Source organism: Streptomyces sp. NPDC037401 (assembly GCF_055602345.1).
In genome coordinates this window covers 1-54,939 of record NZ_JBVJWO010000028.1, presented here as the reverse complement: position 1 = coordinate 54,939, position 54,939 = coordinate 1, and the positions used below count along the sequence as shown (strand labels likewise).

Annotated in this window: 51 protein-coding genes and 1 riboswitch (1 of these 52 only partly in view); of the genes, 27 read left to right on the top strand and 24 right to left on the bottom strand. The window is 75.3% G+C overall.

The genetic code is table 11. The features are described 5' to 3' along the window. On the top strand, positions 1–339 hold the 3' end of the coding sequence (locus tag ACZ7H1_RS26590) for an ATP-dependent DNA ligase (protein ID WP_470790289.1). 1,188 nt of this gene lie to the left of the window's left edge; only the last 339 of its 1,527 coding nucleotides appear in the window; its start codon lies off the left edge, out of view; the stop codon is at positions 337–339. 80 nt (positions 340–419) lie between these two features. Here the strand turns inward: ACZ7H1_RS26590 and ACZ7H1_RS26585 are convergent, their stop codons facing one another. Further along, on the bottom strand, positions 420–833 hold the full coding sequence (locus tag ACZ7H1_RS26585; protein WP_470790288.1) for an organic hydroperoxide resistance protein: 414 nt from the start codon (positions 831–833) through the stop codon (positions 420–422). Between the two features lie 125 nt (positions 834–958). Between ACZ7H1_RS26585 and ACZ7H1_RS26580 the strand changes: the two genes are divergently transcribed. Beyond that, positions 959–1,447, top strand: a complete 489-nt coding sequence (locus ACZ7H1_RS26580; protein WP_470790287.1) for a MarR family winged helix-turn-helix transcriptional regulator — start codon at positions 959–961, stop codon at positions 1,445–1,447. Here ACZ7H1_RS26580 and ACZ7H1_RS26575 read toward each other — a convergent pair. Both ACZ7H1_RS26575 and ACZ7H1_RS26570 read right to left on the bottom strand, forming a co-directional pair. Then, on the bottom strand, positions 1,416–2,951 hold the full coding sequence (locus ACZ7H1_RS26575) for an MFS transporter (RefSeq protein ID WP_470790286.1): 1,536 nt from the start codon (positions 2,949–2,951) through the stop codon (positions 1,416–1,418). The genes ACZ7H1_RS26580 and ACZ7H1_RS26575 overlap by 32 nt on opposite strands. Before the next feature lie 40 nt (positions 2,952–2,991). Beyond that, positions 2,992–3,972, bottom strand: a complete 981-nt coding sequence (locus ACZ7H1_RS26570) for a class I SAM-dependent methyltransferase (protein ID WP_470790285.1) — start codon at positions 3,970–3,972, stop codon at positions 2,992–2,994. A 77-nt stretch (positions 3,973–4,049) separates the two neighbouring features. Between ACZ7H1_RS26570 and ACZ7H1_RS26565 the strand changes: the two genes are divergently transcribed. Then, positions 4,050–4,640, top strand: a complete 591-nt coding sequence (locus ACZ7H1_RS26565) for a helix-turn-helix domain-containing protein (protein ID WP_470790284.1) — start codon at positions 4,050–4,052, stop codon at positions 4,638–4,640. A 50-nt stretch (positions 4,641–4,690) separates the two neighbouring features. Here the strand turns inward: ACZ7H1_RS26565 and ACZ7H1_RS26560 are convergent, their stop codons facing one another. Further along, positions 4,691–5,602, bottom strand: a complete 912-nt coding sequence (locus tag ACZ7H1_RS26560) for a dihydrodipicolinate synthase family protein (protein ID WP_470790283.1) — start codon at positions 5,600–5,602, stop codon at positions 4,691–4,693. Between the two features lie 71 nt (positions 5,603–5,673). Here ACZ7H1_RS26560 and ACZ7H1_RS26555 point away from each other — a divergent pair, with 71 nt between their 5' ends. Beyond that, positions 5,674–6,630 (top strand): LysR family transcriptional regulator, encoded by a 957-nt coding sequence (locus tag ACZ7H1_RS26555; protein WP_470790282.1) that lies wholly within the window; start codon positions 5,674–5,676, stop codon positions 6,628–6,630. Between the two features lie 28 nt (positions 6,631–6,658). On the opposite strand, the gene ACZ7H1_RS26550 is transcribed toward ACZ7H1_RS26555, so the two are convergent. Further along, entirely contained in the window at positions 6,659–7,258 is a 600-nt protein-coding gene (locus ACZ7H1_RS26550) for a cysteine hydrolase family protein (RefSeq protein WP_470790281.1), read from the bottom strand. Between the two features lie 71 nt (positions 7,259–7,329). Here ACZ7H1_RS26550 and ACZ7H1_RS26545 point away from each other — a divergent pair, with 71 nt between their 5' ends. Continuing rightward, the gene (locus ACZ7H1_RS26545; protein ID WP_470790280.1) at positions 7,330–8,304 is read left to right on the top strand and encodes a GlxA family transcriptional regulator; all 975 of its coding nucleotides are present in this window, start codon (positions 7,330–7,332) and stop codon (positions 8,302–8,304) included. 18 nt (positions 8,305–8,322) lie between these two features. Here the strand turns inward: ACZ7H1_RS26545 and ACZ7H1_RS26540 are convergent, their stop codons facing one another. After that, positions 8,323–9,141, bottom strand: coding sequence for an IclR family transcriptional regulator (locus tag ACZ7H1_RS26540; RefSeq protein ID WP_470790279.1), 819 nt, complete (start codon positions 9,139–9,141; stop codon positions 8,323–8,325). A gap of 90 nt (positions 9,142–9,231) precedes the next feature. Here ACZ7H1_RS26540 and ACZ7H1_RS26535 point away from each other — a divergent pair, with 90 nt between their 5' ends. Both ACZ7H1_RS26535 and ACZ7H1_RS26530 read left to right on the top strand, forming a co-directional pair. Next, a complete protein-coding gene (locus ACZ7H1_RS26535; RefSeq protein WP_470790278.1) occupies positions 9,232–9,888 on the top strand; it encodes a bifunctional 4-hydroxy-2-oxoglutarate aldolase/2-dehydro-3-deoxy-phosphogluconate aldolase in 657 nt (218 codons plus the stop codon). Beyond that, positions 9,885–10,931, top strand: coding sequence for a PfkB family carbohydrate kinase (locus tag ACZ7H1_RS26530; RefSeq protein WP_470790277.1), 1,047 nt, complete (start codon positions 9,885–9,887; stop codon positions 10,929–10,931). Before ACZ7H1_RS26535 ends, ACZ7H1_RS26530 begins: the two co-directional genes overlap by 4 nt. 228 nt (positions 10,932–11,159) lie before the next feature. On the opposite strand, the gene ACZ7H1_RS26525 is transcribed toward ACZ7H1_RS26530, so the two are convergent. Further along, complete coding sequence (locus ACZ7H1_RS26525) at positions 11,160–12,287, bottom strand: LacI family DNA-binding transcriptional regulator (RefSeq protein WP_470790276.1); 1,128 nt, start codon at positions 12,285–12,287, stop codon at positions 11,160–11,162. A gap of 111 nt (positions 12,288–12,398) precedes the next feature. On the opposite strand from ACZ7H1_RS26525, the gene ACZ7H1_RS26520 reads away from it, so the two are divergent. After that, the gene (locus ACZ7H1_RS26520) at positions 12,399–13,451 is read left to right on the top strand and encodes a BtrH N-terminal domain-containing protein (RefSeq protein WP_470790275.1); all 1,053 of its coding nucleotides are present in this window, start codon (positions 12,399–12,401) and stop codon (positions 13,449–13,451) included. Here ACZ7H1_RS26520 and ACZ7H1_RS26515 read toward each other — a convergent pair. The 3 genes from ACZ7H1_RS26515 to ACZ7H1_RS26505 form a co-directional block, all read right to left on the bottom strand. After that, positions 13,439–14,044 carry an ADP-ribosyltransferase gene (locus ACZ7H1_RS26515; protein ID WP_470790274.1) on the bottom strand — a complete coding sequence of 202 codons (606 nt, stop codon included), beginning with the start codon at positions 14,042–14,044 and terminating at the stop codon, positions 13,439–13,441. The genes ACZ7H1_RS26520 and ACZ7H1_RS26515 overlap by 13 nt on opposite strands. A 92-nt stretch (positions 14,045–14,136) precedes the next feature. Continuing rightward, positions 14,137–14,619, bottom strand: a complete 483-nt coding sequence (locus ACZ7H1_RS26510) for a gluconokinase (RefSeq protein WP_470790326.1) — start codon at positions 14,617–14,619, stop codon at positions 14,137–14,139. A gap of 280 nt (positions 14,620–14,899) precedes the next feature. Then, the gene (locus ACZ7H1_RS26505) at positions 14,900–15,760 is read right to left on the bottom strand and encodes a sulfurtransferase (protein WP_470790273.1); all 861 of its coding nucleotides are present in this window, start codon (positions 15,758–15,760) and stop codon (positions 14,900–14,902) included. A 219-nt stretch (positions 15,761–15,979) separates the two neighbouring features. Here ACZ7H1_RS26505 and ACZ7H1_RS26500 point away from each other — a divergent pair, with 219 nt between their 5' ends. The 5 genes from ACZ7H1_RS26500 to ACZ7H1_RS26480 all read left to right on the top strand — a co-directional run bounded on the left by ACZ7H1_RS26500 (position 15,980) and on the right by ACZ7H1_RS26480 (position 25,027). After that, complete coding sequence (locus ACZ7H1_RS26500) at positions 15,980–16,780, top strand: hypothetical protein (protein ID WP_470790272.1); 801 nt, start codon at positions 15,980–15,982, stop codon at positions 16,778–16,780. Next, complete coding sequence (locus tag ACZ7H1_RS26495) at positions 16,780–18,951, top strand: bifunctional serine/threonine-protein kinase/ABC transporter substrate-binding protein (RefSeq protein WP_470790271.1); 2,172 nt, start codon at positions 16,780–16,782, stop codon at positions 18,949–18,951. The genes ACZ7H1_RS26500 and ACZ7H1_RS26495 overlap by 1 nt, the downstream gene beginning before the upstream one ends. 6 nt (positions 18,952–18,957) lie before the next feature. Next, on the top strand, positions 18,958–21,132 hold the full coding sequence (locus tag ACZ7H1_RS26490; RefSeq protein WP_470790270.1) for a bifunctional serine/threonine-protein kinase/ABC transporter substrate-binding protein: 2,175 nt from the start codon (positions 18,958–18,960) through the stop codon (positions 21,130–21,132). Positions 21,133–21,189: 57 nt separating this feature from the next. Continuing rightward, entirely contained in the window at positions 21,190–22,149 is a 960-nt protein-coding gene (locus ACZ7H1_RS26485; RefSeq protein ID WP_470790269.1) for a D-2-hydroxyacid dehydrogenase family protein, read from the top strand. A gap of 142 nt (positions 22,150–22,291) precedes the next feature. Then, entirely contained in the window at positions 22,292–25,027 is a 2,736-nt protein-coding gene (locus tag ACZ7H1_RS26480) for a CBM96 family carbohydrate-binding protein (RefSeq protein WP_470790268.1), read from the top strand. Here the strand turns inward: ACZ7H1_RS26480 and ACZ7H1_RS26475 are convergent. Continuing rightward, positions 25,008–25,247, bottom strand: a complete 240-nt coding sequence (locus ACZ7H1_RS26475; protein ID WP_470790267.1) for a hypothetical protein — start codon at positions 25,245–25,247, stop codon at positions 25,008–25,010. The two genes, ACZ7H1_RS26480 and ACZ7H1_RS26475, sit on opposite strands and share 20 nt — an antisense overlap. A 188-nt stretch (positions 25,248–25,435) precedes the next feature. Here ACZ7H1_RS26475 and ACZ7H1_RS26470 point away from each other — a divergent pair, with 188 nt between their 5' ends. Further along, the gene (locus ACZ7H1_RS26470; protein ID WP_470790266.1) at positions 25,436–26,275 is read left to right on the top strand and encodes a hypothetical protein; all 840 of its coding nucleotides are present in this window, start codon (positions 25,436–25,438) and stop codon (positions 26,273–26,275) included. A 92-nt stretch (positions 26,276–26,367) separates the two neighbouring features. Next, the gene (locus ACZ7H1_RS26465; protein WP_470790265.1) at positions 26,368–26,868 is read left to right on the top strand and encodes an SgcJ/EcaC family oxidoreductase; all 501 of its coding nucleotides are present in this window, start codon (positions 26,368–26,370) and stop codon (positions 26,866–26,868) included. 37 nt (positions 26,869–26,905) lie between these two features. Here the strand turns inward: ACZ7H1_RS26465 and ACZ7H1_RS26460 are convergent, their stop codons facing one another. Both ACZ7H1_RS26460 and ACZ7H1_RS26455 read right to left on the bottom strand, forming a co-directional pair. Continuing rightward, positions 26,906–27,679: a hypothetical protein gene (locus ACZ7H1_RS26460; RefSeq protein ID WP_470790264.1), complete on the bottom strand. Its 774-nt coding sequence runs from the start codon at positions 27,677–27,679 to the stop codon at positions 26,906–26,908. Further along, the gene (locus ACZ7H1_RS26455; RefSeq protein ID WP_470790263.1) at positions 27,666–28,169 is read right to left on the bottom strand and encodes a DUF5990 family protein; all 504 of its coding nucleotides are present in this window, start codon (positions 28,167–28,169) and stop codon (positions 27,666–27,668) included. The genes ACZ7H1_RS26460 and ACZ7H1_RS26455 overlap by 14 nt, the downstream gene beginning before the upstream one ends. A 160-nt stretch (positions 28,170–28,329) precedes the next feature. On the opposite strand from ACZ7H1_RS26455, the gene ACZ7H1_RS26450 reads away from it, so the two are divergent. Continuing rightward, positions 28,330–29,154, top strand: coding sequence for a trypsin-like serine peptidase (locus ACZ7H1_RS26450; RefSeq protein ID WP_470790262.1), 825 nt, complete (start codon positions 28,330–28,332; stop codon positions 29,152–29,154). 90 nt (positions 29,155–29,244) lie between these two features. After that, the gene (locus tag ACZ7H1_RS26445; protein WP_470790261.1) at positions 29,245–30,333 is read left to right on the top strand and encodes a lysostaphin resistance A-like protein; all 1,089 of its coding nucleotides are present in this window, start codon (positions 29,245–29,247) and stop codon (positions 30,331–30,333) included. Here the strand turns inward: ACZ7H1_RS26445 and ACZ7H1_RS26440 are convergent. From ACZ7H1_RS26440 to ACZ7H1_RS26425, 4 genes are all read right to left on the bottom strand, one after another. Continuing rightward, positions 30,318–32,348, bottom strand: a complete 2,031-nt coding sequence (locus ACZ7H1_RS26440; protein WP_470790260.1) for a prolyl oligopeptidase family serine peptidase — start codon at positions 32,346–32,348, stop codon at positions 30,318–30,320. The two genes, ACZ7H1_RS26445 and ACZ7H1_RS26440, sit on opposite strands and share 16 nt — an antisense overlap. After that, positions 32,345–33,664: an NADH:flavin oxidoreductase/NADH oxidase family protein gene (locus ACZ7H1_RS26435; RefSeq protein WP_470790259.1), complete on the bottom strand. Its 1,320-nt coding sequence runs from the start codon at positions 33,662–33,664 to the stop codon at positions 32,345–32,347. The genes ACZ7H1_RS26440 and ACZ7H1_RS26435 overlap by 4 nt, the downstream gene beginning before the upstream one ends. Before the next feature lie 196 nt (positions 33,665–33,860). After that, positions 33,861–34,088 carry a hypothetical protein gene (locus tag ACZ7H1_RS26430; RefSeq protein ID WP_470790258.1) on the bottom strand — a complete coding sequence of 76 codons (228 nt, stop codon included), beginning with the start codon at positions 34,086–34,088 and terminating at the stop codon, positions 33,861–33,863. A 74-nt stretch (positions 34,089–34,162) separates the two neighbouring features. After that, a complete protein-coding gene (locus ACZ7H1_RS26425; protein ID WP_470790257.1) occupies positions 34,163–35,092 on the bottom strand; it encodes a universal stress protein in 930 nt (309 codons plus the stop codon). 66 nt (positions 35,093–35,158) lie between these two features. On the opposite strand from ACZ7H1_RS26425, the gene ACZ7H1_RS26420 reads away from it, so the two are divergent. Beyond that, positions 35,159–35,515, top strand: coding sequence for a hypothetical protein (locus tag ACZ7H1_RS26420; RefSeq protein WP_470790256.1), 357 nt, complete (start codon positions 35,159–35,161; stop codon positions 35,513–35,515). A 16-nt stretch (positions 35,516–35,531) separates the two neighbouring features. On the opposite strand, the gene ACZ7H1_RS26415 is transcribed toward ACZ7H1_RS26420, so the two are convergent. The 3 genes from ACZ7H1_RS26415 to ACZ7H1_RS26405 are packed head-to-tail and all read right to left on the bottom strand — an operon-like array spanning position 35,532 to position 38,221. After that, entirely contained in the window at positions 35,532–36,113 is a 582-nt protein-coding gene (locus ACZ7H1_RS26415; protein WP_470790255.1) for a flavoprotein, read from the bottom strand. Positions 36,114–36,159: 46 nt separating this feature from the next. Next, positions 36,160–37,344, bottom strand: a complete 1,185-nt coding sequence (locus ACZ7H1_RS26410; protein WP_470790254.1) for an amino acid aminotransferase — start codon at positions 37,342–37,344, stop codon at positions 36,160–36,162. Beyond that, entirely contained in the window at positions 37,337–38,221 is an 885-nt protein-coding gene (locus tag ACZ7H1_RS26405; RefSeq protein WP_470790253.1) for a DMT family transporter, read from the bottom strand. Before ACZ7H1_RS26405 ends, ACZ7H1_RS26410 begins: the two co-directional genes overlap by 8 nt. Before the next feature lie 320 nt (positions 38,222–38,541). On the opposite strand from ACZ7H1_RS26405, the gene ACZ7H1_RS26400 reads away from it, so the two are divergent. From ACZ7H1_RS26400 to ACZ7H1_RS26390, 3 genes are all read left to right on the top strand, one after another. Then, entirely contained in the window at positions 38,542–39,012 is a 471-nt protein-coding gene (locus tag ACZ7H1_RS26400; RefSeq protein ID WP_470790252.1) for an Lrp/AsnC family transcriptional regulator, read from the top strand. A gap of 69 nt (positions 39,013–39,081) precedes the next feature. Then, a complete protein-coding gene (locus tag ACZ7H1_RS26395) occupies positions 39,082–40,503 on the top strand; it encodes an SWIM zinc finger family protein (RefSeq protein WP_470790251.1) in 1,422 nt (473 codons plus the stop codon). Next, the gene (locus ACZ7H1_RS26390; protein ID WP_470790250.1) at positions 40,500–43,232 is read left to right on the top strand and encodes a DUF7824 domain-containing protein; all 2,733 of its coding nucleotides are present in this window, start codon (positions 40,500–40,502) and stop codon (positions 43,230–43,232) included. The genes ACZ7H1_RS26395 and ACZ7H1_RS26390 overlap by 4 nt, the downstream gene beginning before the upstream one ends. On the opposite strand, the gene ACZ7H1_RS26385 is transcribed toward ACZ7H1_RS26390, so the two are convergent. Continuing rightward, the gene (locus ACZ7H1_RS26385; protein ID WP_470790249.1) at positions 43,156–44,763 is read right to left on the bottom strand and encodes an FAD-binding oxidoreductase; all 1,608 of its coding nucleotides are present in this window, start codon (positions 44,761–44,763) and stop codon (positions 43,156–43,158) included. The genes ACZ7H1_RS26390 and ACZ7H1_RS26385 overlap by 77 nt on opposite strands. A gap of 146 nt (positions 44,764–44,909) precedes the next feature. Next, the gene (locus tag ACZ7H1_RS26380; protein ID WP_470790248.1) at positions 44,910–45,320 is read right to left on the bottom strand and encodes a hypothetical protein; all 411 of its coding nucleotides are present in this window, start codon (positions 45,318–45,320) and stop codon (positions 44,910–44,912) included. 143 nt (positions 45,321–45,463) lie between these two features. Here ACZ7H1_RS26380 and ACZ7H1_RS26375 point away from each other — a divergent pair, with 143 nt between their 5' ends. Continuing rightward, positions 45,464–45,838, top strand: coding sequence for a VOC family protein (locus ACZ7H1_RS26375; protein ID WP_470790247.1), 375 nt, complete (start codon positions 45,464–45,466; stop codon positions 45,836–45,838). A gap of 78 nt (positions 45,839–45,916) precedes the next feature. Here ACZ7H1_RS26375 and ACZ7H1_RS26370 read toward each other — a convergent pair whose 3' ends face one another. Beyond that, positions 45,917–46,696: a crotonase/enoyl-CoA hydratase family protein gene (locus ACZ7H1_RS26370; RefSeq protein WP_470790246.1), complete on the bottom strand. Its 780-nt coding sequence runs from the start codon at positions 46,694–46,696 to the stop codon at positions 45,917–45,919. 425 nt (positions 46,697–47,121) lie between these two features. Continuing rightward, positions 47,122–47,291: riboswitch (cyclic di-AMP (ydaO/yuaA leader) on the top strand. A 4-nt stretch (positions 47,292–47,295) separates the two neighbouring features. Here ACZ7H1_RS26370 and ACZ7H1_RS26365 point away from each other — a divergent pair. The 5 genes from ACZ7H1_RS26365 to ACZ7H1_RS26345 all read left to right on the top strand — a co-directional run bounded on the left by ACZ7H1_RS26365 (position 47,296) and on the right by ACZ7H1_RS26345 (position 53,930). Further along, positions 47,296–48,114 carry a LysM peptidoglycan-binding domain-containing protein gene (locus ACZ7H1_RS26365; RefSeq protein WP_470790245.1) on the top strand — a complete coding sequence of 273 codons (819 nt, stop codon included), beginning with the start codon at positions 47,296–47,298 and terminating at the stop codon, positions 48,112–48,114. A 104-nt stretch (positions 48,115–48,218) separates the two neighbouring features. After that, positions 48,219–50,096: an RNA ligase family protein gene (locus ACZ7H1_RS26360; protein ID WP_470790244.1), complete on the top strand. Its 1,878-nt coding sequence runs from the start codon at positions 48,219–48,221 to the stop codon at positions 50,094–50,096. Next, positions 50,096–53,032, top strand: a complete 2,937-nt coding sequence (locus tag ACZ7H1_RS26355; RefSeq protein ID WP_470790243.1) for a poly(A) polymerase — start codon at positions 50,096–50,098, stop codon at positions 53,030–53,032. Before ACZ7H1_RS26360 ends, ACZ7H1_RS26355 begins: the two co-directional genes overlap by 1 nt. Before the next feature lie 389 nt (positions 53,033–53,421). Next, positions 53,422–53,715, top strand: a complete 294-nt coding sequence (locus tag ACZ7H1_RS26350) for a hypothetical protein (RefSeq protein WP_470790242.1) — start codon at positions 53,422–53,424, stop codon at positions 53,713–53,715. Beyond that, the gene (locus ACZ7H1_RS26345; protein ID WP_470790241.1) at positions 53,712–53,930 is read left to right on the top strand and encodes an acyl-CoA carboxylase epsilon subunit; all 219 of its coding nucleotides are present in this window, start codon (positions 53,712–53,714) and stop codon (positions 53,928–53,930) included. Before ACZ7H1_RS26350 ends, ACZ7H1_RS26345 begins: the two co-directional genes overlap by 4 nt. A gap of 43 nt (positions 53,931–53,973) precedes the next feature. Here ACZ7H1_RS26345 and ACZ7H1_RS26340 read toward each other — a convergent pair whose 3' ends face one another. Continuing rightward, positions 53,974–54,786 (bottom strand): hypothetical protein, encoded by an 813-nt coding sequence (locus tag ACZ7H1_RS26340; RefSeq protein ID WP_470790240.1) that lies wholly within the window; start codon positions 54,784–54,786, stop codon positions 53,974–53,976. Positions 54,787–54,939: the final 153 nt, after the last annotated feature.

Sequence of the window (54,939 nt, the reverse complement as noted above, 5' to 3'; positions counted from 1 at the left end):
TGGGGCCACGGCCGGCGCACCGGCTACCTGTCCAACCTGCACCTGGGCGCCCGCTCCGCCGGCGGCGGCTTCGTGATGCTCGGCAAGACCTTCAAGGGCCTCACCGACGAGATGCTGCGCGACCAGACCGCGCGGCTGCGCGAACTGGCCGTGTCCGACGACGGCTTCACGGTGCACGTCCGCCCCGGCCTCGTCGTCGAGATCGCGTACGACGGACTCCAGCGCTCCACCCGCTATCCGGCCGGCGTCACCCTCCGGTTCGCCCGGGTGGTCCGGTACCGCCCCGACAAAACGGCGGCGGAGGCCGACACCGTCGAAACGGTGCTGGCCTCCGCCTGAGCCGGGGAGACGGCCGGGGGAGCCCCGGGCCGCTGGGGCCCGTCGACTGCCCGGACGGTCTGGGCGCCTGCTCGGACGAGCTACTCGACGACGAGCTCGACGGGGATGTTGCCGCGCGTGGCCTTGGAGTAGGGGCAGACCTCGTGGGCCTTCTTGACCAGCAGGCGGCCTTCCTCGTTGAGGAGCGCCTCGGGCAGCTCGACGCGCAGGGTGACGGCGAGGGCGAAGCCGCCGTCGGTGTCCTTGCCGATGGAGGCCTCGGCGGTGACGGACACCTCGCCGGTGTCGACCCGGGCCTGGCGGCCGACGAGGCCGAGGGCGCTGGCGAAGCAGGCCGCGTACCCGGCGGCGAAGAGCTGCTCGGGGTTGGTGCCCTGGCCGTTGCCGCCGAGGGCCGGGGGCATCGCCAGGGCAAGGTCGATCTGGCCGTCGGAGCTGACGGCGCGGCCTTCACGGCCGTTGGCGGTGGCGACAGCGGTGTACAGAGCGTCCATCGGAGGCGTTCCTCTCGCGGTGATGCGGGGTTGGTTCCCGGGCGGCGGGGTCGGCGCCGCCCCACTAATAGAGCACACAATTAAGTTGTGCACAACTCAATGGCTCGCGGGGTTATCCTTGGCCCATGACCGAGAACCCCGGCGGAACCGGCCCCGACGAGGACTTCCTGCGCCTCGACGGCCAGATCTGCTTTTCCCTGAACGCCGCCACCCGCTCCTTCGGCGGGCTCTACCGCGTCGTACTGAAGGACCTCGGCCTGACCTACCCCCAGTACCTGGTGATGATGGTGCTGTGGGAGCACGGGACCCTGCCGGTCAAGGAGCTGGGCCACCGCCTGCGCCTCGACTCCGGAACGCTCTCCCCGCTCCTCAAGCGCCTGGAGGCGGCAGGGCTGGTCCACCGCGAACGCAGTGCGGAGGACGAGCGCTCGGTCCGCATCTCCCTCACGGAGCAGGGCGCCGCCCTGCGCACCCGGGCCGCGGAGGTCCCGCGCCGGATCGCCGCCGCGACCGGCTTCGGCCTGGCCGAGATCCGCGACCTCCAGACCCGCCTGGACGACCTGACCCGGGCCCTGGACGCGGCTACGGCCGCCGAGTCCGGATCCGTCTCCTGACGTACGCGACGTACGCCGCGAGCCGGGCAGGGACGGCCGTCGCGAGGACGAGGGCGAGCACGATCAGGACCGACGCGACCGCGAACGTCCCGCGCATGCCGGCGGCGACCGCCTCGGGGCGCGCCGTCGTCACGTCGCCCGCCGTCGAGGCGACGGCGAAGACGGCGCCCATGACGGCCGTCCCCGTGACGAGCCCGAGGTTGCGCGACAGATGGAGCAGGCCGGATACGACACCCCGCTGACCGGGGGGCACGTCCGACATGACCGCGGTGTTGTTGGCCGTCTGGAACACCGCGTACCCGGCGGTGACGACCGCGATGGCGCCGAGGTAGCCGAGGACGCCGGACGCCAGCGACACCGCGGACAGCAGCAGACAGCCCGCAGCCGTCGCGCCGAGCCCGGCGACGGTCGTCCGCTGCGTGCCGAAGCGGTCGGCGAGCCGCCCGGCCGGCACCCCCGTCAGCGCGGCGACCAGCGGACCGGCCGCCAGGACCAGTCCGACGAGCGCGTCGTCGAGCCCGAGCGCGCCGGAGAGGTAGAACGGCCCGACCACCAGCGTGGCCATCAGGACGGTCGAGACGAGTGCGCTCATGGCCAGACCCGCCGCCAGTACGGGATCCCGGACCACCGCCCACCGGACCAGCGGCGAGGCCGCCCGCGCCTCGGCGCGGAGGAACAGGGCGAGTCCCAGCGCGGCGACCGCCAGCAGGGAGGCGTTGAGCCGCCCGAATCCGCCGTGCCCGGCCGTCATGGCGAGTGCGTACGCGGCGAGCGTCAGCGCGAGCAGCAGCGTGCCCGCGGTGTCGAAGCGGGCCCGGCCGGTGCCGGGGTCCCGCCGGTCGACGGGCAGGTACCGGTACGCGAGGAAGAGGGCCGCGATGCCCGGCGGCGCGATGACGAGGAAGATCGCCCGCCAGCCGGGACCCGCGATCAGCAGACCGCCCAGCGACGGACCGAGCGCGGTGCCGATCGCCGACGTGGTGGCGAGCAGGCCCATCGCGCGCCCGGTGCGGTCCTTCGGGACCGTCTCGCCGACGAACGCCATGGTGAGGGCCATCATCACGGCCGCCCCGAGGCCCTGCGCGGCCCGGGCGGCAACCAGCAGTCCGAGGGAGGGCGCCAGGCCGCACAGCACCGAGGCCACCGCGAACACGGAGATGCCCGCCAGCAGGAGCCGTCGGCGGCCGGTGAGGTCACCGAGCCGCCCGACGCCCACGATCAGCGCGGTCACGGCGAGCAGGTAGGCGAGCACGACCCACTGCACTTCCTGGAAGGAGGCGTCGAACGCCTCCGCCAGGGCCGGCAGGCCGACGTTCGCGATGCTGGTGCCCAGGGAGGACAGCAGCACCGACAGCGAGAGGGCGGCGAGCGCCCACCGGGCCGAGGGCGCCCGCCGCACCGGCCCGGCCGCCGGTCCGGCCGCCCGTTCTTCCGCCGGTCCGGCTGCCGGACCCGCCGCCGGTCCTTCCGTCGCGTCGGCCGGACCGGCGCCAGGCTGCTTCACGAGTGGCCGCCGCGCTCCGGCGGCCGCGTGTCCGGCCCGGTCACCGCGCCGGCCGCAGGCCCGTGACGACCGTCGTCGCCGACAGCAGGAAGGCGTCGGGCCGCCGCAGGATGCCCTCCGGTGCCTCGGGGTCCAGCAGGACGTCGAGGGTCTTGCGGTCGTCCGCGTCCACGGCCTCGCTCATCGCCTCCCGCACGCGGGCCAGATGGCCGTGCAGGAAGGAGCGGGCCGTCCCGTCCAGCGGGGCCGGCAGGTCGAGGAGGGGAGTGAAGCTCCCGGCGCCCGTGAGCCCGGCGCGGCCGAACATCGCGGGCCAGTCCTCGACCACGCCGGTGCTGTCGGGCAGTTCGGTCCGCATGACCTCGAACCATTCCTCCAGGACGGCGTCGAGCCGGGCCTGCAGGCCCGGCCGGCCGATCCCGATGTCACGCGGGAGGAAGCGCATCGGCAGACCGCCCTCCGCGACGGCGAGGACCCCGCCGGGCCGCAGCAGTGCGGCGAGTGCGTCCAGCGCGCCCTGCTGGTCGCCGAGGTGGTGTACGACCTTGCTGCTCCAGACCAGGTCCGCCGGGCCGAGGCCGCCCTCCCCGGCGCCCCCGCCTCCGGTCAGGCCCTCGGGCAGCTCCGCGTGCCGGACGGTCACCCGGCCGCCGAGGCCGAGCCGCTCGGCGCGGGCCAGCGTACGGTCCAGCAGCGCGGGCGTGCCGTCGACGGCGACCGCCTCGGCGGCCGGGAATGCCTCGGCCAGTACGCAGGTCATCACCCCCGGCCCGCTGCCGATGTCGAGGATCCGCCGGACCTCCCGCTCCGGGCCGAGCAGCTCCCGCAGGCGGGCGGCCGTCCGGCGCAGGACCGGGAGCTGGAGTTCACCGTTCCGCTCCAGCTGGTCGGCCATGACGGCCCAGTCGATGTCCGTCTGCTGGTGTCCGTGTCCGTGACCGTGACCGTGGCCCTGCCCGTGCTTGTGCCCGTGGTCCTGCGGGTGCCGGTGGCCGGGTCCGGAGTCGCTGTGTGCGTTCATGCCGAGGAGGGTGGACCCGCGCATCGGCGATGGCAACTTCTGTTGCCGTTTCCGGGACGGCCGTGTGGAATGCCCGTATGGACACACCGACCACGGCGCCCCACCAAGCGGTCCTCGACGAGGTCGCCCCCCGGCTCAGACGGCTGCGGGACCAGCGCGGCCTCACCCTGGCGGCCCTCTCCGAGGCGACCGGAATCTCCAAGAGCACCCTGTCCCGGCTGGAGTCCGGACAGCGCCGCCCGAGCCTCGAGCTGCTGCTGCCGCTCGCCAGTGCGTACCGCGTGCCCCTGGACGACCTCGTGGGCGCGCCGGAAGTCGGCGACCCCCGGGTGCGGCTGACGCCCCGCGCGCTCCCGAACGGCGGCACGGCCGTCCCCCTGACCCGCGGCCCGGGCCCCCTCCAGGCCTACAAGATGATCATCCCTGACCGGGGCGCCGAGCCGGAGCTGCGCACCCACGAGGGCTACGAGTGGCTGTACGTGCTGGACGGGCGGCTGCGCCTCGTCCTCGCCGACCACGATCTCGTCCTCGGGCCGGGCGAGGCCGCGGAGTTCGACACCCGGCTGCCCCACTGGTTCAGCAGCGCGGACGGGCGGCCGGTCGAGGTGCTGAGCCTGTTCGGCAGACAGGGCGAGCGCATGCACGTCCGCGCGAAGCCCGGCACCTGACGGTGCCGCGTTCCGCGGCTTCCGGTTCCGTGGCTTCCGGTCCCGCGCGCTCAGGACACCGGCACGGCGCCGTCGAGCGCGGCCAGTGCCTTCAGCGCCGCGGCCACCGAGTCCTCGCCCGCCGGCAGCAGCGGCAGGCGTACGTCCGCGGTGGGGATGCGGCCCTGGGCGTGCAGGACGCCCTTGACGACCGTCGGGTTCGGCTCGGTGAAAAGGGCGGCCGAGAGCCGGGCGAGGGCGTGGCCGAGCGGGCGGGCCCGCCCGGCGTCGCCCGCGCGCCACGCCGCGGCGAGCTCCGCGAACCGGTCCGTGGCCAGGTGCGCGGAGGCCAGGACGGCCCCCGCCGCCCCCAGCGCCAGCAGGGGCGCCGCGAACACGTCGTCCCCCGCCAGCACCGTGAAACCGTCCGGCAGGTCGCCCAGCAGGCCGACGGCCTGCTCGTCCAGCCCCGCGGCGTACTTGCACCCCGCCACCCCCGGCAGCGCGCCCACCGTCCGCAGCGTGGCCGCGTCGAGCGCCAGCCCCGTGCGGTACGGGATGTGGTAGACGACCAGCGGCACCGGGCTGACCTCGGCGAGGCGCGCGAAGTGCGCGACCACCCCGGCGGGCGACGGCCGGGTGAACGCCGGTACGGTCACCAGCGCCCCCGCGATCTGCGGCCACCGGGCCAGCCGGGCCAGCGACTCCTCCGCCGCCCGCGTGTCGTTGCTCCCCGCCCCCGCGAGCAGTACCGCGCCCCGCTCCCCGCATACGCGGGCGCAGATCCCGACGACCGCGTCCCGCTCCGCCGTGTCGAGCGTGGCCGCCTCGGCCGTCGTGCCCAGCGCGACGATGCCGGCGGCGCCCGCGTCGAGCACCTCGTGCGCGAGCGTCTCGAGTGCGCCGTACGCCACCCTCCCGGAGGTGTCGAAGGGGGTGACGAGTGGTACGTGGATCCCGTGCAGGGAGAGTTCACGAATCATGGTCCGAGGGTGTCCGGCGCCCACTGCTCAGGTCCAGTTCGCATTTCTTGCCTCATGCGTAAGCTGGGCTGATGCTCGAAGTCCGACGTCTGCGCCTGCTGCGCGAACTCGCCCTGCGCGGCACCATCGCCGCTGTCGCCGAGGCCCTCGCCTTCACGCCTTCGGCGGTCTCCCAGCAGCTGAGCGCGCTGGAACGCGAAGCCGGCCTGCCCCTGCTGGAACGGACCGGGAGGCGCGTGCGCCTGACCCCCGCGGGGGAGAACCTCGTCAGGCACGCGGAGGCCGTGCTCGAACGCCTCGAAGTGGCCGCCGCGGAACTGGCCGGAGCCCGGAACGGACTGACCGGCCCGCTGCGCATCGGCGCCTTCCCCACCGCGACCCGCGCCATCGTCCCGGCCGCCCTCGCCGCGCTCACGGCGCGCCACCCGGGGCTGGAGCCGATGGTCTCGGAGACCGATCCGGCGGCCGTGGGCAACGCCCTGCGGGCCGGGGAACTGGACGTGGCCCTGGTCCACGCGTACGACTTCGTCCCCTTCGCCGAGGAGCCGGGGCTCTCCAGCGTGGAGCTGTTCAGCGAGTCCATGTACCTGGCCGCCCCGGCCGGCCGCCCCGGCACGGACGGGCCGGAGACGGACGGGCCGGAGACGGACGGCGCGCCTCCCCCCGGCGGCGCGCTCGCCCGGCGGCGCGAGGACCCGTGGATCACCGCCACGCCCGGCACGCTGTGCCATGCCATGACCGTACGGGCCTGCCAGGCGGCCGGGTTCACCCCGCGGGTCCGCCACCAGGTGGACGAGTTCGCCACCGTGCTGGCCCTGGTCGCGGCCGGGCAGGGGGTCGCGGTGGTGCCGCAGCTCGGAGTGGTGGACCCGTACGCGGGGCCGGGAGCCGAAGTCACCCTCGTCCGGCTGCCGATGCAGCGGCACACCCGGATCGCCTTCCGCAGCGGCGCCGCCGCCCACCCGGCCGTCGCGGCCGCCACCGGGGCCCTGCGGGCCGCCGTCCCGCCGGGGCTCGCCTCGCCGTGAGCGCGGCGGCCCGGGGCAGCCGTCCGGGTCAGGCCGTGGCGGCCGCGGCGAGCACCGCCTCGGTCGTCACGACCTTCGCGAACCGCATCGTGTGCAGCGTGGCGGCCGTACCGCGGGCGAGTTCGGCGGCCGTTACGGTCGTCCCGTCCGGGCCCGCCATGTCGAAGGTGTGCATCGCGTCGATCGGGAAGACGGCGTCGTAGCCGAGGTTGCCGGCCATCCGCGCGGTGGTCTCGTTGCACACGTTGGTCATGATGCCGATGACCACCACCTGCCGGGCACCCCGCTCCTGGAGCCAGGCGTGCAGGTCGGGGGTGCCGTAGAAGGCGCTGTTGACGGTCTTGGTGATCCTCAGGTCCGCCCGCACGTCCGCGATCTCCGGCTTGAGCTCGTGTCCGGGGGTGCCCGGCTCCAGCGGCCCGTCCGGCGAGGCGTGCTGCACGATCACGACCGGCCGGCCGGTCTCCTGCCAGGCGGCGGCCACGGCGGCCATGTTCTTCTCCGCGCCGGGGTTGTCCCGCGGCCCCCAGAAGGCCGCGTCGTCGAAGCCCTGCTGGACGTCGACGATCACGAGAACGGCGTCGGAGTCGAGGGTGAGAGGTGCGTCGAATGCGCTGGTGTTCGTCATGGCTCCATCCTCGGACGCCGGTCCGGGGCCCCGTGATCGTCCGGACCGCCGCCGATCGATACATTCCCGCCATGAGCATTCCGGCGTTCCGCAGCGTGGGCTGCCTGGTCTTCGACGGGGTACGGGCCTTCGACTACGCAGTCATCGGGGAGGTCTGGTCCCGCCGCAGCTCCGGCCTCGGCGCGCCCCGCTTCGACCTGCGGGTCTGCGGCCCCGAGGGGGAGCGGGTCCGGCTCGGCGGGGGACTGGAACGGGTCCCCGACCACGGGCTCGACGCCCTCCTCGGCTGTGAACTGGTCCTGGTGCCCGGCGTGGAGGACCCGACCGCACAGCGCCCTCCCGCCGTGCTCGACGCGCTGCGCGAGGTCCACGCCCGCGGGATCCGGCTCGCGTCCCTGTGCGCGGGCGCCTTCGTCCTCGGCGAGGCGGGGCTGCTGGACGGACGGACCGTCACCACCCACTGGTCCCTGGCCGAACGGCTCGCCCGACGCCACCCCGAGGCCCGGGTCCGGCCCGAGGTGCTCTTCACCGACGACCAGGGCATCTGGACGTCCGCCGGAGTGGCCGCGGGCATCGACCTCTGCCTGCACCTGGTGCGCTCCGGGCACGGCCAGCAGGCCGCGGCCGCCATCGCCCGCGCCATGGTCACGGCCCCCTTCCGGGCGGGCGGCCAGGGGCAGTTCATCCCCTCGCCGGTACCGGAGGCGGCCGACCGGGCCGATCCGCTGGCCCGCGCGCGGGAGCAGGTGCTCGCCGCGCTGGACGAGCCGTGGACGGTACGCACGATGGGCGCCCTCGCCCTGATGTCGGAGCGCTCCTTCGCCCGCCGGTTCACCGAGGGCACCGGGACCACCCCGCTGCGCTGGCTGCTGGACCAGCGGGTGCTGGCCGCCCAGCACCTGCTGGAGGAGACCGACCTGCCGGTGGACGAGATCGCCGTCCGCTGCGGCTTCGCCTCCGCGGTCTCGCTGCGCCCGCCGTTCACCCGGCGGACCGGCGTCCCGCCGCGCGACTACCGGCGGACGTTCCGCGGCCGCGCGGGCTGACGGGGGGCGGGGGCGGCTTCAGAGCAGCGGGGCCAGGGCGGCAGCCGCCGCGCGCAGGGCCGGGACGAAGTCGGTCAGCTGCTCGCGCGGGACGAGGAAGGTGACCGTGGTGACGCTCACCCCGCCGACCGGACGGCCGTCGGGGCCGAGGACGGCGGCGCCCACGCACCGGATGGTGGGTTCGTTCTCCTCGTCGTCCACGGCGTACCCGCGCGCTCGGACCTCCGCCAGGTCGGCGAGCAGGGCCTCCCGGTCGGTCAGGGAGCGGGGCGTGCGGCCCGGCAGGCCGGTGGCGGCGATCAGCGCGTCGGCCTCGCCGGCCGGCAGCCCGGCGAGGACGCTCTTGCCGATGGCTGTGGTGTGCAGCGGCATCCGCATGCCGATCCGCGAGGCCGTGCGGAACGGCTGGCTGCCCTCCAGCTTGCGGATGTACGTGATCGTCTCGCCGGTGTGCAGGGCCAGGTGCACGGCCTGTCCGGTGGACCGCTGGAGCTCGCCGAGGATCTCCCCGACGCTCGCCGGCTCACCCGCGCCGACCAGCGCCGACAGGGCGCGCAGCCGCGGCCCCGGCGCGTAGCGGGAATCGCCCGCCGGGCGGGCGTAGCCCTGCTCGACGAGCGAGGCGAGGATCCGGTGCGTGCTCGATTTCGGCACGGCGGCGGCCCCCGCCACTTCGGTCAGCCGGTGCGGGCCGCCCGGTGCGGCCAGGGCCTCCAGGATGCGCAGGGACTTCTCCAGCGCGCTGCCCGCGGCCGAAGTCCGCCCGCCGCGTACGCCCTCCGGCACCGCCTCGCCGGTGTCCGCCCCGGCGGCCGTGTCCGCTCCGCCCGTTGACACGCGATCTCCCGCTCTGTGTACAGTCCCGCCATGGAAGTTCCGGTACACGATACATCGTTCCACTACATGGAACGAATGGGCGGAGGGGCCGTGTCCTGTCCGCCGGACCGTCCGTGCCGGTCCTGTCATCCGTACGCCGTCATCGCCGCGCAGCGGCTGCTGCCGGTGCTGCGCAGTGCCGACGCCGCCGAGGCGGTCGCCCGCACCGCAGGCTTCCTCGCCGCCGGCTGCCGGGCGGTGGAGCTGACGACCTCGATCCCCGGCTGGGCGGAGGCCGTTGCGCGGACCGCGCCGTTGTGGGACGCCGCCGGCCGTACCGCGCTGATCGGCGTCGGCACCGTCACGACGGCGGACCAGGCGGAGCGTGCACTGGAAGCGGGCGCGGCGTTCCTCGTCTCGCCCTTTCCCGCCCCCGGAGCCCGCGAGGCCGCCACCCGGCGCGGGGCCGTCCTCATCGAGGGCGGGCTGACCCCGGGCGAGCTCGCCGCGGCGGCCCGGCACGGCGCCGCCAAGCTCTTCCCGGCCCACGCGGTCGGCCCCGCGTACGTGCGCTCCCTGCGGGCCGTCCTCCCGCAGGCGCTGATCGTCCCCACCGGCGGCATCGGGCCCGGCGCGGTACGGGACTGGCTCGATGCGGGCGCCGACGCGGTCGGCATCGGCTCGGGGCTTCCGGCCGACCCGGCCCAACTGGCCGCCGTCTTCGCGGACCTGGCCCTGCCGTCCCCTCCCTGTGAGGGGCCCCGGTGAGCGCCGCGGTCCGGCCCGGACCCGCCCGGCCCGGAGCCGCCCGCTCCGGACCCGCCCGCGCCGGACACACGGAAGACTCCGACCGCTACGACGTCCTCGTGCTCGGCGAGGTCCTCGTCGAGATCCGCGCGGACACCCCGCTGCGCGACGCCGCCAACGGAACCACCGCCCGGATCTCGTACTCCGGCGACGCCCTGAACGCCGCGGCCGCCGCCGCTGCCGCGGGCGCGCGCACCGCCCTGCTGGCGGTGGTGAGCGACGACGAGCTGAGCCGCCCCCTGCTGGCCCGCGCCGCCGGGCTCGGCATCGACGTCTCCCGGGTGCGCACGGCCCCGCGCCCCAACGGCGCCTACCTGCTCGCCGCCGACACCGACGGCGACCGGGAGTTCGTCTACTGGCGCACCCACAGCGCCGGCTCCACCCTCTCGGCCGCGCACATCGACTCCTGGCACCCCCTGCTGACCCGTACGAAGTCCCTGATCACCAGCGGTGTCACCGGGGCCCTGTCGCCGGACGGCCGTGCGGCGGTGCTCGCCGCGGCGTCCGCCGTGCACGCCGCGGGCGGCCGTCTCACCTACGACGCGAACTTCCGGTCCCGGCTCACCGGCCGGGACGCGGCCCGTGGCCTCCTCGCGCGCATCGCGCCGCTCGCCGCACTGGTGAAGGTCTCCTGCCCGTCCGACGCGCAGGCGCTGCTGGACACGTCGGACCCGGGCACGGCGGCCGGGCGCTGCCTGGAGCTGGGGGCGGCGGCCGTCGCCGTCACCGCCGGAGCGGACCGGCTGCTGCTCCACGACGGCACCCGCGCAGCCCGCGTCCCCGTCCCGGCCAACCCGCAGCCGGTCGACGCGACGGGCGCGGGGGACTGCTTCACGGGCACGGTCACCGCCCGCCTCGCGCTCGGGGACACCCTCGCCGACGCCGTGGCCTACGGCACGGCGGCCGCGTCCCTGTCCGTCTCCGGACGCGGCGGCACGGGCCGCGTGCCTGCCTTCACCGACACGGCGGCCCTGGCCGCCGCCCACCGCACGGCCACGCGCTGACGGCTCCTACGGATGGCCGGGACGGGCGTCGAACGGCTGGAGGGGTGAACTGCGCCCATCTTTCGCGCGGACCCGCTCGCCGCCAAGAGAGAACGCACAATATGCGCATGACTCGATCGAAACGATCGAAAGGTGAATGCACAACGCCCCTGCGGCACAGCGGTGTGCGGCAGGGGCGTGGCTGCCGAGACGAACCGACCGGGCGAACCGACCGGCGAACCGGCCCGCTCAGCCTGCGGGCGCGGTACGGACGACAAGCCGCGGCAACAGCTCCAGATGCTGCCGGGGCAGCTCCGGAGCCCCGGGCGCGCCCGCCGCGATCCGGGCCAGCAGTAGTTCGGCGGCGCGCGCCCCGACCTCGTGCTTCGCGGGCGCCACGGCCGACAGCGGCAGGTCCGCAAGCCCCGCCACCTCGTCGTCGTACGTGATCACCGCGAGGTCCTGCGGCACCCGCACCCCGCGGGCCTGGAGTCGCGGAATGAGCATGATGGCGTCGGTGTCGCTGTGCACCAGCGCGGCGCTCACGCCGTCCTTCGTCACCGCTTCGCACAGGTACTCGAGGGTGCGGGCGAAGCGGTCCGCCTCGGACAGCGGGGCGCGTTCGGGTGTCGGCCAGGCGGGCGCGGGCGACAGGCCGAGCGCCGCGACGGCGGCCTCGTAGCCGGACCGCAGCCGCGCGGACGCGGGCGTCTCGCGGCTGGCCAGGGCGATCCGCCGGTGGCCGAGCGCCGCCAGGTGCCGTACCGCCTCGGCGGCCCCGTACGCGTGGTCCGAGACCACCCGGTCCAGTCCCGCCGCCGCGTGGCCGGGCGGCGCCCAGCGCTCGACGAGCACCGTCGGGGCGTCGAGCGCCGCCGCCCACGCACCCTCGCCCGGGCCCGGCGACCCCGTCTCCCAGTTCGGGGTGAGCAGCAGCCCGTCCGCGCCCGTCGAGAGCAGGCGGTCCGCCTGGGTGCGGTCCTCGCCGGGCAGGCAGCGCGTCAGGCCCACGGTCAGCCGCGCTCCCCGGGCCTCGACCGCCTCGCGCGCACCGCGGACCACATCGGCGTAGTAGTGGTCCGTGGTCGGCACCACCATGCCGACGACCAGGCCCTCCGCCGCACCGCCCGCCCCCGCCGGGCCGGGTGCGTGGTCCCGGGCGGCGGGGGCGGGCGGTGCGCCCCGGGCCGGTTCCGCCCGGCTCACCACGCCGTGCAGCCGCAGCACCTCGCCGCGGGCCGCCATGGCCTCGATGTCCCGGCGCAGCGTGACGGCCGACACGCCCAGCTCCCGGGCCAGTTCGGAGACGCGCAGGCTGCCGCGCTCGCGGACGAGTGCCAGTACGCGGGCCTGCCGTTGGTCGACGTGGAGTCTCACGGAGTCCCCCTGTGTTCTGTGTGTCCCTGTCGTCCCTGTCCGTGCGCCATCATAGGACTGGGCTGATCGAATTCGATCGATTCGATCAAACAATCGTCGAGAGGACAGTCGATGAGGGCGATGGGGGCGGCGAGTGGGCGCAGCGGACCCGACTACCCGGAGTTCGGCACCGACCGGCACCGGGAGGCCTCCCTGATCCGGCACGCCCTCGGCAACCGGCACGAAGAAGCCCTGATCGCCGGACTGGCCGGCGGGATCGGCTTCCTCTACGCCGTCTTCGAGTACGAGGGGATGCCGCCCCTGCTCACCATCGTCGCCCAGCACCACCCCGACCCCTGGGTGCCCACGGCGCTGGACCGGCTGCACGTCCCGTACGAGGAGAAGCACGGCGGCAAGCCCCCGTGGGCCGCGGTCCGTGCGGCCCTCGACGCCGGGCACCCCGTCTTCTGCACCGTGGACCGCGGGGGACTGCCGTGGCACCACGACGTACCCGCCTTCAGCTCCGCCGACCCCTACACGGTCGTGATCGCCGGCTACGAGGGCGACGTCCTGCACGTCGACGACGTGGCCGCCACCGGCCACGCCGTCGGCACCGGGGAGTTCGGCGCGGCCTGGTCCGCGCACCGCAAGGGCCGGCACCGGATGATCGTGCCGACCGGGCCGCCCACCGCCCCGCCCGACGTCGACGGCGCGATCGCGGCCACCGCCGCCCACCTGACCGGCCCCGTCCTCGGCAACAGCTTCGACGTCAACTTCGGCTTCTCCGGGATGGCGAAGCTCGCCGCGCAGCTGCGCGACACCCGCACCAAGACCGGCTGGGAACGCCGGTTCGCGACGCCCGAGGCCTTCGAACAGGCCATGCGCCGCCTGCACGCGTGCCTGGAGACGGAGTGGACCGCGCCCGGCGCCACCCGCCCGCTGTACGCGGAGTTCCTCGACCTCGCCGGCCGCCCCGCGCCCTCGGCGCTGTTCCGGGCGTCCGGCGAGGTCTGGTCCCGGCTGTCGGCCCTGGCCCGCGAGGCGGGCGCGCACTCGTCCGCCGAGGCCGGAGCCGGGCGCAGGCGCCTGCACTTCGACTCGTTCGCGGCCCTGGTGGACGAGGCGCTCGCCCTGGAGCGGCGGGCGGCCGGCCTGCTCGTACCGGCCGGGGATCAGCCGGGGTAGTTCTCGCGCCAGGGCCGGTAGTTCGGGTTGTCCTGGCACTTCTCCATGATCTCGGTCTTCTTCGCCTTGTCGACGGGGCAGGCGCCGACGATGAACGAGCTCGCGATGCCGCCGGGGAAGGCCACCTCGACCTGGGAGGCCCACTTGTGCGTGTCGCCGATGGTCTGGTTGACGTTCACCCCGCCGGGGGCGTCGACGTAGTAGTTCCAGCCGCTCTTCCACCAGGTCTTGTAAAGGTCGTGGTCGTACGTCGTCGAGACGTACGGCGAGGGCTGGTTGACCAGGACGTACTGCTCCAGGTCGTACTGCCCGTCGACCGTGGCCCTGGGGTGGAAGCCCTCCTCGAACACCACGGTCGGCGGCCGGCTGTCCGCGCGGTAGAGCTGCTTGCAGTCGATGCGCCACGACGGGGACGGAGTGATGCGGGCGATGTCGGCCCGCTGGTCGGCGGCGGCGAAGAGGTGATCGGTCACCCGGGGACAGGAGTTGGCGGGCGCGGCGGAGACCGCGTCGGCGGAGGCGGAGGGCAGGAGGGCGGCGGCCAGGGCGGTCGCGATGACGACGGCACGGCGCCGCACGGCAGAAGTGATCATGACGGCCAGCCTTCCGCCCGCCCGGCCGAATGGCTCGCACTGTCACCCGAAGGTGAGCGTGTCTCGGGCCCGCCGCGACGCGCCGGTGTGCCTCACCCCCGGTGTCCGTGCAGCGCCGCCACGGCCCGCTCTGCGACCTCCGCGGGCGGGCCGGTCACCTCGACGGTCACCCCCGCCTCGTCCGCCTCCAGCGGCTCCAGTGCGGCGAACTGCGACGAGAGCAGCGACACCGGCATGAAGTGGCCCGTGCGCGCGGCCATCCGGGCCTCGATCAGCGCCCGGTCGCCGCGCAGGTGCACGAAGAACACCCCGGGCGCGGCCGCCCGCAACCGGTCCCGGTACGCCCGCTTCAGCGCCGACGCCGAAACCACCCCGCCGGCCCCCGCGCGGCCTTGAGCCCACTGCCCGACGGCGTCCAGCCACGGCAGGCGGTCCGCGTCGTCCAGCGGCTTCCCGGCCGCCATCCTGGCGATGTTCGCCGGGGGATGGAACGCATCGCCGTCCGCGTACGGAACGCCCAGCGCGGCCGCGATCAGCCGCCCGACGGTGGTCTTTCCGGTCCCGGACACGCCCATCACGACCACGACGGGCGCGGCTCCCGCTGCGGGCCCGCCAGGGAGTGTCGTCAAAGTGGCGTCGTCCGCCCGGTGGGCGGGGTCTGGTGCGTGCGATCGCAAGGCGGAGGAGGGAGTCGATGCGGAGCATCGGCGACCGACGGCAGCTCGGCCTCCGAAGGGCTGCGCAGCCGAGCCGGGACGGAGCGAGCGCAGTGCGGCGAGCGTGCGTGCCGGACCCCGCCGACCCGGCGGGGGCACCTCCCAGCGGTAGCCGGGGGAGGGACTTCGACGACACGACCTAGCCACCCGCGCCGCCCACGACCGGCAGCGCCGAGGGCAGCCCCCACTCGCTCCACGAACCGTCGTACACCGCCAGGTCGCGGTACCCGGCCAGCTCCGCGCCCAGCGCCAGCACGCACGCGGTCACGCCCGAGCCGCAGCTGAACACCAGCCGCTCCCGCTCTCCGGCGACCTCCGTGAACACCTCCCGCAGCCGCGGCGCCGGAAGCATCCGGCCCCCGCCGTCCTGCAGTTCGCCGAAGGGCAGGCTCAGCGCCCCCGGCATGTGGCCGCCGCGCAGCCCGGGGCGCGGCTCGGGCGACGTCCCCGCGAACCGGCCCCGGGTGCGGGCGTCGAGCACCGCCGACGCCGGGTCGGCCAGGGCCGCCGCCACGTCCGCGCTGCCGACGACCGGCCCGGTGCGCGGCCGGGCCGTGAAGTCGCCCGGTGCGCCGTCGTATCCGGCCGGTCCGCCGGCCACCGGCAGCCCGGCCGCGGTCCAGGCGGGCAGCCCGCCGTCCAGCACCGCGGCCCGGTCGAAGCCCATGGCCCGCAGCATCCACCAGGCCCGGGCGCTGGAGTAGATCCCGGCGGCGTCGTACACCACGACCGTGTCCGCGTCGTGCACGCCGAGGGCCCGCATCTCCCCGGCGAACCGGCCGGGCGCGGGCATCGTGTGGGGAACCGGTGCCTCGTGGTCGGAGAGCGCGCCGTCGATGTCGAACGGCCGCGCCCCCGGGATGCGTTCCGCCGCGCCCCGGTGCGCCCCGACGGAGGCGTCGAGCACCACCAGACCGGCCGCGCCCAGCCGGGGAACGAGCCAGTCGCCGCCGACGAGCGGGCCGGGCAGCGGCCCGGGTCCTGGCGTGCTGCTGTCCATCGAAGCCCCCGCTTCCCGAAGTCCGTGGCGTACACGTGTGCGTGCGCCCCGGAGATCGTAGCGACCGTCCCTTCCGTGTACGGCGGAGCCGCGCTCGGGTCCCGTACGAGGGCGGATTGTGCAGACCCCGCCCGGGGCGGGCCGGCCGGGCGTACCATCGCCGCCGTGGGGGGTCTCGTGGGGAACGGGCAAGGCAGGGCGGCGAGTCTGGCCTGCGCGATGGCGTTATGGGGAGTGCTCTCCGGCTGCTCCTCGGAGCCGGAGCCGAAGCAGCACGCCTCCGGAGGAACGACCGCCGCCGCGCGGCCGAGCGGCCGTCCCGGCGCGTCCGCCCCGGCGCCCTCGCCCACCGGAGCGAGCCCGGCCGCCGTCCCCACCGCCGCGGGCCCGCCGCTCGACGCGGCGAAACAGCCGCGCACCCGGGCCGGCGCCGAGGCCGTACTCGCCCGGATCATCGCGGACGGCCGGCTGATCGGCCACGACGTCCGGCCGAGCACGCCGTACGAGAGCGACCCCCGCTCCTGGCCCTACCTCGACGGGGACTGCACCTGGCAGACCGGACCGCTTCCGGCCGACGTCCTGGCCACCCGGACCCGCTACTTCCACGTGCCGGCGCAGGCCGGGCGCGGCCGGATCCGGGTGAGCGCGACCGTGACCGTCCACCGCTCCCGCTCCGAGTCCGGCTGGGAGATCGCCCGCGCGATGGAGGAGATCATGCGCTGCCAGGAGCAGCGGCTGAGCGGGGACCGGTACCTGCGCAACCTGATCGGCACCACCCTCTACTTCGGCGAGCACACCAATCTGTGGACCGAGGACGCCTTCACCGAGTACGGGACCTTCCACGACGGTGCGGACAGCGGGCCCTACACCTGGTCCCAGGGCCAGTACGGGCCCGTCACGATCGCCGTGGCCGTTCAGGGGGCCAAGGGCGTGACGCTGGACCAGCTGACCCCGCTGATCACGGAGAGCATGCCCTACATGATGCAGCGCGCCCGCAACGAGCTGGGGAAGGCGGGCTGATGGAGCCGCTCCTGAGCACCGACCCCTCCCGCATCGCCGCGTACCGGCTGCTCGGCCGGCTGGGCTCGGGCGGCATGGGCACGGTCTACCTGGGCCGCACCGAGGAGGGCGCGCTCGCCGCCGTCAAGGTGATCCGGGCCGAGTACGCCGACCAGGCGGACTTCCGCTCGCGCTTCCGGCGCGAGACGTCGATCGCCGTCCGCGTCCGCAGCCCCTTCGTGGTGGAGGTGATGGGCGCCGATCCCGACGCCCCCGAGCCCTGGCTCGCGACCGCGTACGTCCCGGGGCCCTCCCTCGCGGAGGCCGTGGCCGCCCACGGCCCGCTGCCCGTGCGCAGCGTCCGCGTCCTGGGCACGGCCCTGGCCCGGGCCCTGGACGTACTGCACGCCCGGGACCTCGTCCACCGGGACGTCAAGCCCGCGAACGTCCTCCTCGGCGTGGACGGGCCGCGGCTGATCGACTTCGGCATCGCCCGCGGCGGCGAGGACACCGCCCTCACCTCCGCCGACGAGATCATCGGAACACCCGGCTTCCTCCCGCCCGAACAGGCCACCGGCAGCCCCACCCTGCCCTCCGGCGACGTCTTCTCGCTCGGCTGCCTGCTCGCCTACGCGGCCACCGGCCGGCCGCCGTTCGGCACCGGAACCGTGGACGCCCTGCTCTACCGCACCGTCCACGACGAGCCGTCCTTCGGCCCGGACGGCCTCGCGGACGCGGACCTGGCCGCTCTGCTGCGGTCCTGCCTCGCCAAGGACCCGGCGGCCCGTCCCACCGCCGCCGACCTGGCCGAACGGCTCGCGGAGGACGCCCCGGGCGGGTCCGCCGACTGGCTGCCCGACCCCGTCGTCGCCACCATCGCCGAACGCGCCGCGCTGCTGCTGGCCCTGCCCGGCATCGAGGAGACCCTCGCCGACCCGGGCGCCGCACCCGCCGCCCCCGGCCGCAGGCGCTTCCTCGCCCTGGCCGCGGGCGGTGCCGTACTCGCCGCCGGCGGCGGACTGGCCGCCTGGCTTGCGCTGCGCGACGACGAGAAGCGTCCGGCGGCTGCCGGAGCGGCCCCCCGGCGCTGGGTGATCGGCGTGCACGCCGACCTCACCGGCCCCGGCAGCGCGGCGGGCAGGGCCCAGGACCGCGGCGTACGCCTCGCGGTCGAGGCCTTCAACGCCCGCAAGGACAAGCCCTTCACGCTGTCGGTGCAGACCGTGGACGACGGAGGGGACTCCGCACGCGCCGCCGCGGCCGCCGCCCGGCTCGTCGCCGACCGCGACGTCCTGGCCGTGATCGGACCCACCGGCAACGCCGCCGTCTCCGCCGCGCTGGAGGTGTACGGCGAGGCCTCCGTGCCGCTGCTGACCGCGTCGGCCGGAGGCACCGCCTTCGGCATCTCCGACCGGCGCGCCCTCTTCCAGGCCTGCCCGCCGTCCTTCGCACACTTCGGCAACGTCAACCTCCAGATGGTGGTGCACGAGAAGGTGCGCAGGCTCGGCGTGCTCTGCGACCGGGCCGGCGACACCGAGTCGTGGCAGGCGGCGCTCCTGATGAACCGCGCGGTCGCCAGCTACGTCCCCACGGCCACCGGCTACCCGCGCGTAGTCCCCCGGGGCGAACCGGCGCTCGGCACCGTCCTCGCCGACATGCTGGCGCACGGCATCGACGGCCTCTTCTACACCGGCACCCCGCAACGCGCCGCGCAGGTCGCGCAGGAGCTGGCCGTACGCCGGTTCCGGGGCCCGCGCGCCACCGAATACCACACCGTCACACCGGAGTTCGTGAAGCTGGCGGGCGACGCCGCCGAAGGATGGGAGTTCCTCGCCCCCTACACCGGGCCCGAGGCCCCCGAGGTCGCCGAGGTCGCCAAGGCCCACCGTGCGCGGTACGGCACCGCCCCGGAGCCGTGGACGGCCGAGGCCTACGACCTCGCCCGGCTCCTCGCCGACCGGCTGACCACGGCCGCGCGCGGCGGCCGCCGCCCCGGACGCCCCGACCTGCTCGCCGCCCTGGGCAAGGGCAGTCACCGCGGGCTGGTCAAGGAATACGCCTTCGACGAGGAGGGACGCGTCAAGGGCGTCACCTCCTTCGTGCACCGCGTGCAGGGCGGCCGGATCCGCTACGTGGGCCCCACGCCCCCGGCGCCCGCGGCCGGAACGTCCCCGTCCGGGGCGCCGCGGTAGCCGCCCGTGCGCCCCCTGAACGCCGCGGACCCCTCCGCCGTCGCGGGGTACCGCCTGCTCGGCCGCCTCGGCTCCGGCGGCATGGGCACCGTCTACCTCGGCCGCTCCCCGTCGGGCGGTCTCGTCGCCCTCAAGGTCATCCGCGCCGAGTACGCCGCGGACGACGGCTTCCGGGCCCGGTTCCGCCGCGAGGCCGAGGCCGCGGGCCGGCTGTCCGGGCCCTGGGTGGTGCCCGTGACCGCGGCCGACCCCGAGGCCCGGGAGCCGTGGCTGGCCACGCCGTTCGTCCCCGCGCCCTCCCTCGCCGAGGCGGTCGCGCTGTACGGCCCGCTGCCCGCGGCCACCGTACGGGTGCTCGGGGCGCGCCTCGCCGAAGCCCTGACGGAGGTGCACGCGGCCGGGCTGGTCCACCGGGACGTCAAACCCGGCAACATCCTCCTGGCCCTGGACGGCCCCCGGCTCATCGACTTCGGGATCGCCAAGATCGCCGGGGCCACCGCGCTGACCGCGACGGACGCCGTCGTCGGCACCCCCGGCTACCTGGCCCCCGAACAGGCCGGGTCGGGCGGCCCGCCGCCGGACCCGGCCGCCGACGTCTTCTCCCTCGGCTGCGCCCTGGCCTTCGCCGCCACCGGCCGCGGGCCGTTCGGCGGCGGCCACCCGGCCGCCGTCGTGTTCCGCACCGTCCACGGGGAACCCGAACTGGCCGGTCTGCCGTCCGAGCTGGCCGGGCCCGTCCTGGCCTGCCTGGCCAAGGACCCCGGCCTGCGGCCCACCGCGGAGCGGCTGCGGCGTTCCCTGGCTCCGGCCGTGGACCCCGGCCCGCGGTGGCTGCCGCCCGCCCTGCCCCGCCTCATCGCCGAGCGCTCCGCCCGCGCGCTCGACCTGCCCGTGGCCGAACCGACCCGCGCGGGCGGGGAGCCGCAGACGTCCGGGGCGGGGCCGGGGACCCGGCGCCCCACCCGTCGTACCCTGCTCGCCGCGGGCGCCCTGCTCGCGGCCGCCGGCGCACCGGTGGCCTGGCTGACCACCCGCCCGACCGGCGGCAAGGGCGGGGGAACCGCCTCCGGGCAGCCGCGCACACTGCCCGTGCGCACCGTCGGGTTCCAGGCCGACCTCTCCGGACCCGGGCGGGCCGCCGGGATCGCCCAGGAACGCGGTGCCCGGCTGGCCGTCAGCCGCCACAACGCCCGTACCGACGCGCCATTCCGCCTGGCCCTGAAAGTGGCCGACGACAAGGGCGACGCGGCCACGGCCCGGAAGGCTTCCGCGCAGCTGCTCGCGGACCCCGCCGTGCTCGCCGTGATCGGCCCCTCCACCCAGGGCTTCGCGCAGCAGCTCGCCCCCGCCTTCGCCGAGGCGGGCACGTGCCTGGTCGTGGTCTCCACCACGCTCGACTCCACCGAGCTGAGCCGTGACCACAGCAAGACGGTCTGTCTCACCAGGGCCTCGGACGACGCCCTCGGCCTGCCGCTCATCCACTACCTGACCGTGGTCCGCCGCTCGGAGCGCACCGCCATCGTCGTCGACCCCACGGCCGAACCGATCGCGTTCGACATCACCAGCAACCTCCAGGAGGGACCGCCCGCCGCGGGCACCGTGAGCCTGCACGAACTGGGCCCCGGGGCGGGCGCGTTCGCCGACGCCGTCCGGGACCTCCAGGCGGCGCGAGCCACGGGCGTGGTCTTCGCGGGCACCTCGCCGGTCCGCGCTGCCGAGCTGGCCAAGGCCCTGGCCGTGGCCCGGTTCGGCGGCCCCCGGGCCACCCTCCAGCAGGCCATGGCGCCCGCCTTCCTCACCGCCGCGGGCCCGGCCGCCGAAGGCTGGGCGTTCGGCGCGCTGTTCACCGACCCGCTCGGCGCCCCGGAGGCCAGGGAGTTCACCGCCGCGCACCGCACGGCGTACGGCGCCCCGCCGGGCCGCTGGGCGGTCGAAGCCCACGACGCGGTCGGGCTGGTCGCCGCTTCGCTCGGCGGCCTCGCCGCGGACTCGGTGACCCGCGGCGGCCTGGCCGTACGGATCTACCGCACGCCCTACCAGGGGATGGCCAAGCGGCTGGAGTTCAACCCGCTCACCCGGGTGATCGCGCACCTGAACACCTCCTACCTCTACCGCGCCGAATCCGGCCGCTTCCGGTTCCTGGGCCACTTCGACGAGGTGAAGTCCGACCGGGGATCATGAAACCGGCGGCCAGGCCGACCCGGCCGCCACCGATCGCGCCCCCGGGAGAGAACCGCCATGACACTGCGCTGCGCCGTCCTCGACGACTTCCAGCACGCCGCGACGGCCTACGCCGACTGGTCCCCGCTGGCCGGGCGCGTGGACGTCGTGTCCCACCCCGAGCACTTCGCGGACGAGGACGCGCTCGCCGAGGCCGTGGCCGACGCCGACATCATCGTCACGCTCCGCGAGCGGGTCGCGTTCCCGGCCCCGCTCCTGGCCCGGCTGCCCCGCCTGCGTCTGCTGATCGCCTCCGGGATGCGCAACTCCGTCATCGACTACGCCGCCGCAGCCGCCCGCGGGATCACGGTGTGCGGCACCCAGAGCTCCTCCGCCCCGCCCGTGGAACTGACCTGGGCCCTGCTGCTGGGCCTCGCGCGCGGCATCGTGCCCGAGAGCACCGCCCTGCGCAGCGGCGGGCCCTGGCAGCACACCGTGGGCGCAGACCTGCACGGCCGGCGCCTGGGCCTGCTCGGCCTCGGCAAGATCGGCAGCCGCGTCGCCCGGGTCGGCCTCGCCTTCGGCATGGACGTGACCGCCTGGAGCCCGAACCTCACCGCCGAACGCACCGCCGAGGAGGGCGTCCGCCTGGCCGGATCCAAGGAGGAACTCCTCGCCACCGCCGACTTCGTCTCCGTCCACCTGGCCCTGGGCGAGCGCAGCCGCGGCCTGGTGGGGGAGCGGGAACTCGCCCTGATGAAGCCGACCGCCTACCTCGTGAACACCTCCCGCGCGGCCATCGTCGACCAGGACGCCCTGCTCACCGCCCTGCGCGAGGGGCGGATCGCGGGAGCCGGCGTGGACGTCTTCGGCACCGAGCCGCTGCCCGCGGACCACCCCCTGCGCAGCGCTCCACGGCTGCTCGCCACCCCGCACCTCGGCTACGTCACCGAGACCAACTACCGCACGTACTACGGCCAGGCGGTGGAGAACATCCGCGCCTACCTCGACGGAGCGCCGGTGAGGCAGCTGCCCTGAGCACAGCCTCCCGGGAACCATTCGGCATCTGATGGGTCAAGTTGCCCGTGCGGGCGCTCGATCGAACATATTCTGCGCCCGTACCGCTGGCTGTACCGTTCGTTTCCGGCCGCATCACACGGGCTTTGCCCTTGGGGGGCTCATGCGTGGATCGAAAGGGCTGACGGCTGCCCTCGTACTGTCCCTGGCCGCCGCCGGCACGGGGTTCCTCCCCGCGCCGCCCGCGGCTGCGATCACCCCGCCGGTGGCCTTCACCGCCGACGCACTGCCGACCTGGCAGACCAACGGCGTGGTGTGGGCGCTCGCGCAAGCGGGGGGAACCGTCTTCGCCGGCGGCACCTTCTCCGTGGTCCGCCCCCCGCAGGGCGCCGGCGGCGCCGAGCGGCAGGCGGTGAACTTCGTCGCGCTCGACGCCGCGACCGGCGCCCCGACCTCCTGCAAGCTCTCCTTCACCGTCGGCGGCGGCACCGCGACCGTACGGGCGCTGACCCTGTCACCCGACAAGAAGACCTTGTACGCGGGCGGCTACTTCGGCGCCGTCAACGGCACCCAGGTCAGCAGCCTCGCCGCCATCGACGTGGCGACCTGCACGCCGAAGCCCGGCTTCCGCCCCGCAGCCGCGGCCACCGTCCGCGCGATCGCCGTCACCGACGACACCGTGTACATCGGCGGAGACTTCCTCACCGTCAACGGCCAGAGCCGCCGGCGCTTCGCCGCCGTCGCAGCCGGCGACGGCGCCCTGCGGCCCTTCACCGCCCACGCCGACGAGCCGGGCCGGGCCGTCGAGGTCACCCCGGACGGCCGGCACGTACTCCTGGGCGGAGACTTCTTCACCGTCAACGGCGCCAACAGCCACGCCCTGGCCGTCGCCGACGCCACCACCGGCGCGCTCACCAAGACCTACCCGAGCGGCTACATCCACAACAACTCCGTCGTCAAGGACATCGAGACCGACGCGACGGGCTGGTACACCGCCAACGAAGGCACCGGCGGCGGCGTCTTCGACGGCCGGATCGCCCTCGAGCTGACCGACTTCAACCAGCGCTGGCGCGACACCTGCCTCGGCGCCACCCAGGCCGTCCTGTCGTACCAGAGCGTCCTGTACAGCGCCTCGCACGCCCACGACTGCGCCAGCGTCGGAGAGTTCCCCGACGGCCGGCGCTACCACCTGCTCGCCCAGCCCACCACCGCCACCGGCAAGCTCGGCTGGGCCCCCGACACCAACGACGGCATCGGCGAGGCCCTCGGCCCGCGCGCCATGACCGTCGGGTCGAAGAACGGCGTGCAGTACCTGTGGGTCGGCGGCGAGTTCACCACCGTCAACGGCAGCGCCCAGGCCGGTCTGACCCGCTTCGCCTCCACCGGGGACACGGGCGTCCCGACCACACCGGTCGCGAGCGCCGCCAGCGTCAGGCCCGGCGCGGTCCAGGTGCGCTGGCGCACCAGCCTCGACCTGGACGACAGCCGGCTGACCTACCGGATCCACCGCAACGGCGCCGCAGCTCCCGTGGCCACCGTCACCGCCGACTCGCTCTTCTTCCGCCGCCCTCAGGCCTCCTGGACCGACACCGCGGTCAGCGCCGGCCAGTCGTACACCTACCGGGTCACGGCCACCGACGCCGCCGGCAACACCAGCGCCCCGTCCGCCACCGCCTCCGTCACCGTCCCCACGTCCGTCCAGGCCTACCCGGACCGGGTCCGCGCCAACGGCGCCACCCTGTACTGGCGCTACGACGACCCGGTGCTGCCGTACGTCGCGGACTCCTCGGCAGCCGGGGACCTCAGCGGGATCCACGTCTACTCGCCCGCCCTGCGCCAGACGCCGGGCGCCGTCACCGGGGCGAGCACGGCCATCGGCTTCAACGGCACCGACGCGAAGGTGCACAGCGACCGCCGCACCACCGTCGGCAGCACCTACTCCGTGGAGACCTGGTTCAAGACGGGCACCACCCGGGGCGGCAAGCTCTTCGGCTTCGGCAACAACACCACCCGCAACAGCAGCCAGCACGACAAGCACCTCTACCTGACCAACGACGGCCGGCTCGCCTTCGGCGTGTACTCCGGCAGCAACCGGACCGTGATCACCCCGGCAGGCCGGGCCTACAACGACAACCAGTGGCACCACGCCGTCGCGACCCAGGGCCCGGCCGGTGTCGTGCTGTACGTCGACGGCCAGGTCCGCGGCACCCTGAACGTCACCGGACACCGGAACATCAACGGCTTCTGGCACGCCGGCGGGGACAACCTGACCGGCTGGCCCGACCGCCCGACGAGCAACCACTTCGCCGGACAGCTCGACGAGACCGCCGTGTACCCGACCGTGCTCACCCCGGCCCAGGTGCAGAACCACCACACCCTGGCCAAGGCGCCGGCCGACTCCGTCACCCTCGTCACCGCCGCCGAGGACACCTACGCCAACGCCGGAGCCCCCGGCACGAACTACGGCACCTCGGGCTCCCTCGCCGTCCGCGGCAGCTCGCTCTACCAGAGCTACCTGCGCTTCGCCCTCCCCGCCGCCCCGCCCGGCACGGTCCTGAAGTCCGCGACCCTGCGGATCAAGACCAGCACCATGAGCGGCGCCGGCACCGCCGACACCGTCTCCGTCGTCCCGGTCACCGGCAGCTGGACGGAGGCGGGCACCACCTACACGAACCGGCCCGCCCTCGGCGGCCCGGCACTCGGCACCTTCGCCGCGATCCCCGACGGCTCGGCCGTGCACACCACCGGGCTGAACACGGCCGCGGTCGCCGCCGCACTGGGCAGCCCGTACAGCCTGGCGCTCACCAGCCCCGGCACCGACGCGCTGTGGCTGTGGTCCTCCGAAGCCGCCGCCGCGGAGGGCACCCCGCAGCTGTCCCTCACCTTCGGCCCGCAGTAACCCGCAGCCTGCCACGGACGCAGCGGCCCAGGTCTCCCGGGGAGATCCGGGGCCGCTGCGCTCCGTTGGTGATCAGCGCGTTCACCGGCGTCATCGGGTCCGCGGCCATCGCCTTGGCCAGCAGCACCCCGAGCACCAGCGGGAACAGCGCGCCCGCGAGCGCGGTGCCGGCGAGGGTGACGTGCTGGATCCGCGGGCTGCGGGGGGCGTCGGTGTTCATGACCCCATTCCACCGGTGCGGCTGCGCCGGGTCATCGGCGCACGTACTCAGGCCGTGCGCACCCGCGTACTCAGGTACCCGGAACCGGCCGTGTCCGGTGACGCCCTGTTCCCGCCGCGAGGGGCGGGGCGGATGCTTGGCCCCGAGCGGACGACGGAGTCCGGACCGAGCGGGAGGGGAAGCGGCTGATGGCTGACGGCCGGGGAGCGATGACGCCCTTCGACGAGATCTACGACCGGCCGGACCCCCGGCCGTTCTTCACCGCGCTGGGCACGTGGGAGTACCAGACCCCGCACCACGCCCAGCCGGTGTTCCGGCGCCTGGTCTCGGCCCGGGCCCGCTCCGGCAGGCCCGCGCCGCTGGTGCTGGACCTCTGCTGCTCGTACGGGATCAACGCCGCCCTGCTCAACCACGACCTGACGCTCGCCGACCTGTACGCCCGCTACACCTCCGCCGCGCTGGCCGGGCTTCCGACCGCCGAACTCATCCGGCACGACCGGGAGTTCTACGCGGCCCACCGGCGCGCCGACGCCGTGCCGGTGATCGGCCTCGACGCGGCCGCGAACGCCGTCTCCTACGCCCGTGCGGTCGGCCTGCTGGACGACGGCTTCGCGGAGAACCTGGAGACCGCACCCGCCTCGCCGGAGCTCGTCAAGGCCGTCCGCGAGGCCGGGATGATCACCATCACGGGAGGCGCCAGCTTCCTGACCGGGCGGACGTTCCGCGCCCTGCTGGACGCCTCCGAAGTGCCCGTGTGGGTGGCGGCGTTCGTGCTCCGCACCGGCTCGTACGCCCACCTGGCCCGGGCGCTGGCCCGGTACGGGCTCGTCACCGAGAAGGCCGCGGGCCGCACCTATCCGCAGCGGCGGTTCACGAGTCCGGCCGAACTCGACTACGCCGTCGCCGCGGTGACCGCGTGCGGCGAGGATCCGGCGGGCAAGGAGGCGGACGGGTACTTCCACACGGCGTTCCACCTCTCCCGCCCCGGCGACGACCCCGCTCCGCCGCTCGGCAACCTCGTCCCGTGACCGCTCTTGACCTCAAGTCCGCATGAGGTCGGACGCTGTGTCCATGCCGCCGGGAACTCCGGCGGCGGGAACGGGACACGGAGGTACGGGAGATGAACGTGCAGGTTGCCGGCGTGCACGCGCCGCAGGAGGACGTGGACGCGATCGTCGCACTGGTCGCCGAGGTCGAGCACGCCCAGCAGAACGCCCTGCCGGAGGAGTTCCTGGGCCGGTTCCGCGAGGACGCGTTCTGGACCACGGCCCACGGGAAGCGGCTCACCGGACTCGGCGAGATCGGCGCCTTCACCCGCAAGGTGCTCCCGGCGACCGCCGACCACCCGGTCACGGCCACCTACGAGGCCGAGCACATCCTCTTCATCCGCCCGGACGTCGCCGCGGTGAAGGTCCGTCAGCGGCCGGTGGACCGGTCGGGCCGACGGCTCGACGAGGTGTTCCGCGGACGGGACGACATCGCCGCACTGGTGGAGTCCCACCCCGATGCGGTGCCGGGCACCCCGATGTACGTCTTGTCGAAGGACGAGGACGGCGTCTGGCGCATCGCCGCCGCCCAGAACACCAAGGTGATCGACCCCGAAACCCTCGCGGCCCGCTGAGCCGGGTCGTGCGGGCCCCCTGACCGGGGACCGCGGGTCACGTCCCGCCGGGGCCGGGCCGGGTCCAGGCCTCCGGGGCGTGCCGGTGGTTGCGGTGTCCGGCTGCCAGGACGGCTCGCAGCTCCCGCAGGTGCCGGGTGCCGTCCGGCACGCTGAGGCCGTCCAGGACCGTCAGCGCGGCCGCGGGGTCGAGGTCGCCGTACACGTCGTGGTAGCTGTGCAGGACCGCCTTGAACAGCGCCGCGTGCAGCTCGCCCTCCTGCGCGGCCGTCAGGTACGCCGGGTGCTTCACCTGCCACGGGACCGGGCCGGAGGACTCGAGCACCCGGCCCGCCCGCCGCAGCCCCGGCTCCCGCGCCGGGTCGCCGGACGGCAGCCGTACGAGGTGGGCGATGTCGTCGCCCAGCACCTCGGCGAAGGCGCAGGCCGCGGTGGCCCGGTCCTCGAACCAGTCGACCCGCAACGAGTACGTCACCGCGGCCGGTTCCTCCGGAGCCTCCAGCCGCTCCCGGTAGCCCGCCCAGAACACCGCCGCCGGCAGCGGATCCTCCCGGGCCCGGAGCGCGAAGCCGATCTCGCAGGTCACCCGGTACTCGCCGAGCAGGTCCAGCAGCCCGAACCCGAGCCGCAGCCTGGCGCCCGCATCCAGCCCCGGATCCGTCAGCGCCGCGCCCGTCCACTCGTGCGCGACCTCGCTCGCGGTGAGAACCTGACCCGGCGTCCCGCCGTCGGCCCAGGCGCCGGGAGACAGCTGGGTGACGCCTTCGCTCTCGAGCCAGCACCGCGCCCGCTCTATGTCATCCGGGTTCACAGGCACCAGTATGTGCCGGGTCCGCGTCCAGGTCACCGGGGCCTGCGGACCAGGTGACGAGGGGCGGCCGCACCGCGGCGCACAGGGGCAGGCCCCTGGCGTCGGTGAGGCCGAGGCGTGCGAGCAGCAGCCCGGACTCCACGGCGGCGGCGGCCGTTTCCGGGCCGACGGCGTCGAGCATCAGCTTGGCGCGCCGGAACATCGCGAACGCCCCCGGCTCCGTGACGGATCCCCAGGAGAGGTAGACGAACCGGCCGCCCGGCGGGCCCTGGACGTACGGCCCCCGGATGTCCGGGCCGGCAGCAGTGGGCGCGGCCGTGCACTCGAGCGTCCACGCCGCCCACGGCGCGTCCCCCGGCTGCGGGTCGAGCAGCTCGGCCGGCCGCCCCCGGCGCTGGACCGCGACGTGGACGCCCGCGTAGCCGGGAAAGCCGGGGACCGCGGGGCAGTTGAGGCCGGGAAGGGCGGAAGCTTCGATACGCAGGTGCATGGATCCATTCTCACCCCGGCCGCCGCCGGACGCCGGGTGGCTGCCCGGAGGCCGGGACACCCGCCGGGGAACTCGGGAACCAGACATGTGACCGGTACCGTTCTTGCTGGTGGGCGGCGTCGGGGGATGCTCCGCCCGGGCAGAGCGAGAGGGACGGGGTGTGGTGGACGGGCGGGGCGTGCTGACCGGGGCGCTGTGCGTGGCGGCGGCAGTGGCCGTCTCGGCGGTCATGACGTGGGTCGTGCCGCCGGCGGAGGCAGGGTCGGGGTCGGGACAGTCGGGGCAGTCGGGCTTCGGAGCGGAGGCGGACCTTCGGGCGAAGCCCGAGCCGACACCCAAGGCGCCCCCCGAGCCGGGTGCGAATGTCGGCACGCTCTTCGAGAAGGGCCTGGACGGCGGGCACTTCTGCACCGCGACCGTGGTCCGCAGCCCCGGGCGCAACCTGATCGTCACGGCCGGACACTGCCTCACCCCCGGCAGGAAGGGCACGACCGGGGCCCTGTTCGCCCCCGCCTACACGAACGGCCGGACGCCGTACGGAACCTGGCGGATCGAGGAGGTCTTCGAGGACGCGCGCTGGGCCGAGGGCGGGGACGACGCCTACGACCTCGCCTTCGCGCGGCTCGCACCCGACGCCCGGGGCCGGAACATCGAAGACGTCACCGGTGCCGTGCCGCTGGACACCGGCGGCCGGTCCGGGGAGAAGGTCACCGTCACCGGCTATCCCGTGGAGCGCGACGCGCCGCACACGTGCACGGCCCCGTCGGTGCTCCAGAGCCCCGCCCTGCAGCGCTTCGACTGTGCGGGGTTCCCCACCGGCACCAGCGGCAGCGCGTGGATCGCCGGGGACGGGAAGATCGTCGGGGTCCTCACCGGCGGCGACACCGACGACCAGTCGACGAGTACGGTCCTCGGTGCGTACGCCGCCGAGCTCTACGCCCGCGCGATGGCCCGCCCGCAACCGCCCGCCCCTCCGTCCGCCTGATCCGCCCGCCAGGGCCCGCGCATGCGGGGGCCCGCCCGACAACCCACCCGGCCCGCGCCGGAAGGAACCACGAGAAAGCAGCCCCGCCCCATGTCCCAGGCTCCCCCACCGGGCCACCCCCACCACGCCGGCATACCGCTCGACGAGGGCACGCCGCCCCGGCCCGGCCCGCCCCACGACGCCGGGAACCCGTGGGCCGTCCCGCCGCCCGGCTGGCCGCCCGTACGGGCACCGCGCCGCGCCCCGGCCGCCGCCCCCGCCGGATCCCGCTACCACGAACAGGCCCGCAACGGCCGTCAGGGCGGCCTCCTGCGCCTGGCGGAGTTCTCCCTGGTCCTCGCGCTCCTCGTGGCATCGGGCGTGGTGCTCCTCGGCGTCGCCGCCACGGCCGCGTACGCACTGGGCCTGGAGTACACCGGATCGGACCCCGAGCGGCTCTTCGCCGATCCGCTCCTCGACCTGGCCGTCATGCTCGGCGCGCTGGCCCTCGGCACCCCGGCCGTGCTGCTGGCCGTACGCCTGTGCGGCGCGCGCCCGATGGGGACCCTGGCCTCCGTGACCGGCCGGCTGCGCTGGGGCTGGCTGGCCCGGTGCGCGGCCGTGGCCGCCCCGGTGCTGGTCCTCCAGACCGGCCTGCTCATCGTGTGGGGGCTCATCGAGGGCGGCGACGACGGCGACCTCGACCTGGACTTCCCCGGCTGGCCCGCCTTCCTCGCCGGCCTGGTCGTGCTGTGGGCCGTGGTCCCCTTCCAGGCGGCGGCCGAGGAGTTCGTCTTCCGGGGCTGGCTGGCGCAGTTCTTCGGCGGCTTCCTGCGCTCCCCGTGGCCGGGCATCGTCGTGGCCTCCCTCCTCTTCGCCCTGGCACACGGCTTCGGCCGGCTCTCCGGCTTCGCCCTGCTGTTCTACTCCGCGATGTGGTGGGGCTGGCTGGTGATCCGCACCGGCGGACTGGAGGCCGTGATCGCCGCGCACACCGTGAACAACCTGCTCGCCTTCGGCCTGTCCGCCGCGGCCGGCGAGCTGGCCGACCCCGGCACGGCGGCCGACGCGCCCTGGCAGGCCCTCGTGCTCGAACTCGTCCTGACTCCCGTGTACTGCCTGGTGATCGCCCGTCTCGCGGACCGGCACGGGATCGAGGCGCGCACGCCTGAGCCGGCCCTTCCTCACTCCGAGGTCTGAGGGGCCGCGGGCGCGGCCCGCAGGTGCTGCCACAGGAAGGTGTGCACGAGGGCGTAGTGGTGGGCGAACTGCGCGTGGTCGGTCGCGCCCGCGTGGCCGCCCGCGGTGTTCTCGTGGAAGAGCACCCGGTGGCCCAGCTCCCTCAGCCGGGCCGCCGCCTTGCGGGCGTGGCCGGGGTGCACCCGGTCGTCCCTGGTCGAGGTGGTGAGCAGCACCGGCGGGTACGGCAGCCCGCCGCGCAGGTTGTGGTACGGCGAGATGCGCTCGAGGTGGGGCCGGTCCTCCGGGTCGTCCGGGTCGCCGTACTCCGCGGTCCAGCTCGCGCCGGCCAGGAGCCGGTGGAAGCGCAGCATGTCCAGCAGCGGCACGCTCGCCACGACCGCGCCGAAGAGCTCCGGGTAGCGGGTAAGCATGGCGCCCATCAGCAGCCCGCCGTTGCTGCCGCCCTCGATGCCCAGCTGCGGGGCCGTGGTGATGCCCCGGGCGACGAGGTCGCGGGCCACGGCCGCGAAGTCCTCGAAGGACCGGTCGCGGCCCGCCTTGAGGGCGGTGCGGTGCCACTGCGGCCCGTACTCGCCGCCGCCGCGGATGTTGGCGACCGCGTACGTGCCGCCCCGGGCGAGCCAGGCCCTGCCGCAGACGGCGTCGTACGAGGGCGTCAGCGAGACCTCGAAGCCGCCGTAGCCGGTCAGCAGGGTGGGTCCCGCAGGCCCGTCCTCCGGGCCGATCACGAAGTACGGGACGCGGGTGCCGTCCGCCGAGACGGCGAAGTGCCGGCGCACGGACAGTCCGTCGGTGCCGAACCGCTCGGCGGCCCGGCCGACCACCTCGCTCGAGCCCCCGATCTCCCCCCGGTACAGGGTGGAGGGCTGCAGGTGCCCGGTGATGTCGAGGAAGTACTCGTCGCCCGTGTCGGGATCGGTGTCCGTGACGACGGCGTAGGCGAGGGGCGGTACGTCCGCCAGCGGCGCCCGGGTCCAGCCGCCCCGCCCCGGGGTGAGGACGTCGATGCGGGTGGCGACGTCCACGAGCGTCTCGATGATCAGGTGGTTGCGGGTCCACACCTGGCCGATGAGCGCGGTGCGTTCGTCCGGTGCGAAGAGGACGGCGGGCTCCCGCTCACCGGCGAGGAACGCCTCGAAGGGGAAGGCGAGCAGGGTGCCCGCCGGCTGTCCGAGCCAGGGCGAGCGGGGTGTGACGAGGAGCCATTCGCGGTGGACGGACGCGCGGGCGTCGTCCGGGACCTCGATCTTGACCGGTGGGAGGCCGGGGGGCAGCAGGAACATCTCGGAGTTCCAGAAGTCCCGGTTGCGGACCAGGAAGTCGCGCTCGTAGCCCTCCGTCGGGTCGTGCCAGGCGGTGACGGAGAGGTCTTCCGGCGCGACCTCGTGGACGAGTTCGGCATCGGTCACCGGGGTGCCGCGCCGCCAGATGCGGACGGTGCGCGGATACCCGGACGCGGTGAGCGAGCCGGGACCGGTGTCGGTGCCGAGGTACACGCGGTCGCGGTCGATCCACCCGATGGCCGTCTTGGCCTCGGGCAGCCGGAAGCCGTCCTCGGCGAAGGACTTGGTTTCGAGGTCGAACTCGCGCACCGTGACGGCGTCGGCGCCTTCGCGGGAGAGCAGCACCAGGGCGTGCCGGTACTCCGGGTACAGCACCCGGGTGCCAGCCCACGCCCATTCCACCCCCTCGGCCTCCGCCAGGGCGTCGAGGTCGATCAGCACCTCCCAGGAGGGCCGGTCCTTGCGGTACTCCTCGAGGGTGGTGCGGCGCCACAGCCCGCGCACGTGCTCCGCGTCCTGCCAGAAGTTGTACAGGTGGACGCCGCGCCGGGAGGTGTACGGGATCCGGTCCGCGGCGTCCAGCACCTCCCGCAGCTCTTCCGCGAGCCGCGCGAAGCCGGGGTCCGAGGTCAGCTCCCGGGCCGTCTCGGCGTTGCGCTCCCGTACCCAGCGGAGCGCGGCTTCGCTCTCCAGGTCTTCCAGCCACAGGTGGGGATCATCGTCGATCACTCCGTGATTGTGCCGACCCGGCCGGTTCCGTGCAGCCGGTTTGCGCCGACGTGCTCCGGATCTCCTGCGCCGCGCACCGCGGACGAGCGCAGCCAGGTCCGGTAGCGGCCCAGTGCCCGGCGGCGCCGGACGTCGTCGGCCACGAACGTGAACCGGGGAGCGGAGGCGGGGCGCACCGGCCGCTGCCCGTTCGCCAGCCGGCGCAACTGGCGGCGCACCAGGGCCAGTCGGCCCGCGGCGGCCAGGGACGTGTCCTTCCAGCCGAGGGGGGCGAGCCGTACCGGCGCCTCGCCGCCGGTGCGCCAGCGGGCGGGCAGGTCGGGGTTGAGCGCGAGCGCGGTCCCGATGCCGACCACGGCCACACCGCTGTCCCGGACGCGCTCGGCGACGCTGCGGCGGGTGATGCCGCCGGTCAGCATGACGGGCATGGCCGCCTTGCCGACGATCTCCCCCGTGAAGTCGAGGAAGTACGCCTCGCGGGCGAGGGTGCGTTCGTCGGCGGTGCGGCCGCCGCCCATGCTCGCGGGGCTCTCGACCGTGCCGCCGGACAGCTCCACCAGGTCGACGCCCAGCCCTTCCAGCAGGGACACGACGGCCAGCGCGTCGTCGGTGTCGAAGCCGCCGCGCCGGAAGTCCGAGGAGTTGAGCTTGACCCCCACGGCGAAACCGGGGGAGACCCGGTCGCGCACCGCCCTGACGGTCTCGGTCAGCATCCGCGCGCGGTTCTCCGGGCTGCCGCCCCAGCGGTCGGTGCGCCGGTTGGTGAGCGGGGAGAGGAACTGCGAGAGCAGGTACCCGTGCGCGGCGTGGACCTGCACCCCGTCGAAACCGGCCTCCTCGGCGCGTGCGGCCGTCCGGGCGAACCGTGCCACGGTCTCCTCGACGTCCGCCCCGGTCATGGCCGTCGGCCGGGCGAACAGCCTGCTGAACCTGCCGATGTCCACCGGGACCGCGGACGGGGCCCAGGCGACCCCGGGCATGTCGGCGAGCACCTGGCGGCCCGGGTGGTTGAGCTGCATCCAGACCTGTCCGCCGCCGGACTTCGCGGCCTCGGCCCAGCGCCGGTACGGCTCCAGCGGGGAGTCCGCGTCGAGCACGACGGTCGCGGGAGCGGTGAGCGACCGGGCGTCGACCATGACGTTGCCGGTGATCAGCAGCCCGGCGCCGCCGTCGGCCCACTGCCGGTACAGCCGTACGGTCCGCTCGTCGGGCACCTGGCCGGGGGCGGCGAGCGACTCCTCCATGGCGGCCTTGGCGAGCCGGTTCGGCAGGACGCTGCCGTTGGGCAGGGTGAGCGGGGCGAAGAGGGGGTCCATGGAGCTCTCCGGGGGAGCCGCGCCGGTCGGCCGGTGCGGGTGGCGGTGCGCGCGGCCGCTCGGGCGCGGCGGGATCCGGACGGCGCGGCGTGCGCCGCGCGTCACCGTAACGGCGGAGCCGAACCCTCGATCATGGCCTGATTCTCGCACCGTCCGTGGCCGATTCGACCACCACGTCCCGGAATGGGAACCTCCGCTACGCGGCCGTCCATTCGTGCGGCGCCTCGACCTCCCACACCACCCGCTCCGGGTCGTCGAGCACCGCCTCGGCGTCCGCCAGACCCGCCCGGCGCAGGAACTCGAGCAGGTCGCGGTCGCTGTACGCCATGCCGAGCAGCCGGTCGTTGCCCGCCTCGTCCCGGACGGAGACGCGCCGCCCGCCCTGCGCGGCCAGCCGGTGCACGTGGATCGACACGGAGTCCATGCCCCCAGGGTGCCTCCGGGCCGCGCAGCCCGCCTCCCGTGCGCCCGCCGGCCGTTCCGTGCGCCGCCGGGCCGCTATCCCGCCGGTACGACCGCCACCGGGCACCCGGCGTGCAGCAGGGCGGCGTTGGCCACCGAGCCCATCAGCAGGGAGTCCGCGCGCAGCCGGTGCCGGTGGCGGCCGACGACCAGCAGGCCGGCCGTCCGGGAGTGCGCCACCAGCTGGCCCGCCGCGTCGCCCGGTCCCACCGTGCTCTCCACCCGTACGTCCCCGTAGGCGCCCGACGCGAACGGCGCCAGCCGCTCCTGCTGGGCCCGCTCGACCTCCCGGATGACCGGTGCTGCGTCCGTCTCCGACGGTCCGGGCAGCGGCGCGGTCACCAGCGTCAGCGGCGAGACCGGGTCCAGGTACGCCGTCACCACCGACAGCGGCACGCCCAGCGCCGCGGCCTGGCGGAAGGCGAAGTCGACGACCGCGTCCGCGGTCTCCGTCGGGTTCAGGCCCAGGACGACGCGGTCGGACGCGGGGGACTGCGCGGCAGCCGCGGGCTGCGCCGTGCGCGCGTCGTGCGGCACGACCACCACCGGGCAGGGCGCCCGCGTCGCGCAGGCCCGGCTGGTCGAGCCGAGCAGCAGGCTCGCGAAGCCCCCGCGGCCCCGGGAGCCGAGGACGAGCATCCGGGCCTGCTCCGCCCGCGCCTCGAGGGCGGTGGGCACCTCTCCGGACAGGGATTCGTACCGCACGTCCGGCAGGCCCGCACGGGCCGCCAGGGACGCGCGTACGGACGCGATGACCGGGTCTTCGGGCTGCTCGGCCGGTTCGCCGACCACGGCCGAGCGCCGGGCCTGCCAGAACTGGGCGTGGTCGGGCAGGACGTGGGCGACGACCACCTCCGCACCGGCAGCACGGCCGGCCGTCAGGGCCCAGTCCAGGGCCTTGAGGCTGTGCGCGGAACCGTCCACGGCGACGACGACCGGACCCGTGGGTGACCCTTCGGCGATCATATGGCCAGGATTGCACCGGCCTCCGGCGCCCGCACGGGGGCAGGCCGTCTCTGGCAGGATGGGCCCATGGCCGAACCGGACGCGTCGTCGAAGCTGTGGAGCGGTCCCGACCGCTCGTTCCTGTCCCTCTGGTCGAAGGACTCGGTGCTGTCGATCGGTTCGGTGGGATCGGTGCTGTCGGTGGGCTCCGTCGGGTCCGTCCTGTCGGTGGCCTCGGTCGGCAGCGCCCTGTCGGCCGGCTCGATCGGCTCGTCCCTGTCGCTCGTCTCGGCGGGGTCCTGGCTGAGCACCGGTTCGCTGCTGTCCGCGCAGTCGCGCTGGTCGGTCCTCTCCTGGCGCTCCCGCGGCGGCTTCATGGCCGCCGGCGCGCTCACGGCGACGGCGGCCGCCACGGCCGCACTGCTGCTCAAGTCCCGCCGGTAGCGAGTCCCCGGCCGGGTCACAGCCCGGCGGGCACCCGGGCGTCGACGGTGTCGAGGGCCAGGCCCCACGGGTACACGTCCGGACGGGCCGCCTCCGGCGGGTGCGGCACGAAGCCCTCCTCCCCGTACAGGACCTGCACCCCGGCGGCCCGCAGCGTGGCGACGCTCCGGTCGAACTGCGGGTGCTGGACCAGTGCGGTGTTCACGCAGGGCATGGTGACCAGCGGGATGCCCATGCCGATCGCCTCGGCGGCCTTGGCGACCGTGAACCGGTCGGTCAGGCCCAGGGCGAAGGCGTTCACGGTGTGGAACGTCGCCGGGGCCAGCAGCATCGCGTCGGCCGCCGGCCACGGGTCCGTCTGCGCGGGGTGCCGGTGCTGCCAGCGCACGGGGTGCCCGGTGAGCGCGGCCAGTCCGTCGAGGCTCTCCGCGAGCCAGCCCGCGGCCGCCGGGGTCAGCCCGAGGCACACGTCCCAGCCGCGCGCCTGTGCGTCCTCGATGACCCGGGCCACGTCGAACACGGGCGGCGCGGCCGAGCAGAACAGGTACAGCGTCCGCGTGTTCCGCGCCGAACTTGTCGAACTTGTCGAGCTTGTCATGCGGTTTATCCGATCACACGCCCCGGCCGCGGGCGGCACCGGGTGGTCAGCTGCCCAGGACAGCCGCGATGCCCTGGGCCAGGTACGGGATCCGGTGGGCCGGGATGCCCGCGATGTTGATCCGCCCCGACGTCGTGCCGTAGACGGCGAACTGCTCGCGCAGCCGCTCCATCTGACGCGCACTCAGCGGCAGGGTCGAGAACATGCCCTTCTGGCGGGCCAGTACCGACGCCTGCCCCTCGTGGCCCAGCGCTTCCAGGTGGGCGGTCAGGTCCGCGCGGTTGGCGCTGATCCGGCCCCGCATCACGTCCAGCTCGGCCCGCCAGGCGGCCCGCAGTCCCGCGTCCTCCAGGATCGTCGCGACGATCGCCGCACCGTGCTCCGGCGGCATGGAGTACAGGGTCCGCGCGGCGTTCTGGAGCGCCGTCTCCACGTGCCGCAGCGCCTGCGGCGAGGAGCCGAGGACCATCGCGCAGCCGGTCCGGTCGCTGTAGAGGCCGAAGTTCTTCGAGCAGCTGACGGCGATCAGCATCTCGGGGACCCGCGCCGCCAGCATCCGCGTGGGGGCGAGGTCCGCCTCCAGGCCGTCGCCGAGCCCGTGGTAGGCCAGGTCGACCAGCGGCACCCAGCCGTTGCGGCCGGCCAGGGCGGCCAGCTCCGCCCATGCCCCGGCGGAGGGATCGGCGCCGGTGGGGTTGTGGCAGCAGCCCTGGAGCAGCACCACGTCGTCGCGTCCCGCCGCGGCCAGGTCGCGGAGCATGCCCGCCTCGTCGAAGCGGCCCTCGCCGTCGAGCCAGCCGTACGTGCGGACCGTCAGCCCGGCCGCCTCCATGATGGGCCGGTGGTTCACGTACGCCGGGTCGCTGATCCACACCGTGGTGCCCGGACGGGTGCGGCATATGAGGTCCGCCAGCAGCCGCAGCGCACCGGTCCCGGCGACGGTCTGCACCGCCGTGGCCCGGCCGGTCAGGTCGCCGCTGCCCAGCACGGTCGCCGTCATGGCGCTGTTGAAGGCGAGGTTGCCCGACAGCCCGCGGTACTCCTTGGACGCGGACCGCTCCGCCAGCCGGGTCTCGGCCTCCCGTACGGCGCCCATGACCGGGGTGGTCCCGGTGTGGTCGCGGTACACGCCGAGGACGAGGTTCAGCCGCTCGGGGCGCGGGTCGGCGCCGAACTCGGCGGCCAGGTCCCACAGCGGGTCGACGGGCGGGGGCGGGAGCAGCTCAAGCATCTGCGGACACCTTGGATCGGGACGGGCGGGGGCGCCGGTTCGCGAGGGCGACACCGGCGGTGATCAGGGGGACGCCGACGAGGACGGCGGTGGTCGGCGACTCGCCGAGCAGGGGGATCGCGAGCAGCACCACCAGCACCGGGCTGAGGCTGCCGACCACGGAGCTGCGCTCCGCGCCCAGCCGGCGGATGGCGAAGGCGTACAGCAGGCCTGCGCACAGGCCCACGCCGAGGCCCTGGACCACGAGGAAGAGCAGGATGTCGGAGCCCGCGGCCCGCGTGATGCCGGTGGGCAGCGCGCCGGTGAGGGCCAGCAGGGCGATCAGCGCGAACGACGGCAGGCACAGCAGTCCGATCGACCCGACCGGATCGAGCTCCACCTCGCGCAGCCCCACCGTGTACAGGGCCCACAGGCCGCTGGCGACGAGCAGCAGCCCGGATCCGGCCAGCACGTCACGGTCCAGCGGTACGGCGTAGCGCCACACGAGGGCGACCACACCGGCTGCGATCAGGGCCAGCCCGGCGGCCTGTGTGCCCCGGGGCAGGCCCTTGCCCGTCGCGGCCATCAGCAGCGAGACGAACAGCGGCACCATGCCCGGCACGAGCGAGCCGACGAAGGCCGCCGAGGTCAGGGACCCGCCCTGCATCGCCGCGAGGAAGAAGGGCACCCCCGCGCCGCAGGCGACCTTCAGCGCGGCGCCCGGCCGGACGGCGGCGATCAGCCGCCGGCGGCGCCACAGCGCGGGCGCCAGGACCACCAGCGGGACTCCGTAGCGCAGCAGCGCCGCGTCGGCGGGGAGCAGGGTGGAGGAGCTCAGGGCGCGGGCGCTCAGTGCGAAGGCGGCCCAGACGGTGACGGTCAGCGCGAGCGCCACCATGCCCACCGCCTGAGGGGACGGCCGGCGGCCCACCGGCCGGAGCGCGGGTGTCCCCGCGTCCCCGGTGTCGATCGTGCTCGACGTGCTCGACGTGCTCGACGTGCCCAACGTGTCCAGCGCAGCCAATTCCGTGGCCCTCCAGCCTGTGCCCCGAGCGAATGCGCTCACTGAGCAACGCTAGGCCTTCGGCCGGGGCAGGCGATTGCTAGTTCTGCCTCTCAGCTCTATGTTTGGGGCAGAATCTGCCAAGAATTGCTCAAGAGGTGACAGGAAACGGCAGAAATCGGCACACGCCGACGCTGCATCGAGAAGGGACGGCCATGGACGCTGTCGATCTGCACATCATCCGCGAGCTCCAGGCCGACGGCAGGCTGTCCAACCAGGACCTCGCCGACCGGGTCCAGCTCTCCCCGTCCCCCTGCCTGCGGCGGGTGCGCCGCCTGGAGGAGTCCGGCCTGATCCGCGGCTACACCGCGATGGTCGACCAGTCGGCCTTCGGGCTGCCGATCACGGTCTTCGTACGGGTCCGCCTCGAGCGCCACACGGGGGAGGCGGTGCGCCTCTTCGAGGAGCACGTCGGCCTCATCGAGCACATCCAGGACTGCTACCTGATGGCCGGCAGCAGCGACTACCTGATGAGGATCGTCATCGAGAGCCTGGAGGAGTACGAGATCCTGGTCCGCACCCGGATCCACGCCATCCCCGGCATCGCGTCCATCGAGTCGAGCTTCGCCTTCGGCAGCGTCAAGCAGACCCGTACCTACCCGCGCCCGGCCGTCCGGCGCGGCTGATCCCGGCCCCGGCGCCTTCCCGGCGCCGCACCCCGGGCGTTGTCAGTGGCGGGTCCTAGCGTTCTTCACATGACGCGATCCGTACAGGCATTCGCCTATTCCGGCCTGTCCGCTCTGGAGACCACCGGCACCGGGCAGCTGCTCGGCCTGGAGACCTCCTCCGGGCTGACCCCCTCCGGCACCGAGGCCCATCCGCGGTTCTTCTCCGGCTTCCTGAGCGCCCCTCAGGTGGCCGCCCGCGGACTGCTGGCAGTGGCGGACGTGGCGGCGGCCCGGTACTACCAGCGGACCCTGTGGTCCTCCCTCGACCCGGTCGTGACGGCCAACGGCGACCGCCTGCGCTTCGAGTCCTTCTCGGGATGCTGCGGCGTGTACGCCCGGCTCGACGTGCTGCCGGAAGGACTCCTGGGCGCCGACACCGGCCACGGCACCACCAACGTCGACGTCAACAACCCCCTGCGGGAAGCCCTTTCCCGGCTCACCGGCGACGAGCCGCTGCACCTGCGCGTCGGACCCGACGAGATGGCCGTGACCACCACCGACGGACCCGTCGTGGAGAAGAAGGTCCCCCTGCCGGACCGCTGGCTGCGGGGGTTCGCCGAATCACAGGTGATCTGCGCCGGCTTCGACCTGCGGGCCGAACTCACCGCTGCCGAGGCCGTCCGCTTCCTGCGCTCCCTGCCGAGCGCCCCCGCCGCCTCCGCCAGCGCGGCACGCGGCGGGATGTGGGTGGTGCCCGCCGGGCGGACCCTGCGGCCCACCACCAGGCCCGTCCCCGGTGCCATCTGCCTGCCCGGCCCGCACCGGCTCGCCGCCCTCCAGCGGGTGCTGCGCCACGCCACCGCACTGCGCGTCTACGGCCCCGTACCCGACGGCACGGCGCCCACCTCCGCGGCCTGGGAGGTCACCCTGCCCGGCATGCGGCTGACACTCACCCTGTCCCCGGAGCCCTCCCGCGGCTTCTCGGGCGAGGGCGGCGTCCTGGAGTCCCTCGCCACCGACGAGGCCGCCGCCGACGCCGACCTGATCTCGGTGCTGCTCGCCTGGGAGCCTCGGATCGACCCGGCCGAACTGGCCGAGCAGTCGGGACTGCCCGTCGCCCGCGTCCGCGCCGCCCTCGCCCGCCTCGGCACGGCGGGCCGGGTCGGCTACGACGTCGCGGACGCCGCGTACTTCCACCGCGAGCTGCCGTACGACGCCCGGCGCGCCGAGCGGCACAACCCGCGCCTGGTCGCCGCACGGGCCCTGGTCGCCGCAGGCGCGGTGACCACCCGGGCACCGGGCCGAGGGAGCGCGTCCTCCGCCTCCGATGCCGCCGTCTCGACCGTCGTCTCGGGCGAACGGCACTACCAGGTCCGCGAATCGGGCGGCGCGTACAGCTGCACCTGCCGCTGGTGGGCCGACTACCGCGGCCGCCGCGGCCCGTGCAAGCACGCCCTCGCCGTCCGCATCGCCCAGCGCGACCTCGAGACCGCGGGAGCCGCGCGATGAACACCCTCCTCAAGGCGGTCCGCGAAGGCCGCACCGACGAAGTGCCGGCCCTGCTCCGGGACCTCGGCACGGCAGAGCGCCGCGCCCTGCTCACCGAACTGACCGCCCTGCGCCGCGAGATCCGCGGCTGGGGCGGGGGCCGCTGGTCGGAGCGGGAGGCCGCCCGCCGCGCCCTGCTCCTCGCCGGTGCCGGATGCCACACCGGCGCCGCCGCCACCGCCGCCTGGCTGGGCTCCACGGAACTGCGCGGCTGGCGGCCGCTGTCGCCCTCCACCGTGCTCGGCCTGCTCGGCCACCACGACCCCGCCTGGCTCGGCGACGTGGCCCACCGCCTCGCCGGGCGCAGGTCCACCGCCGCCCAGGACCACCCCCTGATCACCGCACTGGTCGAGGCGGCCGGGTGCCCGCTGCCCACCACCGACGGGTTCGTCCACGGCTGGGCCCAGACCCTCCTCCAGGGCTCCGTCGACCACCCGGGCCCCCGCGCCCCCCTCGCCGCCGCCCTCCGCCAGGACCCGCACGTCCGCCAACTGGTCCCGCGCCTGTTCGAGACGCTCGAGCCGGTCGACTCCTTCGCCTGGTACGACGACCCGCAACAGCCCGACCACTGGCCCTCGGCGCTCGCCGCACTCGCCGAAGAGGGCATCGTGGAGCGCCGCGTGCTCGTCGACGGCTGCACCACCCGGCTGCTGCGCGGCGGCAGACCGGCCGGGCTCAAGTTCTTCCTCGTCCTCCTCCAGCGCCTCGCACCGACCCCGCAGGAGGAACTGGAGCGCACCACCGACTGGATCGCCATGACCGCGGACGGCCCCGGACCCGTGGCGGCGTACGCCCAGCAGGTCCTGGCCCGGCTCGCCGAAGCCGGCGATCTGACCCCGGGACAGCTCGCCGCCATGTCCGACGCGGTGCTCTTCCGCCCGGAGAAGAAGCTCGTCCGCGCGCAGCTGACCCTCCTGTCCAAGGCACTGCGCCGCGACCCCGGCACCGCCGCAGAACTGCTTCCGGCGCTCACCGGCGCCTTCGGGCACGAGGACACCGGTATCCAGGAGCGGGCCCTGAAGCTCGTCGCCGCACACCTCGCCGGACCGCGCCGCGGGCGCCGCAGCGCCCCTGACGAGACGGCACGCGCCGGACTGAGGGCGGAGCTCGCGGACTCCGCGGCCCTCCTCAGCCCGGTCCACCGCGCCCTGGCCGCAGAGGTCTTCGGAGCACACGCCGCCCTCCCCGAGGCGCTCCCCTACGAGGAAATGCTGCCCCCGGCACCCGAACCCCGCCGGCTGGACCCCGCACCGGACTCCGTCGCCGAAACCGTCGAACTCGTCGCGGCCGCGGTCAAGTCCCAGCAGGCGGAGGTCGCGGAGTTCGAGCGGGCGCTCGACGCCCTCGTACGCCACGCCCACACCGACCGGGCGGCGCTCGCCGAGGCCCTGCGCCCCGCCCTGGCCGACCGCTGGTGGCTCCAGCCGGGCAGCGAGCGGAGCACCTACCACATCTCCGGCCTCGAGCTGGTGGCCGCAGCGGTCCTGGACCGGGTGACCCCGGGCAGCCTGCGCGGCGACGCGGACCACGTCGGCCACGGCAGCACCGCCTGCGTCCACAGCACGCTCGAGGCCATCGTGTACGCCCGGATCAGGGAGGCGGCGCACGGCATCCGGTCCCAGCCGGTGCCGTTCCTCCTCGCGACCCCGGACCGGGAAACCGGATCCCTCGCACCGGAGCGGCTGATCGCCCGGCTGACCGCCTACCGGCAGGCGGGCGTGCGACCCGGGCCCGCCGACTTCGCCCAGGCGCTGCTCCGCGTGCGCCGCGACCGCTCCGCCGCCGGGGCGGCCGCCGCCGTCGGCAGCCCCGAGGGAGACCGGCTCGCCGCCTGGCTCGCGGCAGACGGCGATCCGGTCGCCCCGCTGCGCCGGGTGCACGAGCCCGCACCGGACATGTCCGCCCTGCACTGGTGGGACCGGGCCCGCGCCGCGGTGCGGCACGTGGTCCTGGAGACCCGCGAACGGCTCGTGATCCAGCAGGAGTTCCCGCGCGCCTTCCACCGGCTCGGGCGCCCGTACGCGTACACCGGCCGCTGCTACCACTGGTCGGCGCCCGACCCGGTCTCCCTGGCGGTGCTCCCGGAAGACCGCGAGACCCTCGCCACCTGGCTGCTGCCCGAGGTGACCGGCTGCGCCACCGCCGAGGAGCGGGGCGGCGCGGCCATGCTGCCCCGGCTGGCCGAGGCGGGCGGCCCGGCGGGTCCGGCCCTGCACCTGACCGTGGCCTGCGGCCTCGGCGCCCGCCACGCCGAGGACCGGCTCGCCGCGGTGGACGCCCTCCTGGTCCTCGCGGCGCGCGGGGAGCTGGACGCCGGCCGGCTGGGCGCCGACCTGGCCGAACTGCTCCGGCTCGGCACGGTCAAGCCCAACCGGCTCGCGGACTCGGCCCGTACCGCCGCCGCGACCGGCGCCTGCGCGACGACCTGGGCGGTGCTCGCCCCGGCGCTGCCCGCGCTCCTGGAGAGCGGCGGCGCGGCCCGCGGGACCGGGGACGTGCTCGCCGTCGCGGCCGAATGCGTCGAGGCCTGCGCCCCGGCGCTGTCCGGCACCGCCCTCGCCGAACCGGCCGGCCTTGCCGCGACCGCAGCGCGCGGCGGCTCGTCCCGGCTGGTCAGCCAGGCCGGCCGGCTCCTCGGCGCACTGCGCGCCGCCGGGCCGGACCCGGCGGGACCGCCTGCGGGAAGCTGAACAGCCCCTCGGGGTCGTAGGTGCGCTTGACCTGCTCCAGCCGGGGCAGGTTGGCGCCGTAGTAGGCCTCGCGCCACGTGGTCAGCTTGGGGTCGGCGTAATTCTGGTACGCCGACCCGCCCGCCCAGGGGCGCAGGTCGGTCCACAGCCCGTCGAGCCAGCCCTGGTGCCGGGCGACCTCGGCGGGGGCCGCGGACTCGGGCCAGTAGGCGAGGTACTGGGCCAGGAAGGCGCTGTCCCGGTGGACGAACGCCGTCTCCCCGGCCGGCACGCGGTTGACCGCGCCACCGCACACGCCGTCGAACTGCACGACGCCGTGGCCGCCGGGCGGCGCCTGCGCGGAGTACCGGGCGACCGCGGCGAGCACCGCGTCGACCGCCGGGCCGGGCAGCCCGCCCGCCGGCCAGAAGTCGGACCGGGCGGCATAGCCGTCCCGGCCCAGCCGCCCCGCCGGATCCCGTCCGGGCAGGTCGCCGGGGAGCCGGCACTCGGCGGGGGAGAGGCCGGAGCACCCGGACATCGCCCGCATCGTCTCGGCGTAGCCGCGCACCACGGTGAAGCTGTCGCGCGGCCGGGTCCCGGCCAGATCGGCCAGACGGCTCAGGCTCTGCTCCAGCTCGCGCATACCGTCCAGGCACAGCACCCGCACCGCCGGGGCGGGAGGCCCGTCCTCGATGCCGAACTCGACCTGGCTCCAGAACGGATCGGGCAGCCCGGCGGCCCAGCGCTGCCAGCCGCGCAGCAGCGCGCCCGCCTCCCGCCAGGGCCAGTGCAGTTCGGCGAACGCGCAGTCGGACACCGGCCGGGTGCGGAACCGGAACTCCGTCACCACGCCGAAGTTCCCGCCGCCCCCGCCCCGCAGCGCCCAGTACAGGTCCGGGTCCCGGTCGGGGCCCACCTCGCGGACCCGGCCGTCGGCGGTGACCACGCGCGCCCCGGTGAGCTGGTCGCTGGTGGTCCCGTAGGCCCGGCTGGTCACCCCCAGCCCTCCGCCGAGGGTCAGGCCCGCCACGCCCACGGAAGGACACAGGCCCGTCGGCACGGCCGCACCCCGCGCGGCGAGCTGCGCGTTGAGATCGCCGAGCCGCACGCCGGCTCCGACGTGCGCCGATTCCGGCCCGGCCGCCACCTGCCCCAGCGCGCCGAGGTCGAGCACCAGTCCCGTACCCGTGGACCAGCCCGCGTAGCTGTGCCCGCCGCCGCGGGGGACGACGGGGACGGCGTGGCGGCGGGCGAACTCCAGGCACAGGGCCACGTCCTGGGCGTGCGCGGGGTACACCACCGCGGCCGGGGCGATGCCGTCGTACCGGGGCTGGAACAGCTGCCGGGCCACCGCGTACGACGGGTCGGCCCGCCCGACCAGCCGACCGTCCAGCCCCGCGGCCAGCGCGGCGAGGCCGGCCTCCGGTGTGGAACGCCGACGGGTCGTGGAGGGGCGTGCGGCCCTGGCCGGGGCCGCCGCGCCGGCCGTGCTCGCGGCGAGCACGGCGGCCGCCGCGCCACCCATCAGCCGCCGTCGTCCGATGCTCATGCCCCACTCCTGCCACACGCCCGCCCGGCACCGCGGGCACCCGCCGCGAACGGGGCCGAGGGCACCGATTCCTTCACCCGGACGGCCCGCGGGGCAGGCCGGCGGACAACCCCCGCCCTGCCCCTCGATCCGGCGCCGGGCGCCCGCTAGAGGCGTGCGTCGAGGCGGTGCAGGAGCGAGCCGTCCCGGCCGAAGACGTCCATCAGGTAGCCCTTGTCCAGCGAGACGCCCTCGGAGCCCCGCACGTACCCGGCGACCGAGTCCTTGAGCTCCTCGAAGTGCCGGGCGTCGCTGTGCCCGGCCCGGGTCCACACCGTGAGCAGGGGCACGCCGCCGGGCCCGTCCGTGCGCTGGATCCCGTACACCTCGGCAAGCCCGCCGGACTTCCGGTAGCGGTCCGCCAGCCGGGCCGCCCCGGCGGGCGCGGCGGTGGTCGTGGCGGTGGGCCCCGCGACGGCGGGCCGGTCGGACGGGTCGCTCTCCTCCGAGGTGCAGCCGGACAGCAGCAGGGCGGGGACCACGGACAGGGGAAGGGTCCACCGGACGATTCGGTTCATCGGACCATTGTCATGGGCACGGATGCGGCCCAAGTGCCCGGCCCCGTCGGGCGGATGGTCCCGAGGACCGCCTCGGCGGCCGGGGTGGTGAGCCTGCGTACCGGGCCGAACACGCCGGGCGGCCGTCTGGTTGACTCGGTCCCATGCTGAGGATCGGGTCGTTCGTGATGGGTGTGTCCGACGTGCCGCGTGCAGCGGCCTTCTGGTGCGAGGCACTGGGGTACGTGCCCCGGGAGCAGCCGGTGCCGACACCGGCGTGGGTGGTGCTCGTGCCCGCCGCCGGAGACGGGCCCCAACTGGCGCTGGGCCGCAGCGAGACCCCGCTCCAGGAGCACCCCCGCGCCCACCTCGACCTGTACGCCGAGGACGCCGCCGCCCAGGCGGCGGAGGTCGAGCGGCTCGTCTCCCTCGGCGCGCAGCGGGTGGACTGGGACCTGTACCCGCAGGACCCGGACTTCGTGGTCCTGGCGGACCCGGACGGGAACCGCTTCTGCGTCATCGACACCAGCCACACCTGACCCGTTCCTGCCCCGTCCCCCGTCCCCCGTCCCCCGTCCGTCCCCGTCCCCGGGCCGCGGTGGACGCGGGCGCCGGGGTCAGTCCGTGAAGCTGCCGTGCCGCCCCGCGCCCGCCGCGAAGCGGCCGGCCCCGGACTGCGTCTCCCCGGCCGTGAGCGGCACCATGCCGTGCCGGTGCTCCGCGCGCAGCGCCTCCTGCTCGCCCAGCCCGTGCTGTCCGCGCACGGAGAGCCGGTCGTGCCGCATGCAGAGCTGGGGGAAGGCCGCGAGTTCGCGGGCCAGCCGCTCCGCCTCCTGCCGGGCCTCGCCGGGCGGCACGAGCCGGTTGACGAGCCCGATGGCGTACGCCTCGGCGGCCGGCACCGGGCGGCCGGTCAGGATCAGGTCCATCGCCCGGCTCTCCCCGATCAGGCGGGGCAGCCGTACGGTGCCCCCGTCGATCAGGGGCACGCCCCACCGGCGGCAGAACACACCGAAGACGGCGTCCTCCTCGGCCACCCGCAGATCGCACCACAGGGCCAGTTCGAGGCCGCCGGCCACCGCGTGCCCGGCCACGGCCGCGATCACGGGCTTGCCCAGCTGCATACGGGTCGGCCCCATGGGCCCGTCGCCCTCGGCGAGCACCCGGTTCCCCCGCTCCGTGCCCACCGCCTTGAGGTCGGCCCCCGCGCAGAACGTCCCGCCCTCGCCCCACAGCACCGCGACGGCCGCATCCGGGTCCGCGTCGAACTCCCTGAAGGCGTCGGCCAGTTCCGCGGCGGTCGGCCCGTCGACGGCGTTGCGCACCGCCGGCCGGGCGAGGATCACCGTGAAGACCGGCCCGTCGCGTTCGATCCGCACCGCATTCCCGCCGCCCACCGCAGTCTCCTCCCGGTCACCGAAGAACCCACCGGGCAACAGCATGACCCAGTCACGCCCGCACCGACACGGTCGGATGTCCGAATTGATGAGAATTGGGCGAGCTGCCCGCTGATGCATATTTGAGTGCTCTTATCCGGACTTATCGCGTTCCCATAACGGATCACGTGAAAATCACGCACCTGGCCGTCGTCCGTGACTTGGGTCACGCCCGGGGTCCGGCGCGTCGTTCCCGTCCCGGCCAAGTCTCCTTTCCTGGAAAGAAAGTTGGCCCGGGGTGCCTTGAATCTTTAATGATCCTTTTTCCGGTTTTCGGTCTTGGGAATTAGCTCACGCAATTCAGGGCTTGTTCTGTTCATCGCCTTTCCCTTAGCGTCACCGTCATTCCGGACGGAACGCCTAATCCTGCCGCCGCCCGGACACCGAATCCACCCACGCGCGACGCGGCAGGAGCGGGGGACCCAGGTAAGCCGCCGATCCGCGACCCGGACCGGCTCGGGGTGAAGCCGCGCGACGTGTACGACGTACACGCCGTGCGGCCGGGCAGCTCCGGCCCGAACCCGACAGCTCACCTCGCAGGCGCGGGAGAGGAATCCGTCATGCCCGCAAAGGGAAAGCACCGGCGCCCGAAGAACAACCCGCTCACCCGCGGCTTCGCGGCCGCAGGCACCGGAGGCGCCGCCCTGGCCCTCCCGCTGATCGCCGCCACCACCGCCCAGGCGGTCCCGGCCACGGCGCCCCACGCACTGCCGCAGGCCGTGCATTCCGTCGCCACCGCAAAGGCCGCGGTCATTGCAGCAGCGCCGGCTGCGGCTCCGGCCGCCGCGCAGAAGGGCCCCGTCACCTATTCGGTGATCGCTGGCGACACGCTTTCCCGCATCGCCGCGGTGCATGAACTGGGCGGCGGCTGGAAGAAGCTGTACCAGGACAACCGGACCGTCATCGGTGACGATCCGTCAATCATCCGCCCCGGCCTCAAGCTCACCATCGGCTCCAAGAACACGGCGAAGGCCAAGCCCGCCGCCGACCGCGCGGCCGCCCCCGCCCGCGCCGACCGCTCCGCGCGCCAGGCCGCGCCCAAGGCGGCGGTGGCCTACCCGAACAACCTCGACGGCTGGATCCGCGAATCGCTGGCCATCATGGCCGAGCGCGGCATCCCCGGCACGTACAACGGCATCCACCGCAACATCCTGCGCGAGTCCTCCGGCAACCCGCTCGCCATCAACAACTGGGACTCCAACGCCGCTGCGGGCACCCCGTCCAAGGGTCTCCTCCAGGTCATCGAGCCGACGTTCCGCGCCTACCACGTGCCCGGCACCTCCACCGACGCCTACGACCCGGTCGCGAACATCACCGCGGCCTGCAACTACGCCGCCGCCCGCTACGGTTCCATCGACAACGTCTTCGGCGCCTACTGATCCACGGCCGGCGATCCACGGCCGCTGCCGGGAATTCGCTGGCAGAACCGCACGTCACCGCTTCAGGATGGACCCCGACCCAACCGGCCGGGAGTGAGCGGACCATGCGCGTGCAGTACCCCCGTACGCCCCACCTGCCCTGGTCGCCGGGGGCCACGTCCGACGACGTGCGCACCGGCGACCTGGCGGGGCTGCGGGGCCTCGAGGTGGTCGTCACCGAGAAGCTCGACGGCGAGAACACCACCCTCTACCGCGACGGCCTGCACGCCCGCTCGCCGGATTCCGGGCACCATCCCTCCCGTACCTGGGTCAAGGCCCTCCAGGGGCGCATCGGCCCGGCCATCCCCGCGGGCCGGCGCGTGTGCGGGGAGAACCTCCACGCCCGGCACTCCCTCGCCTACCGGGACCTGGAGAGCTGGTTCTACGGCTTCTCCGTCTGGGACGGCGACCACTGCCTGGAGTGGGACGAGACCGTCCGCTTCCTGCGGCGGCTCGGCATCCCGGTGGCCCCGGTGCTGTGGCGCGGCGTCCTGGACCGGCGCGCCGAGCGGGCCCTGCGCGAACTGCGCCCCGACACCGCGCGGCAGGAGGGCTACGTCGTACGCAGCGTCGCCGGGTTCGACCGGTCGCAGTTCGCGTACCGGGTGGCCAAGTGGGTACGTCCGGGCCACGTCACCACCGGCACGCACTGGATGTACGCGAGCGTGGTCGAGAACGGCCTCGGCCCGGCCGCCGCCCTGTGGGCCGTGCGATCGGGCGCCGCCGCCGACCCGGCAGCGCTCCTCACGGCGACCGGCATGGACCCGGACGGCGACCCCCGCCCCGACCCCCGCCCGGACCTCAGCCAGGACCCCGGCCCGGACCCCCGCCGTGACGGAGCCGCCTGCCCCGACCCCGCCGAGGCGCTGGCCGAGGTGTCCGCGCTCCTCGACCTGCGCTCCCGCACCGGTGACGCCCGCCTCGCCGGCGTGCTCGCCGTCCTCCTGCACGGCCACCGCCGCACCCGCCTGACGCCCCGCCTCGCCCGCACCCTCGGCATGCCCCTCGCGCGGCGGGTCGCCGACCTGGTCGGACTCCACACCGCCCTGCACCGCCCCCACCCCGACGAGGACCGCCGCGCCGGCCTGGTCCGGCTGTCCTTCGCCGCCGACCTCGCCGTCCTGCACGCCGTAGCCGCCGCCGTGCTCGCGGGACGCGACGACCCGGACGCCGCGGAGGCCCGCGAGCAGACCGAGTGGTCCGCCCTGCACGCCGAGGACGCCGGACTGCTCGCCGTAAACCCCCTCGAAAGCGCTGAAAGAACTGAACGCGCCGCCAGCGCCGTGGGCGGCGACGGCGCGGGCGGCCTCCGCGCCGGCCTCCGCGAGGCCCTCGCGGGACTGTCGCCCGACGCGGCCGACCGGTGCTGGGCCGAGGCCCGCGACGGCTTCGCCCGCGGCCGCATCGCCACGGTCGACGAGGCCGTCGCGGCCACCTGGCGGATGCGCTCGGGCGACTTCCCCCGGCTCGTCCACCTGACCGGACCCTCCGGCAGCGGCAAGAGCACCTTCGCGCGGGGCCTGTCCGGCATCGACACCCGGGTGTCCCTCGACGACCTGCGCGAGGCCCGCGGCTCGCGCGCCGACCAGCGTGCCAACCGCGCCGTGCTCGCAGCCGGCCTCGACCGGCTCGACGCCGCCCTGGCCGCCGGCGGGACCGTCCTGTGGGACGCCACCTCGCTCGGCCCCCGGCAGCGCACCCTCGTCCACGCCGTGGCCCGCCGCCGCAACGCGCTGACCACCCACGCCGTCGTCCTGGCCGACGAGGAGGAGCTCGTACGGCGCAACGCCACGCGGGCCCACCCGGTGCCCGGGCCCGTACTCGCGGCGCAGCTCCGGCGCTTCGTCCCGCCGTACCCGGGCGAGGCGCACCGCACCTGGTACGTCGGCACGGGCGGCGGGGTCGAGGACACCGACGGAGTATTGAACGGGGAGCAGGACTGATGCGTACCAGCGAGGAGATCTACCACCGGGTGCGCTGGGACCCGCGCTTCGACCCGGCGCGGTTCGTCCTCGGCGTGCTCCAGCGCGGCGCCGCGCCCGCGCGGATCGCGCTGGAGTCCTTCGTACCAGGCGGCGAGATCCCCTGGCACCGCGTGCTGTTCGTCGAGGCCGACGGCGAACCGGTCTGGGACCGCGCCACCGGCCTCGACACCCTGGACACCAGCTCCGCGGGCCGGGCCCGCCGGCCGCGGCGGCTGCGCGCGCCGTTCTTCACCGCGCGCACGCCCTGCACCTGGCACCCGGTCGACGGCTGGCGGCCCGCGGACCCCGGCCCGTACGCCGCCGTGCCACCGGCGCCCGACGGCGTACCCGCGCGACTGCGGGTCCTGACCTGGAACACCCTGTGGGACCGCTACGACAGCGACCGCATCCACACTGCCCGTCGGCGCCCCCTGCTCCTCGCCGCCCTGGAGGCCGCCGACGCCGACGTCATCGCCCTCCAGGAGGTGGAGCAGGGCCTGCTCGACCTGATCCTGCGCGCCCCCTGGGTGCGGGCCCGCTACACGCTGGGCACCGACCCGCGCGGCACCGACGTGGCGACCCACGGCCTGCTGCTGCTCAGCAGGCTGCCCGTGCAGGAGGCCGCCGTACACGCGCTCGGCCCGCACAAGGCCGTCACCGCGATCACCGTCGACACCGGCGCCGGACCGCTCGTCATCGCCGCCACGCATCTGAGCAGCGACCACTCCGAGGACGGGCCGGGCCGCCGCCGGGCCGAACTCGCCCGCCTCGCCGAGGGCCTGGCCGGGCTCGCCCCGGCAGCCGGCGGGGTCGTCCTGGCCGGCGACTTCAACGACGGTACCGAAGGCCCCGGCGGACCGGCCGCCGCCCTCGGACTGCGCGACGCCTGGCCGGAGGTACACGGCACGGGCACCCCGGCCCCGACCTTCGACCCGTACGCCAATCCGCTGGCCGCCGTCTCCTCGCTCTCCGGCCGCGCCTCCCGCCTCGACCGGATCCTGCTGCGCGGCGAAGGCCTGCACACGGCGGCGGCCGCGCTGCTCGGCGCGGTCCCCGGCCCCGACGGGCTCTTCCCCTCCGACCACTACGGGGTGACGGCCGACCTGCGCACGGGCGGGGCCGCGGCCCCGGACCCGGAGCCGGCCGAATCGGCGGGCGGGGCAGCAGCCGCGCCGCCGGACACCCTCGACAGTGCGCCCGTCACCCGCACGGCCGTGGCCTGGATCCCGCCGGCGGATCTGTGGCCGCCGCTCCAGGACGTCCGTACGGCGCACGACCCGCAGATCCGCCGCTGGCCCCCGCACGTCAACCTGCTCTTCGGCTTCGTCCCGGAATCCGACTTCGAGCGGGCCGCGCCCCTGGTCGCCGCCGCCGCGGCAGCCTCGGAGCCCTTCACGGCCCGCCTCGACGGCGTGCACACCTTCGGGCACCGCGACGACGCCACCGTCTGGCTCGACCCGGCCGCCGCCGACGAGGCTCCCTGGGCCGCGCTGCACGGCCACCTCGCCCGCCGCTTCCCGCGCTGCCGGGGACGCGCGGAGGGATTCACCCCCCACCTGACGCTCGGACGCACCCGGGACCCCCAGCGCGTCGCCGCCGACACCGCCGCCCGGCTGACCGCCGTCGACGCACCCGTCGGCGAGATCGTGCTGCTCTCCCGCCGCGGTGACGAGCCCATGCGCCCCCGCGCCGCCGTGGCCCTGGGCACCGGCGCCGTGCGGTGGTTCGACGAACAGCCGGCCCCCGGCGGCCCGCCGACGGGGAAGCCGGTGGTGGACCGGGCCGCGCACGCCTCCGACGTCATCGGGCGGATCCGCGCCGCACTGCCCGAAGCCGTGGTCCACACCGCCGGCTCGCGGCGCATGGGCTGCGCGGCACCGGACGCCGATCTGGACCTGGTGGCGGCCCTGCCCGGCGCGGCCGGGCCGGAGCAGGTACGGACCCGGCTGTCGGCCGCGCTGCCGGGCCTGTCCCGGGTCCGCCAGGTCTCCGGGGCCCGCGGACCGGGCCTCCGGCTGGACACCGGCGACCTGCGCGTGGACCTCGCCCTCGTGGCCACCGGCACGCTCGACCCGCGCGGCGCCGTCGCGCGCCGGACGGAGCTGGGGGAGGCGGCCGCCCTCGCCCTGAGCGCGGTCAGCGACGCGGACGCGGTCCTGGCGGCCGTGCCGGAGGAACACCGGGCGGCCTTCGCGCGGCTGGCCCGCCGGGTGAAGCAGTGGGCGGCGGTGCGCGGCCTGGACGCGGCGCCCTTCGGCGGTCTTCCCGGGCTCGCCTGGGCGGTCCTCGCGGCGCTGACCGTACGCGAGGCCCCGGACGCCGCCGACGCCGAACTGGCCCGCCGCTTCTTCGCCACCTGGGCCGCCTGGGACTGGCGCGAGCCCGTCGGCCTCACCGTCACGCCGCACACCCGGGGAGCCGAACCGGCGGCGCTGACCGTACTGACCCCCAGCGCGCCGGTCCGCAGCTGCACGGGTCAGGTCGGCCCCGCAGGGCGCGACCTGCTCGTCCAGGAGCTCTACCGGGCCTGGGAGGTCCTCGACGCGGCGGCCGGCGGGGACGCCGACCCCTGGCCGGAGCTACTCGGTCCGCCCCCGCTGCACCGCAGGCACGCCGGCTGGGCGGTGGTGACCGTACGACCGGACCGCCGCAGGGAGTTCGAGGACTGCACCGGGCGGGTCCGGGGCCGGATGCGCGCCCTGCTCACCGCCCTGGAAGCCGCGGGCGTGACGGGTCTGCACGCCTGGCCGCGGCCCGCCGACTCCGGTCCGGGCTGGTGCCGGTACGCCGTCGGGCTCGGTCCGCACCCGCCCGCGCCCTCCCGGCTCACCGGCGTCCTCGACGCCTGGGCCGGGTCCCTGCCCGGCGTCACCGCCGGGCTCGCCGCGGGCGGCGGGGTCCCCACCCTGCGCTGACCGGTGGGGCGTTCGCCGCTCAGCCGTCGTGGCGGAGCGGCGTGAGCTGCTCCGGTGTTCCGGATCAGCCGCAGCGCCGGCTCGAGCTGCGGGTGGTCCGCGCGGACGGAGCGGGCGAGGTCGGGCGTCGCTCCACGGCGGTCACGTGTTCGGGCGCGGCCACCGGAAGTCGGCACAGAGCAGCCATCGCGTGGGCTCTCCTTTCGCGCCCCGACAAGCCTCACGGACGTCACGCCGTCGCGCGCGTCGCGCAGGGGGCGGATGGCCTGCGCCATTCCGGTGATACGTGGGCGTATCCGGGCGAGTCGACTGGCCAACGGGAATGGATTCCTCCATCGCGCCCCCCCGAGGGCGCTCACTGTGCGTGACACGGACCTTGGGAGAACCCCATGACATCGGACCCGGAGGCGGCCCTCGGACCGCAATCCGCACCGGCGCCGCACGGCGAGGACTCCGCCTGGCTGATGACCCGGTACGACGACGTCAAGCAGGGCGCGTCCGAGCCCCGGTTCAGCGGGGAGGAACTGGTGGGACGAACGGTCGCCGGCTCCTCGCCGCACGCCATTGCCCCGCTGAAGGCCTCGCTGAACCACGTCGAACCGCCCCGGCCCAACGTGATGCGCCGGGCAGGAAGGACCGGCGCGCCGATCCGCGGGCCCCGGACCCTGCCGGTGACGTGGTGAGCGGCCACCACGAGATACGGGTGGTCGTAGGCGACCCCGACCACATCGAACTGGCGGCGCTCACCGCCGCCATCCTCGTCATGGCCCGCCGCCGGCACACGCTCCACGAGCCGCATGCGGCCGGACCCCGGCGCCCGAGCTGGGTGCGCAGCCGCCCGGGTCCCGCCCACCCCGCACAGTCGTGGCAGGCCCGGACCCACCGCCTCTTCGACTGACCGGGCACCGCGGCCCCGTTCCGCCGGGTTCCGGCGGGTCGCGTCAGGGGCAGTTGGCGACCGCACTGCGGATCCGCTCGCCGACCGAGGCGTGCACCACCTTGCACTCGTCGACACCCGGACCGCCGTCCACTTGGCCCCAGCCGGGACCGATGGTCAGGGGCGCCGAGGCCTGCGCCCCGGCGAGGTCGGAGCGGCCGCGGATCCGGTCGTTGCCGGAGCCGCCCTGGATGACGCCCGACGACTCGACGCCCACGGACCTGGGCTCGATGACGTCGTCCTCGCTGCCGCCGATCACGCGCCCGCCGAGGTCGACGTTGCCGGTGCGGATGATGTCCGCGCCGTCGTTGCCGAAGACCTGGCCGCCGCCGCGCTGGTACTCGCCGGGGGCGCCGAGCACGCTGCCGGTGGTGATCGTGTCGTTGCCGTGGTCGCCGTGGACGTTCGCCCCGTTCCCGGCGGTGCCCGCGACGAGGGCCGTGATGATGGTGTCGTCGCCGAAGCCGCCGCGCACCACGGCACTTCCGTTGCGCGGGAAGAGGTTGTTCACCTGGATGGTGTCGTCGCCCTCGCCGCCGAGAACGGAGGAGTCGACCACGAGCCCCCTGACGCGGATGTTGTCCTTGCCGCCGCCGCCCCACAGGATGACGTGCTCGATGTCGCCCTCGCACAGGATCTGGTCCGGGCCCGACGTGCCGGTGACGTCGCGGCCGGGAGGGGCTTCGACGCCGTTGACGGTGCACCAGTGGGCGGGCAGGTCGGACGCGGCGTGCGCGGGCGCCCCGCCGAGCAGGCCCGCGGCGATGACGGACGTGGCCAGGAGGTGGGCTGCTGCGCGGAGGGGCGCAGGTGACATGGGGACTCCCGAACGGTTCGAGGCTGTGGCGGGCGGTTCCGGTGCCGGTCGGAGCGGTGGGGGGGGGGGGGGGGGGGGGGGGGGGGGGGGGGGGGGGGGGGGGGGGGGGGGGGGGGGGGGGGGGGGGGGGGGGGGGGGGGAGGGGGGGGGGGG

Excerpts from the sequence above, each read along its gene's own strand:
- ACZ7H1_RS26585 (WP_470790288.1), bottom strand. The coding sequence starts at position 833 with ATGGACGCTCTGTACACCGCTGTCGCCACCGCCAACGGCCGTGAAGGC.
- ACZ7H1_RS26580 (WP_470790287.1), top strand. The coding sequence starts at position 959 with ATGACCGAGAACCCCGGCGGAACCGGCCCCGACGAGGACTTCCTGCGC.
- ACZ7H1_RS26570 (WP_470790285.1), bottom strand. The coding sequence starts at position 3,972 with ATGAACGCACACAGCGACTCCGGACCCGGCCACCGGCACCCGCAGGAC.
- ACZ7H1_RS26565 (WP_470790284.1), top strand. The coding sequence starts at position 4,050 with ATGGACACACCGACCACGGCGCCCCACCAAGCGGTCCTCGACGAGGTC.
- ACZ7H1_RS26560 (WP_470790283.1), bottom strand. The coding sequence starts at position 5,602 with ATGATTCGTGAACTCTCCCTGCACGGGATCCACGTACCACTCGTCACC.
- ACZ7H1_RS26555 (WP_470790282.1), top strand. The coding sequence starts at position 5,674 with ATGCTCGAAGTCCGACGTCTGCGCCTGCTGCGCGAACTCGCCCTGCGC.
- ACZ7H1_RS26550 (WP_470790281.1), bottom strand. The coding sequence starts at position 7,258 with ATGACGAACACCAGCGCATTCGACGCACCTCTCACCCTCGACTCCGAC.
- ACZ7H1_RS26545 (WP_470790280.1), top strand. The coding sequence starts at position 7,330 with ATGAGCATTCCGGCGTTCCGCAGCGTGGGCTGCCTGGTCTTCGACGGG.
- ACZ7H1_RS26520 (WP_470790275.1), top strand. The coding sequence starts at position 12,399 with ATGAGGGCGATGGGGGCGGCGAGTGGGCGCAGCGGACCCGACTACCCG.
- ACZ7H1_RS26515 (WP_470790274.1), bottom strand. The coding sequence starts at position 14,044 with ATGATCACTTCTGCCGTGCGGCGCCGTGCCGTCGTCATCGCGACCGCC.
- ACZ7H1_RS26510 (WP_470790326.1), bottom strand. The coding sequence starts at position 14,619 with ATGGGCGTGTCCGGGACCGGAAAGACCACCGTCGGGCGGCTGATCGCG.
- ACZ7H1_RS26505 (WP_470790273.1), bottom strand. The coding sequence starts at position 15,760 with ATGGACAGCAGCACGCCAGGACCCGGGCCGCTGCCCGGCCCGCTCGTC.
- ACZ7H1_RS26500 (WP_470790272.1), top strand. The coding sequence starts at position 15,980 with ATGGCGTTATGGGGAGTGCTCTCCGGCTGCTCCTCGGAGCCGGAGCCG.
- ACZ7H1_RS26495 (WP_470790271.1), top strand. The coding sequence starts at position 16,780 with ATGGAGCCGCTCCTGAGCACCGACCCCTCCCGCATCGCCGCGTACCGG.
- ACZ7H1_RS26485 (WP_470790269.1), top strand. The coding sequence starts at position 21,190 with ATGACACTGCGCTGCGCCGTCCTCGACGACTTCCAGCACGCCGCGACG.
- ACZ7H1_RS26480 (WP_470790268.1), top strand. The coding sequence starts at position 22,292 with ATGCGTGGATCGAAAGGGCTGACGGCTGCCCTCGTACTGTCCCTGGCC.
- ACZ7H1_RS26475 (WP_470790267.1), bottom strand. The coding sequence starts at position 25,247 with ATGAACACCGACGCCCCCCGCAGCCCGCGGATCCAGCACGTCACCCTC.
- ACZ7H1_RS26470 (WP_470790266.1), top strand. The coding sequence starts at position 25,436 with ATGGCTGACGGCCGGGGAGCGATGACGCCCTTCGACGAGATCTACGAC.
- ACZ7H1_RS26465 (WP_470790265.1), top strand. The coding sequence starts at position 26,368 with ATGAACGTGCAGGTTGCCGGCGTGCACGCGCCGCAGGAGGACGTGGAC.
- ACZ7H1_RS26455 (WP_470790263.1), bottom strand. The coding sequence starts at position 28,169 with ATGCACCTGCGTATCGAAGCTTCCGCCCTTCCCGGCCTCAACTGCCCC.
- ACZ7H1_RS26445 (WP_470790261.1), top strand. The coding sequence starts at position 29,245 with ATGTCCCAGGCTCCCCCACCGGGCCACCCCCACCACGCCGGCATACCG.
- ACZ7H1_RS26435 (WP_470790259.1), bottom strand. The coding sequence starts at position 33,664 with ATGGACCCCCTCTTCGCCCCGCTCACCCTGCCCAACGGCAGCGTCCTG.
- ACZ7H1_RS26430 (WP_470790258.1), bottom strand. The coding sequence starts at position 34,088 with ATGGACTCCGTGTCGATCCACGTGCACCGGCTGGCCGCGCAGGGCGGG.
- ACZ7H1_RS26425 (WP_470790257.1), bottom strand. The coding sequence starts at position 35,092 with ATGATCGCCGAAGGGTCACCCACGGGTCCGGTCGTCGTCGCCGTGGAC.
- ACZ7H1_RS26420 (WP_470790256.1), top strand. The coding sequence starts at position 35,159 with ATGGCCGAACCGGACGCGTCGTCGAAGCTGTGGAGCGGTCCCGACCGC.
- ACZ7H1_RS26415 (WP_470790255.1), bottom strand. The coding sequence starts at position 36,113 with ATGACAAGCTCGACAAGTTCGACAAGTTCGGCGCGGAACACGCGGACG.
- ACZ7H1_RS26410 (WP_470790254.1), bottom strand. The coding sequence starts at position 37,344 with ATGCTTGAGCTGCTCCCGCCCCCGCCCGTCGACCCGCTGTGGGACCTG.
- ACZ7H1_RS26405 (WP_470790253.1), bottom strand. The coding sequence starts at position 38,221 with ATGGTGGCGCTCGCGCTGACCGTCACCGTCTGGGCCGCCTTCGCACTG.
- ACZ7H1_RS26400 (WP_470790252.1), top strand. The coding sequence starts at position 38,542 with ATGGACGCTGTCGATCTGCACATCATCCGCGAGCTCCAGGCCGACGGC.
- ACZ7H1_RS26395 (WP_470790251.1), top strand. The coding sequence starts at position 39,082 with ATGACGCGATCCGTACAGGCATTCGCCTATTCCGGCCTGTCCGCTCTG.
- ACZ7H1_RS26390 (WP_470790250.1), top strand. The coding sequence starts at position 40,500 with ATGAACACCCTCCTCAAGGCGGTCCGCGAAGGCCGCACCGACGAAGTG.
- ACZ7H1_RS26385 (WP_470790249.1), bottom strand. The coding sequence starts at position 44,763 with ATGAGCATCGGACGACGGCGGCTGATGGGTGGCGCGGCGGCCGCCGTG.
- ACZ7H1_RS26380 (WP_470790248.1), bottom strand. The coding sequence starts at position 45,320 with ATGAACCGAATCGTCCGGTGGACCCTTCCCCTGTCCGTGGTCCCCGCC.
- ACZ7H1_RS26375 (WP_470790247.1), top strand. The coding sequence starts at position 45,464 with ATGCTGAGGATCGGGTCGTTCGTGATGGGTGTGTCCGACGTGCCGCGT.
- ACZ7H1_RS26365 (WP_470790245.1), top strand. The coding sequence starts at position 47,296 with ATGCCCGCAAAGGGAAAGCACCGGCGCCCGAAGAACAACCCGCTCACC.
- ACZ7H1_RS26360 (WP_470790244.1), top strand. The coding sequence starts at position 48,219 with ATGCGCGTGCAGTACCCCCGTACGCCCCACCTGCCCTGGTCGCCGGGG.
- ACZ7H1_RS26355 (WP_470790243.1), top strand. The coding sequence starts at position 50,096 with ATGCGTACCAGCGAGGAGATCTACCACCGGGTGCGCTGGGACCCGCGC.
- ACZ7H1_RS26350 (WP_470790242.1), top strand. The coding sequence starts at position 53,422 with ATGACATCGGACCCGGAGGCGGCCCTCGGACCGCAATCCGCACCGGCG.
- ACZ7H1_RS26340 (WP_470790240.1), bottom strand. The coding sequence starts at position 54,786 with ATGTCACCTGCGCCCCTCCGCGCAGCAGCCCACCTCCTGGCCACGTCC.